Here is a 55,576-nt window from a genome sequence, read left to right as displayed (position 1 = left end):
TCTAAGCAAGAGATAGAAAGATCCAAGAAAAATGAGTTAGAGCGAGACAAGAAACAAGCTGCAGATGAAAAGCAAGAACAAACTCATAAATATTTTGACTCTATAAGAATACATCGCAATGATTCATTTCAAATAGTAAGTTTCGCTCAACAGGCTCTTATTAATAAACAACAACTAAAGGCGATATCAAAGCAAGCGGAAACAGCTGAAGCTCAATTTAATTTACAAGAACGACAATCCGCCGATATTTATGAGAGAAATAAAGCTATTTTCACGATTGATTCTGTAATTATAAATCGAAGCAGAGCCACCACTCCCTTAGTTTCATTTCGAATACGAAACACCGGTAACCTTTGGGCACATGCAGACAGTATTCGAATAAGTGTTTTTAATCCGTCTTTTCTTTACTTCAACACTCAACTTAATAATACAAACGCAGATCTTAGCCCGAATATGTTGGAAATAAAAACAGGAGGGTTACCTGTTTATAAAGATTACATTGACCTGAACGATACATTTTATTGCATAATAATCTACCATTATGACACTGCAAATAAAATTGAAAAAGGAATTCCGGCATTCTTTAGATATTCCTTTGACTCCAAAAACCGCTTTACTCTTCTACCAGCACCTGCCGAAATGATAAATAGCTTCAGTATCGAAATGAACAAAAGAGGTATAAAAAGATAGCATACCGGAGAATTAATTGATTTTCTAATTCCCAACCGTTTGAAGTCTCCGACTTCAAACTAACTATGCCCGGAGTTTGCAACTCCGGTGAGGGGCAAAAAAAATCCCGGCCACTTCCTGTTAGCCGGGATCAACTTAACAATCAAACCTCCCTCCGCCCCTTACAGCGTAGGAAGCACTGATCAAATTATATTTTAGTGTGCAGCTACCGCTTCAACATTTAAATCATATACATAACCTAAATTATCGGGGCTGCTGCTGGTTACTTTCAAATCTTTCACCAAACCGCTGGCCAGGTCAATTACCCAACCATGCACTTCCAGGTCGTGGCGCTCTTTCCACGCGTTTTGGATAATGGTGGTTTTGCACAGGTTGTAAACCTGCTCGGTAACGTTCAGCTCAACCAGGCGGTTAACGCGGGTTGTTTCGTCGGTAATGCGGTCAAGCTCGTTGGCGTGTAAACGGTATACGTCTTTAATATGGCGCAGCCAGTTATCAATCAGGCCAAATTGTTTGTGGCTCATGGCGGCGGCTACGCCACCGCAACCGTAATGGCCTGCAACAATTACGTGTTTTACTTTAAGCACGTTTACGGCATAGTCAAGCACGCTCAGCATGTTCATGTCTGAGTGTACGCATACGTTGGCAATGTTGCGGTGTACAAACACTTCGCCGGGTTTGGTGCCGGTTACCTCGTTTGCAGGTACGCGGCTGTCTGAGCAGCCTATCCACAGCACTTCCGGGCTTTGGCCTTTGGCCAGGTTTTTGAAAAATTCGCCGTCTTCGGCCAGTTTACGCTCAACCCAGGCAGCATTGTTTGCTATTAATTTATTGTAGCTGTTTGATTGCGCTAACCTGATTTCGCTGATATTTATCGCGGCTTTGCCGTTTTTGTTTTCTTGTGTCGACATTGTTTTTTGTTTTTTAGTTGGGGTTATAAACCAGTTCTTTTAAAGGAGGTACATCGTACTTTTCCTTTACATCCTGTAATTGCACTATAATGCCTTTGGTGTAGGCATTGTGCTTGTAATTATGAATGATCTCCAGCACATCCGGATCGATATATCTCGAGTTGGATCCGTCAATCAGCACTTCGCTGCCCTGCGGTAGGCTGGTAAGCGTTACCTGTATGGCAGCCTTGTTCAGGAAGGATACTTCCTCGGCCAGCTTCAGTTTGATCACTTCTTTGCTGCCGTTCTTTTCAATCCGGTAGAAGTACGGGTTACGCAGGTTTGTACGCAGAATATAAAAGATCCCTACCAGCATACCTATACCTACACCGATGAGCAAATCGGTCATTACTACGGCTACAATGGTTACCACGAAAGGGATAAACTGGCTCAAGCCCTGGTGCCACATGTGCTTGAACAGGCTTATACGAGCCAGTTTATACCCAGTCATCAGCAGGATCGCTGCCAGGCACGACAGCGGGATATGGTTAATCAAGGCCGGAATTGCCAGTAATGCAACCAATAACAGTATACCATGTATAATAGCGCTCATTTTTGTACGCGCGCCGGAGTTTACGTTAGCCGATGAACGTACGATAACCGCCGTCATGGGCAGGCCGCCAAGCATACCGCTTACTATATTGCCCACGCCCTGGGCAAGCAACTCGCGGTTGGTTGGCGAAATACGTTTAATAGGGTCAATCTTATCTACCGCTTCCAAACTCAGCAGGGTTTCTAAACTGGCCACAATGGCAATAGTAGCGGCCGTTATCCAAACCTGTTTATTGCCTATCTGGCTAAAATCCGGCGATTTGAACAGCGCGAAAAACTCGGCGCTGCTGTTTACCAGCGGAATACGTACAAACTGTTTATCAAGCAAGGCAAGCCCCGTTCCCGAAAACGCAAGGCTTAAACCAATACCGGCCACTACCACCAGCAAAGGGGCAGGTACTATAGCCAGCTTTTTAAATTTAGGCCAGTAGATCATGAATGCCAATGATACGAGGGCAATGATCACCGCGCCGTAATTTATTCGGGCGAAGGCCCGCGTTATACCCGAAAAAGTATTATGCTCGTCGGCCTGGCTAAAGCCTTCATCGCCTTCAAAATCCGCATCATAACCAACAGCGTGAGGGAACTGTTTCATGATGAGGATAATACCTATCGCCGCCAGCATCCCCTCAATAACCGATGAAGGGAAATAATTGGCGATGGTACCGGCCTTGATCAACCCAAGGATGATCTGGATGACACCTGCTATAACAATAGCTAATAAAAAGGTATCGTAAGCACCAAGCGAGTGGATCCCGTTTAATACGATGACCGTTAAACCCGCCGCCGGACCGGCAACACTTAATTGTGAACCGCTAAGCGTACCCACAACAATGCCACCGATAATACCGGTTAAAATACCGGAAAAAAGCGGCGCGCCCGAGGCCAGCGCTATACCTAAACATAGCGGCAACGCCACCAGGAATACTACGATACTTGACGGAATGTCCCTTTTTAAATTTTTGGACAAAAAATATTTTTTCAGGTTGAGATTGCCCATAGCAGACTCACCTTGCTTGATTTGCATAAGAATGAAATTGTAAGATTGTTAAAATGATTAAAAAGCGTTGCAATCCGGATAGGGAAGTATCCGGTTAAATCATTTTATACGTTTGGAGGGGGCGTGGGTACTACAGGGTGATAAACCTGTTTATATAGTGCGTTTTCCTGGTTATGGAGAACCTTGGATTCGGTAATGTAAGTGATGAAATTGATGGTGTGAAAGTCGTACTCATCGAAGGTTTTTTTCTCCTTCATCAGGTCTTTCTCTGGGCTGTCTTTTTCAGTTTTGCTTTCCTGCTCCAACTGAAGGATTACCGCGCTCACCGTTTTATTATCCAGGAATAAAAATACCGGTGCAAGCGAAATGCCCATCTTCACAACGAAGACAGCCATAAAAAGAGCCACCACCCATATTTTGTTATTCCTGATTTTCATCCAACACAAATATATAAAAAAATGCTTTGTAATAGTTGTAACGTAGCGTTAAAAGCTAATGTTACAATTTAATTACTATTTTTAGCTAATTACCAATAACCCGAATTGTGGACAAAAAGCTTGAACTATTACGCGCCAAACGTGAAGAAGCCATGCAGGGCGGCGGCGCACACCGCATTGAAAGTCAGCATAAAAAAGGAAAATTAACCGCCCGCGAGCGGTTGCACTTTTTACTGGATGAAGGCTCGTTCCAGGAGATTGGCATGCTGGTGACCCACCGCTCTGTCGACTTCGGGATGGAGAAAGAAAAATATCCGGGCGATGGTGTTGTTACCGGCTATGGCACCGTAAACGGCCGTTTGGTGTATGTTTTCTCGCAGGATTTTACCGTATTCGGCGGCTCGCTGTCCGAAACCCATGCCGAAAAAATCTGCAAAGTGATGGATCTGGCGCTTAAAAACGGCGCACCATTCGTTGGGCTCAATGATTCGGGCGGGGCACGGATACAGGAGGGTGTGGTATCATTAGGTGGCTATGCCGATATTTTTTACCGAAATACCATGGCCTCGGGCGTTATCCCGCAAATATCGGCCATTATGGGCCCATGCGCGGGAGGCGCGGTTTACTCACCTGCCATTACCGATTTTATTTTGATGGTTGAGCATACCTCGTACATGTTTGTAACCGGGCCTAATGTGGTTAAAACAGTAACACATGAAGAAGTAACTTCTGAAGAACTGGGCGGCGCGCATACCCATGCTACCAAATCGGGGGTTACGCATTTTGCCTGCGCTAACGAGATTGCCGCGATTCAGCACATTAAACAGTTGCTGAGTTATATGCCGCAAAATTGCGAAGACAAAGCGCCATCCCTTCATTACGAAACCGGTAATGAAACCAGGCCCGAATTAAATTCGCTGTTGCCTCCGGCCCCATCTACCCCTTACGACATCCGCGAGGTTATTGATCATGTGATAGATAAAGACTCATTTTTAGAAGTACATAAAGATTTTGCCGAAAACCTGGTGGTTGGCTTCGCACGGCTGGCAGGCAGAAGCATTGGCATTGTTGCTAATCAGCCTGCATTTTTAGCAGGTGTACTGGACATTCATTCCTCAACCAAAGGTGCCCGCTTTGTCCGTTTTTGCGATTGCTTCAATATCCCGCTGCTGGTGTTTGAAGATGTACCTGGCTTTTTACCCGGCACAGATCAGGAATGGAATGCCATCATCACCAACGGAGCTAAGTTGTTATACGCCTTTTGCGAGGCTACCGTTCCTCGTGTTACCGTAATCACACGCAAGGCCTATGGTGGCGCTTATGATGTAATGAATTCCAAACACATCGGTGCCGATATGAACTTTGCCTGGCCATCGGCCGAGATTGCCGTAATGGGTGCCAAAGGTGCTGCCGAGATTATTTTTAAACGGGAGATAGGCAAAGCAGACAACCACGAGGCCAAATGGTTGGAAATGGAACAGCTATACTCCGATACCTTTGCCAACCCCTACCGCGCTGCCGAACGTGGCTTTATTGATGAGGTAATTGAACCCGCCGAAACGAGGGTTAAACTGATCCAGGCATTTAAAATGCTGGAAAATAAAGTGGTGAATAACCCGAGGAAGAAGCATGGGAATATTCCTTTGTAGGAGGAGGTGAAAGGCGAAAGGTTAAAGGCACCTGTACCAAGAAACGTCATTGCGAGGCACGAAGCAATCCCCGATTAGCAGGTCCGCCCTGTATAGTTCGCGATTGCTTCGTGCCTCGCAATGACGTTTTTTTTTTGATATTCAATCTTTATAGGTATATCCCACTGCTAAAAATTTAGCACTTTCAAAAAAAACCTTTTACCTTTCGCCTTTATCCTTTTACCTCAAAAATGATTACCATCGAACAAATCCGTCCCGAACTTACCTGGCGCTTACGGCAGCGGGTATTATATCCCGAAAGGAAATTGTATGAAATGGAGATGGACGAGGATAATTATGGCTACCACTTCGCCGCCTTTAAGGATAATGACATTATAGCCGTGGTATCCTTATTTAAAAAAGAGGATGACTGGCAGTTTCGCAAGTTTGCAGTTGATTCGGGTTTGCAAAACATGGGGATAGGTAAGGCAATGCTTCAACATATTACCGATTTCGCCATTACAGGCGGCGGAACCCGGCTCTGGTGCAATGCCCGTGATACCGCCATCGGCTTTTATTTAAAATACGGTTTTACCCACACGGGGCAGCTCTTTTCAAAAAACGGGTTTAATTACGAGATCCTCGAAAAGCGGCTTATTCCTTCATCAAATCAACAATAATAGCCTTAGCATAATTATTAGGTTGCTTTTGCTGGGAGATCTTGGCTACCTCAAGCGCAGCCTCAATATCTCCCTGTGCTTCGTAAACCACAGCCAGGTTATAGGCTGCCCTGCTGGCCAGTTTGGTATCGGCACCGTCAATTAGCGGGTTCAGAATCTGGAAAGCTTTATCAAACTTTCCGGCTTTAATCAAATCTACCGAGGTTTGAAGCTGATCGCCATTGGTGTACAACGGCCTGTCGTGATAATCGGTATAGGGGAGATAATCTTTAAGGGCATCCAAAGCCGAGTTTTTAATAGCATCAAACAGCGGGCCGCCATGCGCCAGCAAGCTCGAAGCACTGCCGTAAGCGCTATCATCCTCAACCGGGGCTTTACCCTGCAGCTTTTTAAAATAAATGCCATTTGCTTCGGTTAACAAAAATGTGGTATTGATAACCGTGGTACGGTAAACCATAGGCTGCCCGTTATAATATTCTCTTTCCCAAACAGTTTCGCCCTTAAAATCCTCAAACGAAAGCACATAGCGCGCTTTATATTTTTTGGCAATTGCTTTAACCGAATCGGTATTGGCCGCAAAATTTACCGAATCGACCAATTGTACAACCTTTACCCCCGGCAAAGCATGCAATTGCAGCGCAACATTGCTTATTGCGGTGTAAGCACCGGCTTTAAAAGTAGCCAGCACCTTTTTATTGCGGGTTCGGGTTGAGTCGGGCAGGTAATGGTTGATGAGCACAATGGTAGTGCGGCCGGTATGGAACTGCATTTTAGGAGCATAATCAACCGGAACGTTTACATATTGGGGCACGCTGCACGAGGCTAAAAAACCGGCAGCAAACAGTACCATGATAAACTTAAACAATTTCACTTTAGTAGTTTTAATAGTTGCGAAAGGTAAAACATAAGCATGAATGCATCATGAAAAGCAAGTCATTTTTTTAGATCCTAACATGCAAATGCAATTATTGTGACTGAATATTTTTAAAAACGTTTAATGATGATTTAATAAAATATTGCCTACACGACACAAGTCACGCAACGCGCTGACCCATCACACAAGACTTGCGCCAAAAATGTGGTAAGGTTTTCTTTTCTCTCCCGGTGGTCGTGTCCTCACGACCGTTTGCCTGTGATTCAGACAAATAATATTTAAGGGTTGCCGCCTATCCTTTATCACTTTTATATCCCCTGTAATTTTACCTCAATATCATCAGCTTTATTATATTTGCTGTATAACATAACAGGTTAAATATTAACATGGCTAAAAAGAAAACTGACGCCCCACAGCATAATCCCGTTGTAAACGAAACTTCACTCGCCTTTTTCGAAAAATATATCAATAACCCCTCGCCCACTGGTTTTGAATGGAAGGGGCAGGAGCTTTGGCTGGAATATTTAAAGCCATACATCGATACACATTACGTTGATAACTACGGTACCGCGGTTGGTATAATAAACCCCAAGGCCGATTACAAGGTAGTTATTGAAGCGCATGCCGACGAAATTTCCTGGTTTGTAAACTATATCACCAATGATGGTTTGATCTACGTGATCCGCAACGGCGGTTCAGACCACCAGATAGCGCCCTCAAAACGGGTAAATATCCATACCGATAACGGTGTGGTAAAAGCAGTTTTTGGCTGGCCTGCCATTCACACACGCCTCGCCGGCGATAAGGAAGAGGCCCCTACCCTTAAAAATATCTTTTTAGATTGCGGCTGCACCTCTAAGGAAGAAGTTGAAAAATTGGGCATCCACGTAGGCTGCGTAATCACTTACGAGGATGAATTCATGATCCTGAACGACAGGTATTATGTTGGCCGTGCTTTGGATAACCGTGCCGGCGGCTTCATGATTGCCGAGGTTGCCCGTTTGCTGAAGGAAAACAACGTAACGCTTCCGTTTGGTTTATATATTGTTAATGCCGTACAGGAAGAGATTGGTTTACGCGGCGCCGAAATGATAGCCCACAAAATAAAACCAAACGTAGCCATTGTTACCGATGTTACGCATGATACCCAAACGCCGATGATCAATAAAATTACCCAGGGCGATTTGGCCTGCGGTAAAGGCCCGGTAGTGTCGTATGCTCCGGCGGTGCAAAACAACCTGAATAAGCTGCTTATCGAAAGCGCTCAAAAGGCGGGGATTCCTTTCCAGCGCCAGGCCTCATCGCGCTCTACAGGTACCGATACCGATGCCTTTGCCTATTCGAATGATGGCGTACCTTCGGCCCTCATCTCGCTTCCGCTGCGTTATATGCACACAACGGTTGAGATGATCCATAAAGAGGATGTTGATAACGTGATCAGGATGATTTATGAGGCACTGCTTAATATTAAAGCGGGCCAGGATTTCAGGTATATCAAATAATAAAATACGTAAATTGTAAAACAATTAAGGCAAAATTTTATTCCCCCTTATAAACAAACAGTAAGCAGTAAATCACATTAAGCAATATCCCAGATCTATCTTATGAAACCCACCTTATTAATATTGGCAGCCGGAATGGCCAGCCGCTATGGCAGCATGAAGCAGGTTGACGGCTTTGGCCCCAACGGCGAAACCATTATTGATTATTCGATATATGATGCTATAAAAGCCGGCTTTGGCAAAGTGAGCTTCATTATCCGCGAGGAGTTTGCCGAAAATTTTAAAGCTATCTTCGAACCTAAGCTGGCCGGCCGTATCGAAACAGATTACGTATTTCAGAGCTTCGACCTTAAGCCATTTGGTATCGATAAAGAAATTGAACGCGCCAAACCATGGGGTACAGCCCATGCTGTTTTAGCAGCCCGCAACCAGGTTAACGAACCGTTCTGCGTAATTAATGCCGACGATTATTATGGTTATGATTCGTTCGAGAAAATGGCCAAATTTTTAACCACCGAGGTTAAAGATGATCTGTACTCGCTGGTAGGTTATCAAATTGACCGTACTTTATCTGATTACGGCTCAGTATCGCGCGGTGTGTGCGAGGTTAATGCCGAGGGCAACATGGTTGAAATTAACGAGCGTACCGAGGTTTACTTTAAAGAAGACGGCAGCGTAGCTTACAAAGACGCCACTGGCGAGCATCCGCTTCCTAATGATACCCGCGTATCCATGAATTTCTGGGGCTTTACTCCGGCCATATTTAAACAAAGTGAGCAAATGTTTGTGGATTTTGTGGCTGCTAACGAAAACAATCCAAAAGCAGAGTTCTTTATCCCGCTTGCTGCCGATAAATTAATTAAAGATGGTACAGCCGCATTTAAGGTGATCCCGACCGGCTCAAAATGGTTTGGCGTTACTTATAAAGAAGATAAGCCGATTGTTCAGAAAAGCATTTCTGATTTGGTAGCCAACGGCGTATATCCCGAAAAACTTTGGGACTAAATATTTAGCTTTTCCCCTTAAAACAAAAACTCCCGCCGGCTAACCGGACGGGAGTTTTTATTTATATGCTTATCTCAGTTTATTCCTGTACAATAAAAAATGATTGCTGGTCGCCATCGTGGTAAATGTGCAGGGTTTTGGTAACCACCTGGTTGTTTGATTTAATCTCAATTTTATAATCACCGTCGGCAAGTTCGCTCAACACATAGCCTTTAGCGGCATCGGTTTTGGTTGATACGTAGTCCTTTAATAAAAGCTCGTTTTCTTTATTATAAACGCGCACAAATGATTTGCCGGTAGCTGATTTGGCAAAATCCATTTTAATGCCGCGGTCGTTACCCAACACGCTGAAGCTTACAACTTCTTTGGCTTTTGGTGTAACATCGGCAGCTTTGGCGGCTGTAGCAGCAAAAACACCTGCGCTTAATAACAAAAATAATGCTGATAATTTTATTGAGGTTTTCATGATTTTGAATATTTAAAATGTTGTTGATATTGTGTGTTTGTTATTTCAATGATCAAATGAACAACATTATTTTCACCTGCTAAAAAGCGTTATACCAGCGCCTTAAACTTATAGACCAATAGCTCAAAGCATTCGGCAAACGCCAAAAAAGCATTAATTATCAATATTTTACGGGTTTATCGAAAGATTATAGGAGTTTATCGGGTGGATTGGGCGGTTGGTCGGGAATGGGGCAGAAACCATCTGAGAAGTGTCATTAATCCGATAGTTAACTAAGTTAAAAATACCCCGGAGGGGTAACGTGTTTATAGAACAACAAATGAACGAATTTTAGGGCTCCATAGGAGCCACGTACCGTCGGTTTGCTAAAGCGATTTTCCCGTAGAAATTACCATAATGATAATAATCCTTATTATATTGGCTTGAACATTCTAACCATGGCCAATACCTTTTCACAGATTTATCTTCAATTTGTTTTTGCCGTTAAAGGCAGGGAGAGCCTCATCTCAAAAAATAACAAGTAGGAATTACATAAATATATTACGTCGCTGGTCCAAGCCCGCGGTGTAAAATTAATTGCGATAAATTGCATGCCCGATCATATACACCTTTTTGTAGGCTTTAAACCAACCATATTAATTTCCGATTTTGTTAAGGAGATCAAGGTGCAAAGCAATGAATTTATTAATAGTAAACAGTGGATGCGAAGACGATTTAAATGGCAGGAAGGATATGGTGTTTTCTCCTACTCACACTCGCATATCAATTTGGTTGTTAATTATGTTCAAAACCAGGAAATCCATCATCAGAAAAAAACATTCAAACAGGAATATATGGGATTGTTAAAGAAATTCGAAATTCCGTTTGAAGATGAATATTTGTTTGATTTTATTGAGCAATAATTTGTTGTTGATAAACCGGCATGGCGTAGAACGAGGCACCTACGGAGCCGAGAAACCTCTCTCATATTTGCTATAAACACGGTACCCCCATGGGGTTAAAGCCCAAACCAGCAATGCTTTTATTTCAATTTGCTTAACGACTCCGTTAGGAGTCAAGTGTTTATAGATCCGTTGCGAAAACTATTTTCGGCTCCGAAATTCCATTTGAAGAGAATTATTTGTTTGATTTTATTGAACAATAATGTATTATTTATAAGCCAGCATGGCGTAGAACGCAGCACCTACGGAGCCGAGAAACATCCCTCACGTTTGCTATAAACACGGTACCTCTACGGGGGTTGAAGCAGCAATCAGTCACAACAATGCATCAAGATATATTTCAATCCGCTTAGCGACTCCATGGGAGTCATGTGTTTATAGCATATTCACCACAACATTTTTCGGCTCCGTAGGTGCCGCGTTCTACGCCATGCTACCCTCATATTCCCTCAACACAAAAAAGCCCGGTCTGGAACTAACCAAACCGGGCTTTTATATTATCGAAATAAAATTATTTCACTTCTTCAAAATCAACATCGGTAACTGTATCCGAATTATCCTGCGGACCTGCACCTGGCTGGCCATCAGCTGGCGCGCCTTGTGCACCGCCCTCAGCAGCTTTGTACATATCTTCAGATGCAGCAGTCCACGCTGTGTTGAGCTCTGTTTGTGCAGCTTCAATAGCGTCAAAGTTTTTAGCTGAGTAAGCTTCTTTCAATTTAGCTAAACCAGCTTCAATAGGCGCTTTTTTATCAGCAGGGATCTTATCGCCATACTCTTTCAGTTGTTTTTCTGTCGAGAAGATCAGGGCATCGGCACCGTTCAGTTTTTCAACTTCTTCTTTTGCCTTTTTGTCAGCATCAGCATTAGCTTCAGCTTCATCTTTCATCTTTTTGATCTCGGCATCAGTTAAGCCCGAAGAAGCTTCGATACGGATTTTTTGCTCTTTACCTGTAGCTTTATCTTTTGCAGACACATGTAGGATACCGTTAGCATCAATATCGAAAGTTACTTCAATTTGAGGCACACCGCGAGGTGCTGGTGGAATACCATCCAGGTGGAAACGGCCGATAGTACGGTTACCCGCAGCCATTGGGCGCTCACCTTGTAATATGTGGATCTCAACAGATGGCTGGCTGTCGCTGGCAGTTGAGAAAGTTTCAGATTTTTTAGTAGGGATGGTAGTGTTTGATTCGATCAATTTAGTCATTACACCACCCATAGTTTCAATACCTAATGAAAGCGGGGTAACGTCTAACAACAATACATCCTTAACCTCACCGGTTAATACACCACCCTGAATAGCAGCACCGATAGCTACAACCTCATCAGGGTTAACACCTTTTGAAGGAGCTTTACCGAAGAATTTTTCAACAGCTTCCTGGATAGCAGGGATCCGGGTTGAACCACCTACCAAAATTACTTCGTCGATATCAGAAGTGTTTAAACCAGCATTTTTCAAAGCCGATTTACAGGGATCGATAGTACGTTTAATCAGGCTATCAGCCAGTTGCTCAAATTTAGCACGGCTTAAAGTTTTAACCAGGTGCTTAGGCATACCATCAACAGCAGTGATGTATGGCAGGTTAATTTCAGTTTGTGCTGAGCTTGATAACTCAATTTTAGCTTTCTCGGCCGATTCTTTTAAGCGTTGTAAAGCCATTGGGTCTTTACGCAGGTCTAAACCTTCGTCGCTTTTAAATTCTTCAGCCAACCAGTCGATGATTACCTGGTCAAAGTCGTCGCCACCTAAGTGCGTATCACCGTCGGTTGCTTTTACTTCAAAAACGCCATCGCCCAACTCCAGGATAGATACGTCATGCGTACCACCACCGCAGTCAAACACAGCAATTTTCATATCCTTGTGCGCTTTATCAAAACCGTAAGCCAAAGCAGCAGCAGTAGGCTCGTTAATGATACGACGAACTTTTAAGCCAGCAATTTCACCGGCTTCTTTAGTAGCCTGGCGCTGAGCATCGTTAAAGTAAGCAGGAACTGTAATAACCGCTTCAGTTACTTCAGTACCCAAAAAGTCTTCGGCAGTTTTCTTCATTTTTTGAAGGATCATGGCCGAGATCTCCTGAGGCGTATATTTACGGTCCCCAATTTCAACACGTGGAGTGTTGTTGTCACCTTTAACTACATTGTAAGGTACGCGGGCCGCTTCGCTTGTAACTTCACTAAACTGGTTACCCATAAAGCGTTTTATCGACGAAATGGTTTTTGTAGGGTTAGTGATAGCCTGGCGTTTTGCAGGATCACCAACTTTACGTTCGCCATTATCAATAAAAGCCACTACAGACGGCGTAGTACGTTTACCCTCGCTGTTAGCTATAACTACAGGCTCGTTGCCTTCCATTACAGCAACGCAGGAGTTGGTTGTTCCTAAGTCGATTCCAATTATTTTAGACATATATGATTGTTTTTTCTTTTTTGATTTATTGTTTAATTACCATTGCTGTTTATCAATGCCTGTGCCAATGTGCCAATGGCAGTAAAAATTGACTTTTATTGTCAGTTCACGAACAAGGCGGCAGATTGGCTTACATTGCAATGACAGGTTGGCAGAACCATTATAGGGTGAAAGGCGAAAGGTTAAGGGTGAAAGGATTCTTTTAGGCTTGTTAGTTGTCAGGATATCGCTTAACTTGACATCCAACTATAAACATTATCATGAAATACATCAGGGAAGGAAATGATCGTTTCGGCAAGGTGCTTTATACCATCGACGGTAATTATGTACGTAAAGGTCAGGGACATTTCGGCGATATTTTATATGCAATAGATGGCAAAATAGTAAAGCAAGGCCAGGGCATGTTTGGCGACGTGGTTTGCAATATTGATGATAACCTGATCAGGAAAGGGCGCAGCTTGTTTGGCGAGGTACTGTATAATATTGACAGAAACTTTGTGCGCGAAGGCCGGAGCAGGTTTGGGGATATTAAGTTTTATATTGATGAATAAGAAAATTGTCTGAACCGTAATTTATAGAATGAAGGAATTAACAGAATACAAAGCAAGTTCGAAAAATTCTTTAATTCGTTTAATTCGAGTTCAGACAAAAAGCGAATCCAACTGCAAACTGCCCACTCAAAACTGCCAACTGAACATGGGCGTTGCCTGCGGCCGGGCTATACGCTCATACCGCACAGGCCTTAGTCACAAGGCCGGTATCCGCTCCTATCTAATGCACTTTTCGTTTCCATAACGGGCTATGGGTTTTACCAAAAATCTATATTTTTATATCAACAAAAAAACCGCCTCTGTTACTCAACAAACCAAACAGGCATATCCCATTGCCTGGAATTGCATAACAAACAGCCTTAACTTATGGCTGTACATTCACTTTCAAAAAAAGCGAACTGAATTTTTATTGTTATTTAATTCCAAACACTACAATGTTTTTTATCCAATCGGAACGGCTTAAAATGCTGCCGTTAACTCATCAACAGCTATTACTGCTTAAACAAAACAGGCAAACTTTCGAACTATCCATAGGCTTAACGCCATCGGCCATGAACATCGATCCTTTTTATATCAAAGAGATCGATGACGCCTTTGATAATTTCTGGCTGCCCAACACCCTCGCCTATCCCGACAAATATCTTTGGTACACGGACTGGGAGATCATCCTCAAAAGCACCAATACTGTGGTTGGCGGAATGGGCTTTGCAGGGTATCCAAATGACCAGGGCGAGGCTGAAATTGGCTATATGATAGATGCCAATCAGCAAAACAAAGGTTTTGCTACAGAGGCTTTGCAACTGCTCTCTAACTGGGCGTTTACACACAATTTTGTAAAGACTATTATTGTGCGTACTTATGCTGATAACCTGTCATCGCGAAGGATTTTGGATAAGTGCGGGTTTGCGGTGAAAGAGGATGTGGATGGGTTGCTTACGTATCAATTGTCCAAATAGCCTTAGGGATCCTCCTCAACGCGTCATTGCAATGACGTGCTGGAGAGAATTGTTGCGGTTGTTAATAACCTTCGCGGCAAAGCACTATATATAAACAAAAGCGGCCCGCTCAAATGAGCGGGCCGCTTTTCAGTATCTGTTAAGCTGAATAATTAATTATTCGCCTTTTTCAGCGTTTTCTTCGTTTTCAGAAGTTGCAGGTGCTTCAGCAGCTGGTTCTTCTTTAACGTCTTCAACTACTACAGCTTCTTCTGCAACCGGAGCAGCAGTTTTAGCTTTTGCACCAGAACCACCACGACGACGGGTTGATTTCTTAGCAGGAGCAGCAGCATCGGCACCGTAAACAGTGTTGTAGTCAACAAGCTCGATGATTGCCATTTCAGCGTTATCGCCTAAACGGTTTTCTAACTTGATGATACGGGTGTAACCACCTGGGCGGTTAGCAATTTTTTCAGCAACCTCGCGGAACAAGATCGAAGTAGCATCTTTATCCTGCAGGTAGCTAAATACTGTACGACGTGAGTGCGTAGTATCGTTTTTTGATTTTGTTAAAAGTGGCTCAACATAACCGCGTAAAACTTTTGCTTTTGCTAATGTTGTAGTGATACGCTTGTGTAAAATAAGCGAAGTTGCCATATTAGCCAGCATCGCTTTGCGGTGGGCTGTAGTACGGCCTAAGTGATTGTTTTTGTTTCCGTGTCTCATTGTTTTATATATTTCACGTGCATACCGTTGGGCGAGAGGCTCAAGCCCTCGGAATTATGCTTTCGCTTAATTAATATTCGCACAAAAAATTAGAGGTTTGAGCTAAGAACTAATCTCTTATCTCAAACCTCTTATCTCTTATTATTCCTCGTCTAACTTAAATTTAGACAGATTCATACCAAAAGATAAACCTTTTGATTTAACCAGGTCCTGGATCTCTGTTAACGATTTTTTACCGAAGTTCCTGAATTTCAACATATCAGCAACGTCATACGATACTAAATCTGCCAGACTGCGGATATCAGCAGCTTTTAAGCAGTTAAGGGCACGTACCGACAGGTCAAGATCAACCAATTCGGTTTTAAGGATCTTGCGCATGTGCAGGATCTCTTCATCAACCTCTTTGGTTTCTTCCTTAGCCTGTGCTTCAAGCATCATGTTTTCATCGCTGAACAGCATGAAGTGTTGGATCAGGATTTTAGCTGCTTCTTTCAGAGCATCTTCCGGGTGGATCGAACCATCGGTAGCAATATCCAATACTAATTTTTCATAGTCGGTTTTTTGCTCAACACGATAGTTTTCGATAGTATATTTTACGTTTTTGATCGGTGTATAGATCGAATCGATAGCGATAACACCAACGTTAGCGTCAGGATTTTTATTCTCCTCGCTTGGTACGTAACCACGGCCCTTACCTACAGTAAGCTCAACTTCAAGCGTTACTGATGGGTCCATGTTGCAGAGTACCAGATCAGGATTTAATACAGTAAAGTTGTTTGAGAATTTGGTGATATCTCCAGCTCTAAATGCATCCTGGCCATTTACAATAACAAATATTTTCTCGCTGTCGCCAGATTCGCCTGTTTTCTTAAAACGAACTTGTTTAAGATTAAGGATGATCTCGGTTACGTCTTCAACAACACCCTTGATGGTTGAAAATTCGTGCGTAACTCCTGAAAAACGAACAGAAGTGATAGCAAAACCTTCAAGAGATGAAAGTAAGATACGACGCAGAGCATTACCAATGGTTACACCGAAACCTGGTTCTAACGGACGAAATTCAAACGTACCATCAAAATCATTTGCTTTCTGCATGATAACCTTGTCTGGTTTTTGAAATGCTAAAATTGCCATTTATATCCTTTATTTATTGTTTACTTGATAATTGATTTGAGATGTGGAATTTGAGATGTGAGACTTAGCTCATTTTCATCAAACCAATATCCAAACCTTTTTGTTTTTTCCATATATAAGAAAACCAGAAATGAGATTTGAAAAAACTTCCAAATCTCACATCTGATATCCTCATATCTTATTTAGAGTACAACTCGACGATCAGGTTTTCCTTAATGTTTTCAGGAATTTCGTCGCGGTTAGGGTAGTTAAGGAACTTACCGGTTAAGGCATTTGCGTCCCACTCCAACCAGCTGTATTTGTTGATTCTTCTGCCGGCTACCGATGTAGTGATAGCTTCTAATGATTTAGATTTTTCACGTACAGCAACCACATCACCAGCTTTCAATGCATATGAAGCGATGTTTACAACACTACCGTTAACGGTGATGTGTTTGTGGTTAACTAACTGACGAGCTGCAGAACGTGTAGGAGCAATACCTAAACGGAAAACAGCATTATCTAAACGAGCTTCCAAAAATTTCAAAAGGTTTTCACCTGTGATACCTTCTTTAGCTGATGCACGGTGAAACAGGTTTTCGAACTGACGCTCCAATACACCGTAAGTGTATTTAACTTTTTGTTTCTCTTGCAACTGAGTTGAATACTCAGATTGTTTACCACGACGTTTTGAAGCGCCGTGTTGGCCCGGTGGGTAGTTTTTACGATCTAACGCTTTATCCGGACCGAAGATCGGCTCACGGAAACGACGGGCAATTTTGGATTTTGGTCCTGTATATCTGGCCATTTTGTGTTGTTCTTAAAGTATCATGCAGCCTGTAGCCACAGAATCTTAGCTTTAAAAAATCTGTTAATTAAACTCTTCTTCTTTTTGAAGGACGGCAACCGTTGTGCGGAAGCGGTGTAATATCTTTAATCGTAGTTACTTCGATACCTGCAGTTTGCAAAGTACGGATAGCTGACTCACGACCGGCACCAGGGCCTTTTACAAACACTTCAACTTTACGTAAACCTAAGTCATAAGCAACTTTACCGCAATCGGCAGCAGCTTGTGAGGCAGCATATGGAGTGTTCTTTTTTGAACCTTTGAAGCCCATTTTACCAGCAGACGACCATGAAATAGCCTGGCCTGTTTTGTTGGTAAGGGTGATGATGATGTTGTTAAAAGTAGCATTGATGTGTGCTTCGCCAACCGGCTCAATTACAACAATGCGTTTTTTGGTAACTTTTTTAGCTTTAGCCATTTTTTTAATTGTTACTTACGAATTACTGGATTACTACTATAACCCGGACCCGTAAAAATTACTTAATGAGGTAATCCTGATGCTTTAAAGGTTATCAAGCAGCATTAGCCCAATCTCTAACCTCTAACCACCAATCACTATTTAGTAGCTTTTTTCTTGTTAGCAACTGTTTTACGTTTACCTTTACGGGTACGTGAGTTGTTTTTAGTACGCTGACCACGTAATGGTAAACCTTTACGGTGACGTGTACCCCGGTAGCAACCAATATCCATCAAACGTTTAATGTTAAGCTGTACTTCTGAACGTAAAGCACCTTCAACTTTAATTTGCTCGTTGATGATACCACGTATAGCAGCTAACTGATCATCGGTCCAGTCTTGTACTTTGATATTTACGTCGATACCTGCTTCAGCCAAAATACGTTGAGCTGTTGAGCGGCCGATGCCGTAAATATAAGTAAGTCCGATCTCTCCTCTTTTATTCTTTGGTAAATCAATACCTGAAATCCTTGCCATATTCTTTATTTAGTGATTTAGTGACTTAGTGATTGTGTGAGCTTTGTTATTGATAAAATCAACAACTCACTAATTCACTAATTCAAAATTAATTTTTCTTAGCCCTGGCGTTGTTTAAACTTCGGGTTCTTTTTGTTAATAACGTAAAGTTTCCCGTTGCGGCGGATGATTTTGCAATCAGCGCTGCGTTTTTTGATGGATGCTCTAACTTTCATCTTTTTATTTATATCTATAGGTTATTCTACCCTTTGTTAAATCGTATGGGCTCATCTCCAGTTTCACCCTGTCGCCAGGAAGAATTTTGATGTAGTGCATACGCATTTTACCGGATATGTGCGCTATAATCTCATGACCATTTTCAAGTTCAACACGAAACATTGCGTTTGACAATGCCTCCCTAATTGTACCGTCCTGCTCAATCGAAGATTGTTTAGCCATATTTTGTTGATTATTACTTAATTATCCGCCCTAAAACCGGGATGCAAAATTAATAAAAAATTATTTAATTATTATTTTTTTCTTTTAAAACATTTTCTACGTATTCAAACGTCGATAAAATGTCGGGTTTGCCTTTACCTACCGCAACGGTATGCTCATAATGGGCACTGGCCTTCTTATCAACAGTTGATACTGTCCAGCCATCATCCCAAAACTTAACACCTGCACGGCCTGCGTTAATCATCGGTTCAATTGCTATTACCATACCTTCTTCAAGTTTGGTGCCCGAGCCGCGTTTACCGTAGTTAGGTACTTCAGGCTTTTCGTGTAGCTGCCTGCCCACGCCATGTCCTACCAGTTCTTTTACCACGCCGAAACCATTTTTCTCAGCATGCTCTTGTACAGCGTAACCGATATCACCAATGCGCATACCCACTACAGCCTTTTCAACGCCCAGTTGCAAACACTCCTGCGTAACACGCATTAGTTTCTTAACTTCAGCACTTACTTCGCCTATAGCAAAGGTATAGGCCGAATCGCCTACGTATTTGTTCAGTACAACACCACAATCAACCGATACAAGATCTCCCTCCTTCAAAATATATTTGCCGGGGAAACCGTGCACTACCTGATCATTAAGTGAGATACAGAGAGAATATGGAAATCCGTGATAATTTAAAAAGGCAGGAATGCCTCCATTATCACGGATAAAAGTTTCAGCAAGTCTGTCGAGTTCGATTGTTGCTACTCCCGGGCCAATAACCTTCGCTATTTCAGCGTGTGTTTTTGATACCAGTAGGGCACTTGCCCTGATGAGCTCAATCTCCTCGGCAGACTTATAAATAATTTTCGACATGTTTTAGATCGCTGTCGGGGTTGTTCCGGCAGCTGCAGGCATAGCTGTACGTCCTTTAATACGTCCGGTTTTCATCAAACCATCGTAGTGGCGCATCAACAGGTGGCTTTCAATTTGCTGTAAGGTATCCAACACTACACCTACAAGGATGATAAGCGATGTACCGCCAAAAAACCTTGCAAATATCGGAGAGATACCAACTAAACTGGCAAGCGCCGGTATAATGGCGATAATTGCCAAAAATACCGAACCTGGTAAAGTGATCCTTGAGATAACGGCGTCAATAAAATCGGCTGTGCTTTTGCCTGGTTTAATGCCCGGTATAAAACCACCGTTCTTTTTCATATCATCAGCCATCTGGTTAGGGTTAACCGTAATAGCTGTATAGAAGTAAGTGAACAGGATGATCAGGATACCGAACAACAGGTTATGCTGCCATGAGTTATAGTTAGCCAAAGCAATAAGGATCCCGTTTGATGATACGTTAGGGAAAAACTGCGATACCGTTTGTGGTATAAACATCAATGCCTGGGCAAAAATGATAGGCATTACACCGGCAGCATTTACCTTTAAAGGTATATACTGGCGCACGCCGCCATACTGTTTATTACCTACAATACGTTTTGCGTACTGTACCGATATTTTACGTGTTCCCTGCACTATCAGGATGGTAAACATTACCACACCAATAAGGGCTACAATCTCAACAATAAAGCCAATCAAACCACCGGCGCCGCTGTTACGTGCAACAAACTCGGTACCAAATGCACCAGGTAACTGGGCAATAATACCCACCATGATGATGAGCGAAATACCGTTACCGATACCTTTATCAGTGATCTTCTCGCCCAGCCACATTACAAATAATGTACCTGCGGTTAACACGAAAGTGTTAAGGAAGATAAACATGAACGGATCAGTAATGGTTCTGGCATCAACAGGAACCTGCGATTTAATGTAACCGATAGCCTGTAAAAACGTGATACCGATTGTAAGATAGCGGGTCCATTGGTTAAGCTTGTTGCGGCCGCTTTCACCTTCTTTTTGCAATTTGGTAAAATACGGAACGGCAATGCCCAGCAGTTGCACCACAATTGAAGCCGAAATGTAAGGCATTACACCTAACGCGAAAATAGAGGAACGTGAAAACGAACCTCCCGCAAACATATTCAGCAATCCTATTAATCCTTCTGCTTTTTGATTTGATACCGATGAGTATGCAACTCCAGGTAAAATCACGAATGAGCCTACACGATATATTAGAAGAAATAGGAGCGTATTAATAATACGCACCTTTAAATCTTCGATTTTCCAGATATTGGATAATGTGGTGAAAAATTTCTTCATCGAAATTATAACTTAACTATGGTACCACCTGCTGCTTCAATAGCTTTTTGAGCTGTAGCAGTAAATGCATGTGCTTTAACCTCAACTTTGGCAGTCAATTCGCCACGGCCCAGAATTTTAACCTGGTCGTTACGTGAAGCCAAACCGTGCTCTTTCAAAGTTTCCAGATCCACTACAGTAAGTGAATATTTGGTAACCAGGTCCTGAAGTACGTCAAGGTTTACACCTGTGTACTCAACACGGTTAGGGTTTTTAAAGCCAACTTTAGGCACACGGCGTTGCAAAGGCATCTGACCGCCTTCAAAGCCTACTTTAGTGCTGGTGCCCGAACGAGAACCGGCGCCTTTATGGCCACGGGTTGACGTACCGCCACGGCCCGAACCGGTACCACGGCCAATACGTTTTCTATTTTTGGTTGAACCTTCTGCAGGTTTTAAATTACTTAAATTCATGATATTAAATATTTTCAACCGCTACCAGGTGGTTCACTTTCCTAACCATCCCAACTATAGCAGGTGTAGCCTCAACTTCCACACTGTGGTTAATTTTACGCAAGCCTAAAGCTTCGATTGTTTTTTTCTGGCGTTCCGTTCTGTCGATCACGCTCTTAATCTGTGTTATTTTGATCTTAGCCATGACTGATTATCCGTTAAAAACTTTACCTAAACTAATACCGCGCTGTTGTGCTACTGTATTGGCATCACGTAACTGGGCTAATGCCGATACGGTTGCTTTTACCACGTTGTGCGGATTTGATGAACCTTTTGATTTTGCCAATACGTTGTGGATACCGGCCGACTCTAATACGGCACGCATCGCACCACCTGCAATTACACCGGTACCGTTAGCTGCTGGTTTAATGAAAACAAAACCACCGCTAAATTTACCAATTTGCTCGTGAGGCACAGTTCCGTTAATTACCGGAACTTTTACCAGGTTCTTTTTAGCATCATCAATGCCTTTTGCAATAGCTTCAGTTACCTCTTTAGCTTTACCTAAGCCATAACCTACAACACCGTTTTCATCACCTACTACCACAATGGCAGAGAAGCTGAAAGTACGGCCGCCTTTGGTTACTTTGGCAACACGCTGTATGCTTACCAAGCGGTCTTTCAATTCGATCTCGCTTGTTTTTACTCTTTTTATGTTGATTGTTGACATTTCTCTGTTCGATTAAAAGTTTAAACCACCTTCACGTGCACCTTCTGCCAATGATTTAACACGGCCGTGGTACAAGTAACCGTTCCTGTCAAAAACCACATCTTTAATACCTGCAGCAATAGCTTTTTGAGCTACCAGTTTACCTACAGCTACTGATTGATCTGATTTTGAACCATCAGCTGCAAAATCTTTTGATAAAGATGATGCTGAAACTAATGTTTTACCGGCAACATCGTCAATGATCTGCGCATAAATTCCTTTATTGCTCCTAAATACTGACAGGCGAGGACGCTCTGCTGAACCCGAAAGGCGTTTTCTGATGCCTTTTTTAATCCTGTCTCTTCTTGATAATTTAGCTCCCATGACGATTATTTTTTAGATGCTGATTTACCTGCTTTTCTTCTCAATATCTCGCCCTGGAACTTGATACCTTTACCTTTGTAAGGCTCTGGAGCGCGTAATGAACGGATTTTGGCTGCAACCTGGCCAATCAATTGTTTGTCGATAGACTCCAAAATGATGGTTGGGTTTTTACCTTTATCAGCAGTGGTTGTAACTTTAATTTCCTGCGGTAATTCAAATACGTAGTGGTGAGAGAAACCCAACACTAAATCTAATGTATTACCTGTATTGGTAGCGCGGTAACCTACACCCACTAATTCCTGGGTTACTTTATAACCTTCGGTTACGCCAACTACCATGTTGTTTAAAAGCGCGCGGTATAAACCGTGTAACGCTTTATGACGTTTTTGATCAGACGGGCGCTGAACCAGCAGCTGGCCATCTTCCTGTGCAATAGTGATATCGCTATCAACCGCTTGCTCTAACTGTCCTTTAGGGCCTTTTACAGTAACAACATTATCTGCTGATACCGTTACGGTTACTCCCTGTGGCAGTGCTATCGGTGCTTTTCCTACTCTTGACATTGCTTTAAATTTCTCCTATTAATAAACGTAGCATAAAACCTCACCGCCTACATTTTGCTGACGGGCTTCTTTATCAGACATAACGCCTTTAGAAGTTGAAAGGATGGCGATTCCTAAACCATTTAATACACGTGGCATGTTTTCCATACCTGCGTATTTCCTCAAACCTGGTTTACTTACGCGTGAGATGCTGCGGATAGCAGAAACTTTAGTTATCGGGTGGTATTTCAAAGCAACTTTGATGCTGCCTTGAGGACCGTTAGCCTCAAACTTGTAATTAGCGATGTAACCTTTGTCGAAAAGCACCTTAGTGATTTCCTTTTTCAGATTTGATGCAGGAATTTCAACAACCCTATGGTTGGCTTTAATAGCATTCCTTACTCTTGTAAGATAATCTGCGATTGGATCTGTATTCATTTTATTGTGTTATGATGGTGGTTTCCTCCCGGTAACATCCCGGCCGACCTTCCATCGGTTAAATTGATTTTTGAGCTCAATGCTAAAAGCACAAAGCATAAAGCTTTATTTGCCTTACGCTTTATGCTTTAAGCTTTCAGCTTAATATTACCAGCTTGCTTTTTTTACTCCCGGGATCTTGCCTTCAAGAGCCATTTCACGGAATGTAACACGTGAGATGCCGAACTGACGCATATAACCACGAGGGCGGCCGGTTAATTTGCAACGGTTGTGCAGTTTTACCGGTGATGATGCTTTTGGTAATTTATCTAAAGCAGCGTAATCGCCTGCTTCTTTTAAAGCAGCTCTTTTCTCAGCGTATTTAGCTACTAATTTTGCGCGCTTTACTTCACGTGCTTTTACACCTTCTTTAGCCATTGCTATTTTGATTTTTAAATGGTAAACCAAATTGTTTCAACAACTCCAATGCTTCAACATCGTTTGTTGCGGAGGTTACAAAGGTAATATCCATACCTTGAATTTTATTGATTTTATCAATATTTATCTCAGGGAAGATAATTTGCTCTGTAATACCTAATGTATAGTTGCCGCGGCCGTCAAAACCTTTGTCGTTGATGCCTTTAAAGTCACGGATACGTGGCAGGGCAACAGCGATTAAACGATCCAAAAACTCGTACATTGTGTTGTCACGTAAAGTAACACGTACGCCTACCGGCATATTTTTACGCAATTTGAAGTTTGAGATATCTTTTTTTGATTTTGAAGATACTGCCTGCTGACCGGTGATGGTGGTTAACTCGGTGATGGTGTTCTCGATCAATTTCTTGTCGGTAGTAGCACCGCCTACACCCTGGTTGATAGCAATTTTCTGCAACTTAGGAACCTGCATTACGCTTTTGTACTGAAATTTATCTTTCAGTGCAGTGCGGATTTCCTCTTTGTATTTCGATTTTAATCTTGGTACGTAAGTCATTACTTAATTTCCTCCCCTGATTTTTTTGCTACCCTTACTAATTTGCCGGCATCGTTTAATTTACGGCCAACACGGGTTGTTTCACCAGTTTTAGGATCAACCAACGCCAGGTTCGAAATATGTATAGCAGCTTCTTGTTTAACAATTCCGCCGTTAGGATTGGCTGCATTTGGCTTAGTGTGTTTTGATACCATGTTGGCACCTTCAACAATAGCCCTGTTTTTGTCAACCAAAACCTCAACTACTTTACCTTGTGATCCTTTTGAATCGCCGGCAATAACTTTAACCAGGTCGCCTTTACGGATCTTTAATTTTACTTTCTTTTCCATGTTACAATACCTCCGGTGCTAATGATACAATTTTCATAAATTGTTTCTCGCGCAGTTCCCTTGCAACAGGGCCAAAGATACGTGTACCTCTTGGCTCGTCCTGGTTGTTTAACAACACAGCTGCGTTATCGTCGAAACGGATATATGAACCGTCTTTTCTGCGGATCTCTTTTTTAGTACGCACAACTACGGCTTTTGATACGCTACCTTTTTTCACGTTACCTGATGGCAAAGCGCTTTTTACAGTAACTACAATTTTATCGCCGATTGATGCATACCTTTTGCCGGTACCACCTAATACACGGATCACTAAAACCTCTTTAGCGCCGCTATTGTCGGCTACTGTTAATCTTGATTCCTGTTGTACCATCTTATTTCGCCCTTTCTAAAATTTCAACTAATCGCCAGTTTTTAGTTTTGCTTAACGGGCGGGTTTCCATAATCAATACGGTATCGCCAACACCACAGGTGTTAGCTTCGTCATGAGCTTTAAATTTGGTAGTTTTCTTTACGAATTTACCATAGATCGGGTGCTTAACCTTACGCTCAACGGCTACCACGATAGATTTTTGCATTTTATTGCTTACTACCAGGCCGATACGTGTTTTTCTTAAATTTCTTTCCATTTTTACTAATGTTTAAAAAATTAATTCTTATCAGAAGCGGCCGCCGCTTTACGTTTTGTTAATTCAGTATTTAACTGAGCAATTCCTTTGCGTACTTTGGTTATACGTGACGGGTTCTCAATAGCTGAAACTGCATGTGCGAATTTCAATTTGGTTAGGGTAGCCCTTTCCTCGCTGATCTTTGCAACAATCTCTTCAGTTGATAGGCCCAAAATTTCTGAGTTTTTCATTTTTCTTTGTTATTTGTTGTCTGCTGGCAAGTTTAAACGTTGTATCGTTTTTTTAATGATGGGTGAAATTCGGCATCAACTTCACAACATTAAAACTTTACAACTTTTCAACTAACTCCTCAATTTATGCTTCTACGTAATCCCTACGTACAATAAATTTAGTTTGCACTGGTAATTTCTGTGCTGCAAGGCGTAAAGCCTCTTTAGCAACTTCCAAAGGCACACCTTCGGCTTCGAAAATGATCCTTCCGGGGCGTACTACCGCAACCCAGTATTCAGGAGCACCTTTACCTTTACCCATACGTACCTCTGCAGGTTTTTTAGTTACAGGTTTGTCAGGGAATATCCTGATCCAAACCTGTCCTTCACGTTTCATAAAACGTGTTACAGCGATACGTGCAGCCTCGATCTGACGGCTGGTGATCCATGCCGCTTCGAGTGATTTAACACCAAAAGATCCGAATGAAAGTTCAGCACCACGAGTGGCTAAACCTTTCATCCTGCCTTTTTGCATCTTTCTGAACTTCGTTCTTTTTGGCTGTAGCATTTTTTTAAGCTTTTATATCGTATTCGATATTGTCTTCTACTTTAATTATTATCTCTTACCTGGGCCACCTGGGCGGTTTCCACCTTGTCCACCCGGACGGTTTCCACCTGGACGGTTGTTACCACCACCACGGCGGTCGCCACCTGGTTTCCTGTCGCCACGACGCTCACCGCCGCGCTCGCCGCCTCTTTCGTTACGGCCACCAAAGCCTGGTGCGCCACCTTCTGGCCTGCCGCCTTTGCCGCTTGCGCTGCTGGTGCTGCCAATGTTAGGTGAAAGATCGCGTTTGCCATAAACCTCGCCTTTGCAGATCCATACTTTAACACCTATTTTACCATAGGTAGTTAATGCTTCTGCTAAAGCGTAGTCGATGTCGGCACGGAAAGTGTGCAGAGGAATCCTGCCTTCTTTATATTGCTCGCTACGTGCCATCTCAGCGCCACCTAAGCGGCCTGATGTCATTACCTTGATACCTTCGGCACCCATACGCATGGTTGCAGCGATTGTGGTTTTCATGGCACGACGGAAAGAGATACGTGCTTCTAATTGTTTAGCAATGCCTTCAGCTACTAATTGCGCGTCAAGCTCAGGGCGTTTGATCTCGAAAATGTTGATCTGAACTTCTTTTTTAGTAAGTTTTTTCAACTCTTCTTTGATCTTATCAACTTCCTGACCGCCTTTACCGATCACAATACCCGGACGGGCAGTGTGGATAGTTACAGTGATACGTTTTAAAGTACGCTCGATAACTACTTTTGATACACCACCTTTAGCGATACGAGCTGAAAGGTATTTGCGGATTTTTTCGTCTTCAACTAATTTATCGGAGTAGTTGTTGCCACCGAACCAGTTAGAATCCCAGCCTCTGATGATGCCTAACCTGTTACCTATTGGATGTGCTTTCTGTCCCATGTTAAATTAATTGATTTCGTTTTTAGTATCCACAATAAGTGTTACGTGGTTTGAGCGTTTGCGGATACGGTATCCCCTGCCTTGTGGTGCCGGGCGTAACCTTTTTAGCTGACGGCCACCGCCTACAGATACTTCTTTTACAAAAAGATCATCAGCGTTTTTACCTTCGTTTTTAGCTTGCCAGTTGTTAATTGCTGATAAAAGCAATTTTTCAACGCGGATAGCTGCTTCTTTATTAGTGAATTTTAAGATGCTTAAAGCCTTAAATACGTTTTCACCGCGGATTAGATCAACCACCAAACGCATTTTGCGTGGTGAAGTTGGACAGTCCTGTAACTTAGCAACAGAAGCGCCACCTACTACAGCTTTTGCAGCTTCTTTTTGTTGCCTGATTTGTACAGACCTTTTAATTTTTGTTGTTGCTTCCATTACCTGTTATTTTTTCTTTTCTGCGTGACCGCGGAATGTACGGGTTGGGGCAAACTCTCCCAGCTTGTGTCCAACCATATTTTCTGTTACATACACAGGGATAAACTTGTTACCGTTGTGTACAGCGAATGTATGACCAACGAAATCAGGAGAGATCATGGAACGACGTGACCATGTTTTTACAACTGATTTTTTATTTGCGTCATTCAGTACCATAACTTTCTTATCTAAGTTATGATCAATGTAAGGTCCTTTTTTAATTGAACGAGCCATTATTTCTTCCTTCTTTCAATGATGTAACGATCCGATGATTTCTTCTTGTCACGGGTTTTGTAGCCTTTAGCTAACAAACCTTTACGTGAACGTGGGTGACCACCCGAAGCACGGCCTTCACCACCACCCATAGGGTGATCTACCGGGTTCATGGCTACACCACGTACCCTTGGCCTGCGGCCCAACCAACGGTTACGGCCTGCTTTACCTAACACAGAGTTGGCCCTTTCGCCATTTGAAACTGTACCGATAGTTGCCAAGCAAGTTGACAAGATCATACGTGTTTCGCCTGAAGGCAACTTGATGATAGCGTATTTGCCATCACGTGCTGATAATTGAGCATAAGTACCGGCACTACGGGCAATTACACCACCCTGGCCTGGGTTTAACTCAATGTTGTGGATGATCGAACCAAGAGGAATGTTCTTTAATGGTAAAGTGTTACCAACCTCTGGAGCGGCTGTTTCGCCAGCTGTTACAATTGTACCAACTGTTAAGCCTTCCGGAGCGATCATGTATCGTTTTTCACCATCTGCGAAGTGTAACAGGGCTATACGTGCCGAACGGTTAGGATCGTACTCGATAGTTGCAACTTTTGCAGGGATGTCAAATTTGTTACGTTTAAAATCAATTAACCTGTATGCTTGTTTATGACCACCACCTAAGTAGCGCATAGTCATTTTACCGTCGTTGTTACGACCGCCCGATTTTTTGTTGGCTGCTACAACTAATGATTTTTCAGGAACATTAGTAGTAATATCCGAGTTAGATACGTCAACTCTGAAGCGGGTACCCGGGGTAACCGGTTTAAATCTCTTTACTGCCATGTCTATAATTATATATTGCTGTAAAAATCAATTACTTCTCCGTCCTTCAACGTAACGATCGCTTTTTTGTAAGTAGCTGAGCGGCCTTGTACGGCACCAGCCTTAGTATTGCGGGTTTTTAGTTTACCGACGTATTTCATGGTGTTCACCGCAGTGATATTTACACCATACATTGCCTCAATGGCAGTTTTGATCTGAATTTTGTTAGCCCTGTGATCAACTTTGAAAGCATAACGGTTAAGCTTTTCAGTTAACTGAGTAACTTTTTCAGTAAGTAGGGGTTGTTTTAAAATTTCCATAATTACTTAGCTAATGCTTCCTCCAAAGTTTTAACAGCACCTGTAGTAAGCAATAATTTGCCGGCGTTCAACACATCATAAGTGTTTAACTGCTCAACAGAAATTACTTTGCTCCTTTTCAGGTTTCTGCTTGATAAATAAACATTGTTATTTTCAGCGCTTGCTACTACCAATAATGTTTTATCGTTAGTAACATTCAAATCGGCCTCCAACTTAATGTAGTTTTTAGTTTTGATGCTATCAAAATTAAAGTCCTCCAACACTAAAATGTTGTTATCCTTTGCTTTGTATGATAAAGCAGAGTTACGGGCCAATGATTTAAGCTTTTTGTTTAATTTGAAGCTGTAATCACGTGGTTGCGGACCGAATACACGGCCACCACCGTTAAATAATGGTGATTTGATACCACCGGCACGGGCACCGCCTGTACCTTTTTGCTTATATAGCTTGCGGGTTGAACCTGCAATCTCATTACGCTGTTTTGATTTGTGTGTACCCTGACGCTGGTTAGCAAGATATTGCTTAACGTCAAGATAGATAGCGTGATCATTTGGCTCAATACCGAAGATCGACTCAGGAAGTTGCACCTTGGCACCTGTTTCTTTACCTGATACGTTTAATACGTTAACTTCCATCTTATTTATCCACTATTACAAATGAACCCTTAGCTCCGGGGATGGAACCTTTAACTACTAACAGATTCTGCTCGGCGAAAACCTTAACTACTTCAAGGTTTTGTACTTTAACGCGAACATTTCCGGTTTGACCAGCCATACGCATACCTTTAAATACACGTGAAGGCCATGACGACGCACCCAATGAACCAGGAGCACGTAAACGGTTGTGCTGACCGTGAGTTTGCATACCCACACCGCCAAAACCGTGACGTTTTACAACACCCTGAAAACCTTTACCTTTTGAGGTACCTACCACATCAACAAAATCGCCGGCAGCAAAGATATCGACAGTAACGGTGTCGCCCAATGCTTTTTGATCCTCGAAAGTTTTGAATTCAACCAGTTTACGCTTTGGAGCTGTACCGGCTTTTTGGAAGTGTCCTTTTAAAGGGGCAGAAGTGTTTTTTTCCTTTTTGTCGCCATACGCTAACTGAACAGCAGCGTATCCGTCTGTTTCCACAGACCTAACTTGTGTTACCACGCAAGGGCCAGCTTCGATCACTGTACAAGGAATGTTTTTCCCTGTCTCGTCGAAAATGCTGGTCATTCCTACTTTTTTACCAATAATTCCTGACATTTTTTTAATTGTTTTATTGCCCATCGAAGCAGTAGGGCTTCGTTCAAGGCATATTTCTCCCCCGAAAGGGACGGCAAAGATAGAAACTTTGTATTAATTATCAAATAGTTAGTAAGTTATTTTTTCATAATTTTTGCAGCTGAGTTTTCACATCTGTTTGCAAGGTATTTCATTAAGCTTTAGTTGGTTTGATTTGGGAGGGTTTGAAGGCTATTTTGAAAGCAATCCGCAGCCCAAGCTTAACCGACGGCGTAAAATTGCAGGTCGGTCATAATTTTTTTGCGGAAGTACAGCCATATTTCAAAAGAAAAAGCCCCCGATAACGGGGGCCCTGATTTCAAGTAAGCTTTACTTACAGACGGCTAATCCTGTTTCCCGTCATCCCCTAATATATTTCCCAGCATTTCTGCCGTCTCCGTTTCGGCCTCGCGCTTATCAACTTCCTTTTTTAAAGAAGGATACAAAGCATATCCACACAACAAGCCACTAACAAGGCCCCCAATATGGGCAGCATTATCAATCCCGCCGGCCAGGCCCATCAAAAGATTATATCCCACAAAAATAGCTGTATTGATCAGGAAAGGCTTCTTAAAATCTGGCGGGAATAAATTAGTAGTAAGCAACGCTAAAAATACACCATACATACCAAATATAGCACCCGAAGCACCCACACTTACTGTTGCCGGGTGCCAGGCAATACTGGCTATGCTTGCTAAAATACCTGTTAGCAAATAAATTATAGTGTACCGGCGGGTGCCGAGCAAAGGTTCCAGGAAAATGCCTACAAACAACAATCCATACATATTAAACAAAATATGCATTAAGCCGCCATGCAAAAATATATTGGTTAAAAACCTCCAGTATTGCCCGTTTAAGGTGGCGGGCCTTAAATTACCTCCCCATTTTAGCAAATCGTCGGCCCCGAAGCTTATAAAACCCAATCCGCTAAAAACCATAATAATAAACACCAGCAGGTTCAGATCAATAATAATTGCTGTAGCAAAAAAGCCTTTGTGCGGTACTAAAACCTGTTTTAACCATTTCAGGCCCTCATTATCCTTAGCTTTGGTTTTAGCCTTTACACCCGATGTTTCCTTTAACGGCCAGTAAGCAACAATTATTAAAAGGATGCAGCAGCCTATCCCGAATGAACCAAATATCCAGGGGAATTCATGACCTGTACGGGTTTTAAAAGGCTCGTTTACCGGTGATAGAATTACCGGTTCGGTTTTACTTAAACTGTCTTTTGTTTGTACGGCAGCTACGTAACCGCTTTTTAAATCGCTTGCTCCTAAACGTTCCAGGTAAACAAATGCGCCCAAATCTTCAGTATCAAAATCGCGCTGGCTTTCACTTGCAAAAGCTTTGTAGCGTGCTTCCTTCTCGGCCGGCGATAAGTTGTTACTGATGGTTTCGCTATATCTTGTACCTATCCAGGCAACCGGATGCATAACAGCATCAGAGGCTAAAGGAGGCGGCCCGGCAACGGATCCGGAGTCACTATCAGCAGTATATTGTTTTTTCTGATTAATCAGTATCACCCCGTTCCTGGCGCCATCGCCATAAAGTGCTGCGGCTGCGTCGCCTTTCAAAACGCTTACAGTTGCAATTGAGGCAGGATTGATCCGGCTCACCTCTTCCGCCGCAATCCACTTCCCGTTTAAGATGATAAGCGGTTTCTTGCCGTCAATTTTATAATCCGACAATGACGAATCAAACCCGGGTGCGGTCTCAACGGTATCGAGCACCGGGCTCACCGCGTAAATGTTCATATTAAATTTGTCGTTATATTTTCCGCTAACATCAAACGCAGTTTTAAAACGCACAAAACGCTTATCGGCATGAAAGTGCTTTATTTCGTAAAACTTAGTGAGGGGCAGCTTGTTTAAATCGCTTACATGCCTAAGCACGGTTAGTTTGCCCGTGGCCTTTTCCATATAAATCTGAGCTATTACACATGGGGCCAGCAGGGTTAAAACAGCCATAGCAAAAGTAAAGGATGCCGGGTCCCGACGGCCGGTGCTTTGTATGTTAAGCAATTTAAATTTCGGATTAATCCAAAGCCAAACAACTATGAATGCCAATATTCCCGGGCCAACAAATTGTATGTAAAGATCTTTAATGGCGAAAAGTTCCAGCTTTACAAATATCAGCCAGTTAAAAAAAGTGTATATACAGATAGCCAGAACGGCTATAACTACTGAGGGAATAAATACTAATTTGAGCTTAGTAAAAAATGTATTCATGACAAGGCTTTTTATAAATAACCAGGGCTAAGATATTAATTTAAACCAATCCTGGTGATTCGTTATCTACAGGAATATCAACTTAACGGGCCGCTGCTTTGCAACAACTCCATCCCTTAAATCTACCATCCCACCTATTTATATTTTCTCTCATTTTTAGTATATTAAGCCATCCTTTTAATCAGCAGGATCCGCAACATGAACGTTTTTACCAAAACCACCTTATTGTTATTGATAACAGCCCTGATATTTGGCTGCAAACAGGCCGATAAACCGCACAACCGCCTGGGCAATGCCTCGCGCGATGATAAAAACGGATGGATCTATGTACACCTCGCGGGTTCGCCGGCCGATATCGGCTACCAGAACGGCTACCTGCTGAGCAAGGAGATTGATACCCTGCTAAAGGTAATGGCTTACTACCTGCCCTACAGCAGCAAAAAAGACTGGGCCTTTTACCGCGCCGCGGCAGGTAAATTTATGTGGAAGAAGATAGATAAGGAATACCAGGACGAGATTCGCGGCATTGCCGATGGGCTGCACGCGCAGGGCCTTAAATATGATACCCTTGATATCGTTGCCCTGAACGCCAACATCGAACTGGCCCAGTACTATGTACCCCAACTGATGAACAAAATTAAGCCCGGCAGCGGCGATAACAAAGCCCCGGGCAACTGCAGCGCCTTTATAGCCACCGGCAAATACACCAAAGACGGCAAAATAGTAATAGGCCACAACAACTGGACCGACTATATCATCGGCGAGCGCTGGAATGTGATAGCCGATATCGTACCCGAAAAAGGCAACCATATTTTAATGGACATGGCGCCCGGCTACATCCACAGCGGCGATGATTTTGTGGTTACCGGCAACGGCATCCTCATTACCGAAACCACCATTACCGGCTTTAAAGGTTTTGATACCACCCGCACGCCCGAGTTTGTACGCGCCCGCCGCGCCGCCCAGTATGCCAACAGTATTGACGACGTGATAAAACTGATGAGCAACGATAACAACGGCGGCTATGCCAACGACTGGCTGATAGGCGATACCAAAACCAACGAGGTGGCCAAACTTGAGCTTGGCCTTAAAACGGTTAAGGTATGGCGATCAAAAGATACAGCCATGATCGGCTCTAATTTCCCGAGCGATCCTGAACTGATTAAAAAGGAAACAACCTTTGATGTAAATGATAAAACCACATCGCCCAATGCCCGTAAGCTACGCATGGAAAAACTGGTTTGCGTAAACTACCAGGGCAAGCTTGATGCCGAAACCGGCAAAACCATCGAAGGCGATACCTTTGATGCGCTCAATAACAAAAACGCGCTTAACCGCTGCGTTATTGACGGCCATATTGACGAAGACCCAAAAGGCTGCCCCGAGTGGAGCGAAGGTCCTTACTTCCCGATGGGCGCGGTACAAGGCAAGGTAACAACAGCCGCCCTGGCCGGCAAAATGCAGCTATGGGCACACATGGGCCACCCCGGCGGCACCGACTTTTTAGCGGCACCATTCTTTAAAAAACATCCCGAATATAATTACCAGGCCAAATACCTGCGCGATATGAAAGCGTATCCCTGGACTTTGTTTAGTGCGAAGTAACGGGCTTTATTTATTAAACATAATGATAGCGGCATTGCAAAACATGCAATCTGCTATCTTTTATTTTGTATATCAGCCGGTGTTCGTCTGTTATCCTGCGGCTCCAGCATCCTGCAAAATTTCCTTTAAGTGGCTCCGGCTTTCCGATGCCTTTAAAAGGCGAACGCATGGCATCTTTAATCAATATATTTATCCGTTCCAAAACTTTTCTGTCGGTTTGCTGCCAGTACAGGTAATCGTCCCATCCCTCGGTTTGCCAAACCAACTCCATTAATCTTCAATTAACTTATGCTGATGGAAAACTCCGCTATCCATTTCATCAATTGCTGCCTGCAGGCGTTTACGGTTGCCCTCGCTTTTAACAATATGCAGGGTCTCAACAATAGCATTATACTCATCCAAATCCATCACCACCACATTTTTTCCCTTACTCCTCGAAACAATCATGATCTCAGCATTATCATTTACCTTATCCAGGCTCTTAGCCAGGTTTTTTCGAAAATCGGTATAATTCAACACATCCATAAAATAAGTACTTATTCAGGTACAAAAATACGTATTTTTATTCTACAAATTACCTCTTAATTCATAAACACCGAACTCACCGGCGCCACATCCGCATGCGAAAACGAACGCAGGAAACCTGCCTTATAATAAGCCAGCTTTTCCTTACGGTTTTGGGCCTTCAGGCTTTGGTACATACCCAGCATCGACCATCCGTTGCCCGGGTTACGTTCCAAATCTTCGCGGTAAACCTGTTCGGCCTGGGGGTTGTAGTCGCTTTTTAGCAAGTAGGCGCCTAAAAACTGGCGCACGGGGATGGGCCAGTCGGCAGGCTCGGTATAAATCATGGCATCTTCAATGGCCATGGCCTTTTTAAGGCAGGCCATTCCATCATCGTATTTGTTACGGCCCAGTAAAATGGCCCCATCCAGCATATTTTCGGCAATTGAAGCGCCTTCAAACGCCGTGTTAAAGGGGATGCGCCTCGCTTTTAAAGCCGGCCCGCCAAGTTTATCGCGCAGCAACTGCAATTGTACTGCAGCCGAATCTGGCTCCCCGGTGTACAAAAAAGCCAGTCCGCGGGCAAAGTTATTCAGGATGCAGGCGTATCTCCAGCCGGGGTTAATAGCGGTACTGTCTTTCAGCAACTCATGCCATTTGCCAAGGCGTACCATGGTAAACACCGGCATCATATACAGGTATTGCGAATAATTATCAACAGCCGATGGGGTAACGCTTTTGCGGCAGCGCAAGGCCGCATCCATTGCCTTTTGATACATGGCGCCGCTAAAAGCGCAATAAGTTTCAACCGCAAGCACATGCGGGTTGCTTTTTGCCGATGCTATGTTTTTTGCCAGCCCGGCATACAGCGCAGCGCTTTTTTCGGCTTTTACGTTGGCATCAACACCCTGAAAGTACAGCCCCGTACGTTGGTACACGTGACTGGCCATGTGTACCATGTGCGCCACACCCGGAAAAAGTGTTTTTAAGGCCTGCGCATTGTCCGCAGCCACTTCGGGGTTGCGCGAAGCCTCGGTAAGGTGGATATAATAATGCAAGGCGGCAGGATGGTTAGGGTTAGTAATAAGCACAGCTTTACAAAGTTCAACCAATTCGGGCGTCCAGGCTTTGGCCCTGCCGTCGCTCTCCCAAAAATCCCAGGGGTGGATCAGCATTACAGCGTCGATATACAGCATCCTGATATCAACATCGGAGGGATAAGCATCAATCAGTTTCCGCATACCCTGTGCATAAGCTCCATTATCGGCCAGTGCAATACCGCCCTGCGGGTACCTGAGGCTCATTACACGCAGCAATTCTTTTTCCTTTCCGGTTGCGCCGGCTGCGGCAACATTCATCTGTTTTAAAACCGCAGGCAAAGCTGCCGGTGCAATGTATGCTCCACCGGCGTTATAGTACGGACCAAGACTTAATGCCTGCCCCCAGTAAACCATCGGCGCAGCAGGGTCAAAACGGGCAGCTTCCTTGAACGAGGCAAAAGCCTCTTTCATGTGGTAGCTGTAATATAAGGTTAGTCCCTGGTTAAAATACAAACGGGTGCTGTCGCTGGCAGTTGCAATTGGATAGTTGTAATTACCCCAGCCTGGCAGCAAGGCTATAAACTTGCCCCTTGCCGTGGTATCGGCATCAGTAACATCTGCCTGCCAGCTACAGGTAACAGCGGCTGATGCCCCACGGACCGTACCCGGTTTTGGCTTTTTAACTTCAAACGCAAACAGGTACGTTGCAAAAAGTACAACAGCACATCCAAATAACAGCGCTACCTTTTTCATTTTAGGGCTTATTAGCAGGCGTTAACAGTAAACAGAAGGTGTATAATTGAGTGTAAATGAAAATACAAACTAATATACAAAATAAACAGGAAGTATTTGGGCGTTCCTGTTAGCCAACGGGCGGGCTTTACGCTGCAAATCCTCGCCCGGGCCATTACGCGCTTAGGCCTGCGCGGGCTGTGGGTTTTCCGCTGCAATCCCTAACGTGAGGTTGTCTGAATCAGAATTTACAGAATTTTAGAATTTGCAGAATTACTGCTTTTCTAACTACTGCTATTACTGCCGGTTAAGCGATAGCGTAACCAGTGGCAGGGAGTTTTTTACAAATCCTTTATCCTGCTTAACAGTTCACTGTCGCTGATATTATCCAGATCGGATTTATCATAAGCAGACAATAAATAAACCACTTCGTTGATAACCTGAACATGGGTAATAATCCTTGCACCGCCCGATTTCCCTTTATTTTTCGATGTAATTGCAAGGCGAATTTTATAGCAATTGTTACCCAGGGCTATGCCGGCTTTCGGGTCTTGGGCCAAATCGGTTATTAAACCTTTGAGGTCGATCTTTAAAGACTGAGATTTTTTGCGAGCTTCTTTAATTCGCGGGCGAAAGCCGGGGTGGGTACAACCTTAAAGCTCATCGAGTAATTCCTGCATTGATTGTGCCTCAACCTTACCTTGCTGATGCAGCTTTACAAACGCTACCGATTCTTCCAGATCATCCAGCACCTGTTTTTTTCTGGCTGCACGCCCTGCTGTTTTATCCCCCTTTACAGAAATAATCTTTCCACCTAACTGTTCAACCAGTTCGGCCAGTGTTTTTTCCGACTTTTCGGGTATTTCGATGGTGAGCGTTGTCATATACTCAAATTTACATTTATTACAACATTGCTCAACTATTTAATCGCTCTACCGGATTAGGTTATACTTAATCCACGACAGATGATAACAGGCCCGACAAAATAAAACTCATTTTTTGCCAACCCGGTACACCTTGTAATTATACAGGCATCTTTCAAAATGGTAACCTTTTTCCACAAGCTGTTGTACAAATAAGCGTAAATCGGCATCCACCAAATTATCATACTCTGCAAACATCGGTACCAGGATCATGGCAGGTTTGTTTTGTTCCAGATCGTGCTTAAAGCGGGCTTTGGCAAATGGTGTTTGGGTGATATTGAAGTAAGTGCTGGGCGAAACACGTTCGGAATATGCCTGCACCTGCGTACCGAAACTGTGCACCAAAACCAGATCGGTGGGCCGGGTGTTGTCCCGCACCCAACGGCCCAATAACTTTCGGTCGCCCTCGGGTGGGTTAATGTATGGTACTGTGCCGTACGAAAACTTAAAAGGAGCCTCGCCCAACACAATTTTAGCGTTACGCACGGCTTCTTCCATCCGCGGAAAAAGCAAAGCCCCGATAAGTAATAACGCATACCGAAGCCTGAACCTGTACTTTTTGCTGAGGTAAGCTATAGCGCAGCCGTTTAATATGGCCAGCGGCGGCAGCATTTCCTTTAAATGCACCACATCATAGATACCTATAAAATTGATAGCCGTAAATGTTAATACAAGCCATAAAATAATAAGCCCCGGTTGCTGCTTTTTTACAAAAAGCCCCGCAATGGCCAGGGGATATAACATGGCCATAGGCGAGTAAATAAATTTGCTGAGGAAGCTTTGCCATTTATAAGCCATGGTATGATCAATAGCGCTGCCCCGGCTAAAATTATCAGTAAACATGTTTAAGCTAAGGTTTTGAATGCTGATGCCGGATGCCACACAAAGCAGCAACAAAACCATAACACCCATAATTACCCCGGCTGTAAACCAGGCCAAATCCAAAAAACGTTTCCGGCTAAGCATGTATATCACCAAGGCCAAAATCACAAAAACAGCCGACAGCCGGAAGTCTGCAGCCAGGCCGGCCAGGATGCCGCTCCATATCAAATCGGTATTCTTGCCGGCTTGCAGGTAGCGGTTAATGGCTGCCAATAGCAACATCACCTCATAAGTTTCGGTAAAGGCCACAAATCTGCTGCCGGTGGCGTGCCATAACAAGGTCATGCCATAAATAAAGGCGGCAGTGAGCGCGGCCCTATCCCCTGCTATTTTTTGTACGATGCTATACAGAAAGTAAATTCCCAGCGTTTGGCACAGCGTTGCCAGCACCCTTGGAAACCAGTAATTAACCCCAAACAACCAATCCGAAAACCCGAAAACAGCAAATATAAAAGGCGATTTATTATCAGCCCCGCCAGTATAGGGTACCAACCCGTTCCTGAACCAGTTGCGGCCGATGTAATGCCAGATGGATTCATCGAATGATAATACAAAGCCATCGCTAAGCAGGGTGATGGTGAGCTGCCATGCGGTGAATAAAATGAGGATGCACCAAAGCTTTTGGGTTTGCTTGGGTGTTGATGAGTTGTTGGGTGGCACCGGGGTTAGGGTTTACCTGTAGTACGGTGGGTTGTGGGTGGGGGTTGCTTTTGCTCACCGTATCTTCAATTAACAGCAAGAGGCATTACTACGGGTGCAAGCAGAATACAATTAATAAAATCCAGTCGGCCTCCATCGCTAAAATTGGTAAGGTTTTCAATAGAGTTACTTAACTGGTCGTAACTCTCCTGCCTTCTCTCATACAACAGTTTAGTTTTTTCATCCAGTTTATTTTGGTAATCTTTTTCTCCCCATCCGGTCATAAACCCGCAGCCTGCGTTATTGGCAACCATAAAAGGCAAAATATACACCCCACCGGTTGCCTTATTCACCTGCTCAATATTCAGCCCCCGTTTATTTATGAATGCGACAACCTTCGCAATCCCTTCTTTTATAAATACTGGAGTAGCTGCCGTGTAGGCAACGTTAGTAAGCTTGTGTTGATCAATATTAAAACGTATAAAAACGCATCCTTTCCAACAATTTTGCCGTGCCGAATCCGCATCGACTTTGTAATTATTTATGAAGGTGTACCTAATATCGTTAAAATTCCTTATTGAACTATCATTGGGGTTGGTTTGTGCATTTGAAGATAACGAGATCAGTAAAAATAGAATTGAGATTATTATTTTCATAAATGCTGTTATTAGTTGCATTTTTTTCCACTTAACCCGGCTCTTTGCCATTCGGTGTAGCTATTTCTTTGTTGTTCTGTAAGACCTTTGTCCTGAAGTAATTTATTATAATCTGTAGGATATTTCACTGCGAAATCTTTCAGTCCTCCAAAAGCCAAAGCGTTGGCGTTTGCACTATCCGTGCCAAATGCCTGAGTTAACATAGACGCGATATCCGCGATATAATTATGTGCAATATCTGTATGTTGCTTTAATTGATCATTCAAATTAAAACCTTTATAAAGGTAATAGGAATGAATAATTTCATGAATAAATATTGACGCTTTATAATCCTGTGAAGCGTCGCCTGGTAAGACACTGGTGTTAACTCTAACCTCAATATTCATTCGGTCTGAGCCAACCGAAGTTATAGTTGATAATGCCGGACCTCCATTAGTCTTTGAACTTTCAACGAAATGTAGATTTATCTTATCTGAACTTTTAAACACCTTCTGAATGATATCGCTTATATCACCGGTCAGATCCTTGCTTATAAGTTTACTTACCACATCTCCGTTACAGCCTTTCAAATCGTTAGTTATAGTTGTAGTAATTGGTACCGATGCATCCGTCACGGTCGTACATGGCACTTTGCCGGTAGGCGGAGGAAATCCAGTCTCTGGATCTCCCGGAAGTGGCTGCAATTTATTTACCGTCAAGCTATTAACCTTAATTTTATCAACATTATCAAGCGCATTTGTTGGCACACAAGGTGCTGGCGGTGGCGGGGTAGTTGTTGATCCGCCACCACCACCACCGCCTGTACCGGCAACGGGAATTGACCCTCCTCCACCGCCGCCGCTTCCCGAATCCAAACTTCCGGAATAGGTTGTTACACAATAATGCTCAAGAACTACCGTGCCGGTGGTTTGCCCGTTGTACGAGCTTGTCTGTGTCCAGGTGTAGCATGTTGTTGTTTCAGTTAAATTGGTTTTTATAGCGTTTGTGTGTTCTTTGCCGGTAGTTACAGCACCCGCTGAAGCGCTATCGGGCGAGATCTGGCCGCTGATCTTTCCGCTGTTATATGTCCACGCGCTTACAAATTTACCTTTAGGGGTTGAGTAAAGTACTACCCCGGTAAAATCGCTGTCACGTTTATTGTATTTATTGTTATCCAGTTTAGTTAAATCACCTTTAAGATACAACGGATCACCAATAATGGTCATGATATAGGCATGGTAAGTACCAAGCGTTTTTATCAGCAGGAATGAGCTTTTACTGTTAGCTGCTTTAAATTCCGTTCCGGAGGTTTGCTCCTTCAGACCGATGTTCAGCTTTCCGGAAATTGTCGCATCAACGGGCATCTCCACAACGTCATCATCAAAGCGAGTGTACACTGCGCCATTGCTCCAGTCTGGCTTTACCCCTTGGCTCCAATCCTGATCTTCTGATGCATCCTGTGTGGCGAGTTTGGTATTTGCAGGATAGGCATTTTCATACCAGCTTTTTGCTTCCGTAACAGCAGCTAAGGCAGCAGCAGGTGTACCGGGTGAGTGATTATCTTTTTTGCAACTGCCTACAATCATAGCAGCAAGAGCAACAGGCGCGCATAATAAAATTAGGTTTTTAAAAGCGGGTTTAGGTTTTTTCATTAAATAAGCAGATTATCTTTACACAAGATAATAATAAAAAATAAACAAAAAATATTTTCTTTTAAAAACTAATAAGGAAGGTTTGAGCATTTCAGCCGCCTGGCCGAACTTTAGCGACAGCGTAACTTCAACCTAAAATGTTTTAAGTTTTCGGCTTAACTGATTATTCCTGCTGTCCGCCTTCATCGCTGTTTGCGAACATCGCATCAATTTGAAAAAAACCAAAAGTAGCCTGATACGTGAACCAGTATATGGGCCCGAAGTGAGGATACTTGCGGTAACAAGAGTATAAACTAAAAAGGCCGGATCAATCTCCGGCCTTTACATGATAAATAATGTATCTATTTTTTCTTATTGCCCGGCAAACCTACCTTTTGAATAGTCTTTGCCGCTTCCTCTACTTTTTTAACTACTAAAGGATCATTTTTCATGACTTTTAATCTGATCGTTAACCATACCGGCACCCAATCCTTTTTCAATATTCAAACTGCTTGATATAGTTGCCATTGTATCCTCTCCTTTCTTTAGTTATTCACCCTGGCTACCGCAAACGTCCTCGCTTGTGGTCGTCGAGCTATCTTATACGAGGGTATCGCCGCCTTTAAACCTAAACGAGGGCCAAAAGCGAGGACGCTTGCGGCAGCGAGGTAAGATTGATTCATGTTAGGTAAACAAGCGTGTAAAATAACTATAGCACACACATCGGTTCCTTTCAAAATATGATGAGCGTGGTTACCAGATTGCAGGCAATCGATTTGAAAATTTGCTGCTAACAGTCTCAACTGATACTCTTTAACAACAAGCATTTAGTTATGCCTGTTAGCAGCAAAGCCTTATGGCTTATTAAATACCGCGTTATAAGTTAAGCTTTTAGCCCCCTTAAAATCAACGCGCCGGTTTGGCATGCCATCCAATTCCATAGTTCCGTTTACGGTAAACTTAATCTCGGCAAAGTTGTAACCGGTTATGGCATGTATAGTGACGGTGTATAACGAATCTTTAATAACGGGGCTCATCACCAGGTCCTTTTGCCAGCTCAGCGGCTTTCCGTTGCCCCTCACCCCTACCTGTGTTATATTTTTCATCCCCGCCAGGCGCAGGTTCAATTGTATGGTAACATTCCTGGTTTTTTGAACGCAGCCAAATTGCATCCAGATCAAAAAAATGGCTGAAATAGTTAATAGTTTTTTCATGATCATTTTTGCTTAGTCAATAAATAATCCAACCCAAAGCGGCCACTGCCGGTAATGCTGTAAAACAAGCCGATCCACACAAAACCCATGGCCGGTAACATGTTCCACAACCCGTTTTGCCATTGCTGCATAAAAACAGCCACCAGCATAGTGCAGCAAATTAAAATACTGAATAACCGGGTTTGCAGCCCGAGCATTAAAAAAATGCCGCCTACCGCCTCGCTAAAGGCACCCGACCAGGCAAAAAATACCGGGAACAATTTGAAGATGCCTCCGTATTCGGCCACATCGTTCGGGAACCAGAACGCTACCTCAAAAAAATGCAGATTGGCATCTGCCGGGCTCCAGGGCAAACCAAACTTGGCCGAGCCAAAATTGGAGGTAAGTAAATAACCACAAACAACACGCGGTATTAGCAGCAATAAATCCTGGTACCAGTACGGCATGCATACGGGCAATGTGAAACGCTTTAGGTAATTGATAATCATATCTGTCTTTTTTTTGACCAAAAATCAGGATATGTACAACGCCCGTCGCTGCAAATCATAATATGATACCTATTTGCGCGCCCGGCAATCAGGTTAGTTGCATTTGGAATTGTTTAGGCGTAAGGCCGGTGTGCTTTTTAAAGGCCCTGTTAAATGTAGCTTTAGAATTGAAGCCGGCATCGAATGCAACAGCCAACATGGTTTGATCGTTCAAACGTCCGCCGGTGATGAGCGCCTTGGCCTCATCAACCCGGTAATTATTGATCAGATCATTAAAGGGCATGCCGAACCGCGTATTTACTACCTTACTGAGTACCGAATGGTTGGTTTTCATAAGCTTAGCCAGCGCGGTTAACGTTAATTCGGGGTCGAGGTAAATCTTATCAACTTCAAGCAATTGCAAAAGCGCATGTTTTAAAGGGGCTATCAATTTTTCGTCGGCTTCAATGCTATCTTCAGTCAACCCGGTGCCTTTCGGCGTACTGCCCCCGGCATCGTCGTACCCTGCCACTTCTGCCGGGTTAAAATGAAGTTTAGCAAGCGGACTATAATCCTGTCCGTAAGCACTGATGGCAATATAATAGGATACGCCCGCGAAACCCATAAAATAATACCAGGATAAAACATAAGTAGCGTGTGTAAACAAGGATGAAAACTGATCGGCAATTAAAACGATAACCAGCAGCAAATCGGCCACCAGGAAGCGCTGCATCCATCGCAGGCCCGCGCTATCGGCAAATGAAAGTTCCTGGTAGGTGAACAGGCGGTACCTTCGGTAATGTTTCAGCGTTAAAAACAGGTAGGTTAGCATACTTACCGACCATAACCAGGAGTACCAGCGGTCGAAATCCGGGTCGCTGATGCCGTTCATGAGGGAGTATCTTTTTAAAAACAGCTTATCGACCAATACCACCACAATGGCCCATAACAGGTAAAGCGCGCCCGGCAAAAAGTGAAGATAGTTATACCCGCTAATGCGGAAATTATCGTTCACCAGGCTTTTAAAATAAAAAAACAGCAGCGGCCCCAAAAATAGTCCCTGTACAAAGGGGGTATAAAAAAGCACGTCGCGGTAGGGCTGCCCGTCATACCATCCGGCAAAACCCGCCATCCAAGGAAAAATGAACAGGCCAGACAAAGCGAGGAAAACCGCCAGCAATTTTGAAGATAAGCGCTGTTCGCGGATGCCTTTCAAATAAATTAAAACAGCGAAAACCAGTAACTGGGTAAAGAAAATGAGTAGAAGCGCGCTGTAAAAATTAAAGTAAAATAGCATAGAGGTTAATTACTCAAATGTAATTATTTATCGGTAGGTTAGGGGGTTGGGTTATTGAGTTATATTATCTCACTATCGCAGAAGCATTTGATGCTGCCGCAAGCGTCCTCGCCATAGCCGTTAACTTAAGGAAATTTTGAGAAGTTTTTTTAAGATGTTGTATAGGCGGGGCTTCGCCGATGGGCAAAACCACTTAGATTTTCCCATATTTGTATAGTTTTATTTTTAATAAAAAAGGCGGTTGTTTTCCAGACGTATACCGCCTTTTTCTATTTAAATATAGGCAACCCGTTGGCGGTATTAAATAAAATAAAAAAATCAGGCGGCTTTTAGTCGCCTTTTTTGTTGATATAGCGCTGCGTTTGTATTTTGATGTTTGCAACTATAAAATTGATTTACAGTAATTTATGATTTTATTTTTCATAAAAAAGAGATAAATTAGCCTCCTGAAATTTATCGATTCTTATTATGGTATACGGATAGCTTTTATATAGGCCCTGTAAAAACAAAAAGCCACTGGTGGAACAGTAGCTTTTCAATTCTTTGCGGGGGTGAACGCTTTATTAATTAACGTGAGTTCGGTTTAAGCAGCTAATAAAAGCTGGTTGTCATTTTCTTGAAATATAATGTTAAGGGAAGGTTTCTTAGGGAAGAAATGGTAAGCGCAAAGCACGCCCATAGTGTTCATCAGAAAGTTATTCACGGATCTGTGCCTGGTGTGCTGAAGTTTGCAGATGTTCTTTAGCTCATCGTTTACGCATTCAATGATAGCCCTTTTTCTGAGCATTATTTTATCGGCCTGAGAGATGTTAAAGTCTTTCATGTTTTTACGGGGTTTGGTGATCATCTGTATACCATTTCCCCAAAGCAGGTCGGCCAAAGCTTTGGATGTATAGCCTTTATCACCGAACAATTTGCCGAAGATCTCTTGCGTCATGGATGTCATCAGTTTGATATTCCGGTCATCAACATTGCCCTTTGTAAGGTAAAAAGACAGTATTTCACCTTTGTCGTTAATGATCAGGTGCAATTTGAAACCATAAAACCAACCGATAGAACACTGGCCTCTTTCCGCCACCGAAGCAAATACTTTATGGTTATGGATGCGTCGGTTATGACAGGCTTTGATATGCGTTGAATCAATAAAGTTAATACCCCGTGACTGCCCCAGGCAATGGGTTTTCAGGAAAAGCATCATGGGCACAGCCACTCTTTGCTGTAATTCGACAAAACGGTTATAAGATACCAATCCAGAAAAATCGTTTTTATAATGAGCACAAATAAAACAAAGATAGAAGTGCTTAAGGTTGGTAAAATGTCCACTATGAAAAGCGATCAGTATCGTGATCAATTCACTATCGGACAGTGAAGTTTTACGGTTTCTGATCTTGTAGTTACCCGCATCAAGTTGATGCCGGGCTATTTGAGACTCAGATTCTTTACAAAAGTCATCGACCATAACGAAAATTTCAATAATTTTATCAGGAGTAAGCATAGATTGATACCATTTAAATTCGACACTTAAAGATAACAAAATATGCTTACTTATTGATATTTAGATAGTTGAAACTAAATCTATTCGACGGTTATTTTCTTCTCTTATCCCGAACTCACGTAGTATTAGCTAAAAAAATAAAACGAATAAGGATTAGCAGATACGCTTAAGATTGCTCCGGAAACCGTATCAAGCCGGCGTGCCAATTCAACCCAACCATCCATTAACGTCTCTTTGAGATTGCTGATTATTTAGACGTTGATGATCTTCACCTTATTTCTTCTCTAAAGTGATTGGCTTCGGATGATCGTTTGGTAATTCGATATTTTACTATCCAACTCATCAATTATAACCCTTTAACTGTGCCTGGAAATCATAGTTGATATAATCCCATTCTTCCGGATTTTGTTCCTGACACCGGAAATTATCCAAATTGATAGGCTTTTTATCATAAAAATCAATCATTAATTTAAGAAGCGGTAAAAATTCAAATTGATAGCCAATATCGCCGAGATTTGCGTATTTTCTTTTAAGCATTGCACAAAAAAATCGAAGTGCTTCGGATGTGGTTTTTACTTCATTATCGTAGTTCTTCGGGTTGATAATTTCCTCGTCATCAGATATGATTTTTATCCTTTTAATAACGGGGTCATATTCGATATTAACAGCAACTGGTAGGCTTAAAAATTCAACATTGTGTATGATCCGCCAACCGTCAAATGCTTTCTCTTCTTCTGCTGCCTCTAATTTTAACCGCTCTTTTTGTGCTTGCCAATCCGGGGCAAATCTTGCATTAAGCAGCTTGGCCATGTAATCCCGGTGTTCTTTTTCACATTCATAAATAAAGCTGCGATGATGTCCTAATAAGGCGTATGATACAATTCCCCCGGGCTGTGCTTCATCATGCAATTTTACGTTAAGCATGATTGAAAATGCTTGATAGGAATCTTTGAAAACTTTGATAAGGCAATTTCTAAACAACCTAATCAATTCGTTTCGGTTAGCCGGCGTGTCGCTAAGCACAGGTAAAGTACACAACTCCAATTTAATCCAACGTAATGCATCAATTTGTCGCTGCGCATGCGCATGTTTTATCATAACGCTGGCTGGCGGCGTTCCTATCGGTGGAGCTATTTCGCGAGTATTAAAAAGTGTTCGCAATAAATTTTCATAATTAGCCTGATAATTACTTCCATCCACCAGATCGATGTAATATTTACCTAACAAAAAACTGGGCGAGGCGTCCAGCCATGCTCCGTCACGAAGAACCGGAATAAATTTATCAAGAGCTCTTTTTACGAAAATCTCTCCAGTAATAATATCCCCTTCATAGCCGACTCCACCTGTCCGCGTATCTGATTTCAATTTATATTTTGGTGTACAAATAATCAGCACAAAATCACTATCTCTAACGGCCTGTTCCATAAATTCAGGTAGTTGCGTACCCGGCACGGCATGCCATTGATCTAAAATGGTTTCAACGCCATCGTTCCGTAATTGGCTTGCAAATTGTTTTATCCAGCCCTGATGAGCGGGACGATCCCAAGCGTATGAGATAAAGCATTTTGGAGGATTATGCATTGGACAGGCAAGGTTTATGGTAATAATTTCAAGTATGTCTTCTTCGATAACAATGTTAAAAATAAGATATTATTCGCTACTGTCCGGAAAAAAAATAGGAATAGATAAAAATACGGGATTAGGTGTTATTTGAAGATTTTTTCTTTGACAGGAAAAGATAACCTTAGCTGGTCAAAGTTAGCAACAGCGTAACTTCGTCCTAAAATGGTTTAAGCTTTCAGCTTAACTGATTATTTCCTGCTGTCCGGCTTTATCGCTGTTTGCGAACATCGCATCAGTTTGAATAAACCCAAAAGTAGCCTTATACTTGAACCAGTATATGAGCCCGAAGTGAGGATACTTGCGGTAACAAGAGTATAAACTAAAAAAGCCGGATCAGATCTCCGGCTTTGCATTATTAATAAAATATCTATTTCTTCTTTTCGCTTGGCAAACCTACATTTTGAATAGTCTTTGCCGCTTCCTCTACTTTTTTAACTACTAAAGGATCATTTGCATGACTTTTTACCTGGTCGCTAACCATACCCGCACCAAATCCTTTTTCAATAGTCAAACTGTTTGATATAGTTGCCATTGTATCCTCCCTTTTCTTTAGTTATTCAAATTTAATTAATAACCTGATAATCAAAATTCAACTGTACCGGCATGCTGTCGCCGGTGTTCCACTTTTTAAAAAACCAGTGTTCCAATTTTAAAAACCGGTGTTCCAATTTTAAAAATCAAAAAGCACAACTACCTGATTACCAACATCAATGTGTTCCAATTTCATTTTTAACGCTTTTTGCAATTTTATAACATACTGATTATCAAAACAATAAAAAAAACAAAAATCACAAAGTGTTCCACCAAAAAACTGGAACACGACGTATGTCTGAATCAGAATTTACAGAATTTTAGAATTAGCAGAATCAAAGCCCTATCAAAACACCTTCCCCTCCCATAAATTCCCCCCAAAAACCTATTCATACAAATCAGCTAAATCAACGTAATCATCCTAATCCACGGTCAAAATCTGTGTAATCAAAAAACAATCGGTGTAATCAAAAAAAATAAATCCGAAATCGAAGATCCCAAATCCGAAATCCCCAAACTCACTCCATCATCAACCTTCTGATCAGCTCGGCACTCTGCGCCTTACCCTCGTCCAGCCTATGGCTAAAAAATGCCTGCGTATCATTAAAATGCTTCTTATACCCCTCCATATCCCCAAACCCAATAATAGCCGACCAATCCCTCACCGCCGAGTGAAACTCCAAATCATCTCCGCGGATGGTTTTATCATACAGGGCAGTCTCTAACGATTCTTCCAGCAATTCCTCGTTCTTAAACAAATATTCGGCAATTCCCAAACGCAGGCGGAATGGCGGGGTTTGGCAAATGAGGTTATCATACGGGTTAACACCGAGGTGGTACCAGGCATCAACCATACTCAAAATACTGAGGTGCGAGTTGGGTTTCTGGCTATCGGCATGTTGCGATAGTGAAAACTCTTTCATCACGCTATCATTAAGCATAATAGGCTTGCGGCTTTCATGAAAAACAAAATCGCGCGCACGGTATATACGCTCCTTAAAGGCCTGCGATTCTTCCTTGATCATTAGCTTAAACAATTCTGATTCTGATTCGGCATAGCGCTTTACCTGTTGCCGGGCATAAGGGTTAAGGATAGCCAGCCCGGCGTAAACGTGAGCCTTATAGCTAAATATGCGCAGCGTGGTAAGAATTTTCACATTATCAATACCACCTATATATGATGCATTTTCCCATGGGAAAAACCCTGCCGATTTCCAGGCGGTGCCCATACTCTCGAAACCTACGTGGGTTACGGCCTGGGTATCGGCCACAATGCGGTCGTGCTCATGGTAATCAGGAATTTCAACAATATTGCTGCCTATGGCCGTAAACACGTCGTACATGCGCTGGTAGGCTTCGGCACTTGTACGATGCGGTATAAGGATAAGAGTTTGCCCCTTAGGCTCAAAACCCGGCCCGTGCATACCATGAAAGGTAACTATCTGCGCATCGGCAGGCAGGTGTTTCTCAAACGTGGCAATCTCCGGCGATTTAACCGAGGTTTGCCCGGCCACTATGGCGCCGTATTTGGTTGCCGGGCCATACTCGGCCACAACCCGCTCAATGCTATCAGCCTCTACCGAATAAATGATCAGGTCGTTAATCCGGGCTACATCCTTGCCGCTGTCCATCACAGTAATACCAAAGGGAGTTAGCTCCTCCTCCAGTTTTTGGCGGTTGGCAGGCAAATCGCATCCGCTAACCGTATAACCTGCTTTGGCGAAGGCCTTTGCGTACAAACGGCCCATATCACCCAAACCAATAATACCTATATTCATGCCGCTAATATAACTATGAGTAGGTTAATTACGTACTAAAGCTTATTTTAGCCAAACAAACCAGCAGGTATTATAATAAAACCATAAGCAACTTGTTTTGTTAATACAACGCAACTAATTTTACTTTTGATGAAGAAGCATTTAATTTTTACGATAACGGTTTTAACAGCACTATTTTTAACGGGTATAACGGCAGGCTTCGCCCAGGATACCACCGCAAAAAAGAAACCCGCCGTAATGAAACCGAATGCTATCCCCCCAATTGTAAAATCGAGCCCGGCAAAAGCCCCTGTTGTTACCCCCGCGGCCACTCCTGTTAAGTATACCTACGCTCAACCCAAGCCAACCGCAGCCGATTCGGCCCTGCAAAAAGATAAAAGCCTTAACGGGCAGTACCAATACCTGCTTAGCAAGCTGTACCACTACCAGCAGCCCCTGGTAGCCGCCTTTTGGAAAAATGCAAAGGACACGCTTACCATTGAACGCCGCCAACTTTCCGAAGCCAAAGCCAAACTGGCCGAACAGGGCAAAAGTGTTGAAAGCCTGAAAACTGATGCCACCAGCAAAGAGCAGGCCCTAAACGAATCGAACGCCAAACGTGATGAGATAGGCCTTTTAGGCATTCCGTTTACCAAGGCCACTTATAATTTAGTAATGTGGGGATTGGTGATTGTATTTGGTGTAGTTGCCGTTATTGTAATAGCCCGCTCGGGCGCGCACAGCCGCGAAGCAAAATACCGCATCAAACTATACGAAGAACTGGACGAAGAATACAAAGCCTACAAAGCCAAAGCCAACGAAAAAGAGAAGAAACTTGCCCGCGAACTGCAAACCGAGCGCAACAAGCTTGATGAGTTGTTGGGCAGAGGGTAGGGTTTGTTGAATTCGGATGTTCGATTTCGGATTTTTTTATTGGCGTTACACCGGTTGATTTTTGATTACACCGATTTTTTACTGTCGATAATTTTTTATTCATTGTCAATCCTGAGGAACGAAGGATCTTCTTCGCCAGACATATCGGACTGGCCTATTGAATAAGATGCTTTGTTCCTTAGCATTGACAAAATATTATCCATTCCCCTACCATGTCAAACACCAGGCTACTTTCACAAATAACCCAACTCCGCGCCCTTGCCGATACCGGCCTGCTCTATGCAAAAAACGAATACGATATTGAACGCTATCACGAGCTTCAGCACCTCAGCACCCAGATGTTTGATGAGGTGAGCGGCTATGGCGAAGACACTATCAACCTGTTGTTTCCGCAAGCTGCCGATTACCCTACAGCCAAAGTTGATTTGAGAGGGATCCTCTTATCTCCGGATAACAAAATACTACTGGCACGCGAAAGCGGCGATGGCAAATGGTCGTTACCCGGAGGCTGGGGTGATATTGGTTATACCCCTAAAGAAACCATTATTAAGGAGTTTTGGGAGGAAACCGGCTTACAGGTAAGCGCCGAAAGATTATTGGCTGTGTTTGATAAAAAGATGCACCCGCATCCCCCGCAGCCATTTTATGTATACAAAATGGTTTTCTACTGCAAAGCCATTACAACCGAAATAAACAAGGGCTTTGATGTGCTGGATGTACAATATTTTGATATCGATAACCTGCCTCCATTATCGGAAGACAGGATCCTGAAAAGCCAGATTGAATTGGTGTATCAAAAAATCATCAGCAACGATGTAAGCGTTTGGGCCGACTAATAATTTACGTCATCAAAAACTGCTACTGCAACTGCCACAAAAAAACTACTCTTTCAAAGCAGGCAACGAACGCTTCTCGGCAGGCAGGGCCTGGTATTTTTTATACGAATCGTTAATATAAACCGCCAGCGATGCGCCGTTGTTATCTTTTATAAAGTCATAGCTTGGCCTGTAGATGGTCATGAAGTTTTCAAGTTCCTGGCCGCGCAGGGGGATGATGCTTTGTACATAATTCATGTTAAATACCTCGTCGATATGGCGCTCTTCTTCTTCGCGTTTAAAATATTTTTTGAGGCGACGGGCATCACGGGCTTCCTTGCTAAACCATGAAGTTGGCGACAGGGGGTAAACCTTGCTGCGGGTATAAACTTCGGGATATTCTTTATGCGCATCAAAACTCTCGCGTTTGGCACTGATGTTTACCTGTTTTAAGGCAATGGTTTGCGTAACAAGCTCAATTTTTTTGGGTGTAAAATCGGTAACATATAAGGTATCTGATACATAACCCGGCGAGCTGAAAATAAGGGTATGCCCGGTTTCGGTACGGATACTGAAAGCGCCCTTGTTATCGGTAATGGTCATTTGCCTGTTTTGGTTATCGCGCACAAAAACGTTAGACAGTTTGGTGCTTCGACCGGCCTCGTTAACCGAACCTTTAACAACGTTTTGAGCCCGGGCCGCGCAGGTAAAAAATAGTATTGCCGATAATATAAGGTAGCGGTATTTCATGGTAGTTAATTTGTGTTGTAAAATAAACTTATTTTCAATACCAACGGTTTTCAATTTAACAATTTTGAAATCTTCTATCAAACAAATGACAAAACCCTGAAGCAGCCTGCCGGTAGGGGCATAAAAAAGCCCCGTCAAATTTTGACGGGGCGGTTGGCAATGCATTATTCTGTATTATGTCCCGGTATCGTTTTACTCAGGATTTAGGTTATTTAGTATCGGTTTACTTTAAAATCGGAGATGCCGCCGCTCATATGGATGAGTATTTTGTTTTTGGCATTATCAAAACCTTCGGTTTCGTAGCTGTTATCACCTTTTTTATCAAAGCCGGCAAACGTATTGTCTGACAGGCCTGTATTAGCAGTAATACGGCACGCTGCACTCTTAGGCACGCTGATAATCACCTCTGAAGCCCCTGTTGAAACCTCCACATTGGTGGTTGAAACGGGGTTTCCAAGCCTCACGTCAAACGACGCTGCTCCGCCCTTTAAAGATAGGCTTTTTATTTTGAATTTTGAAAGATCAAAATTTAAATCTGTGGCGCCGGTTTCAACATCAATATCCCAGATAGGATTTGGGTTTAGTTTAATGTCGGCCTTGTTGTTTTTATTGTCGTCCGAATCAAAATGAAAACCCTTGTTATTTTTTAAACGCAGGTTAAGCACGGTTACCGAATCGTCCTTTTTTTGGTTTAGGGTATACTTACCATATAGCTCCTGTGTTACCGCGTTGAACAGATCGGCAGTGGTATCCTTTAAATTATAAACTGTACCGCCGCCGCTTAAATTAAGGCGGGCATATTTAATGCCGGTGTTATAATCCTGCTTAAAGGTATTTTCGCCGCCAACCTTCACCACACCCTGATCGGTGTTGGTGGTATCGCTATCGTCGTCATCATCATTATCACGGTCGTCGTTATAATGAAAAGTCCAGGCATTTGGCCAAAAATGGTAGCGCTTGCCAAAGTTGCCAAATACCAACAAGGCAAAACCGGCAACAACAACAGCCATTTTTAATATGGTAGCCAGCGGCGACCGATTGCCTGCAAACACCAGGCTTACACCACCCATCACCAAAAATATCGGCCACAGGTAAAAAATGTTCATCCAATCAAAATTTATTACGTGGAAGTTATCCAGCAGGAATACCACTCCCAACAAAACCAGGATAGTACCCGGAACAAGTTTATCGCTTCTCATGATATTTATATAGTTGGTGGAGTGTTATCAGATTGTGTTTCTTCTTTGGTTTCAGTGGCTGCAGGCTCAGCATCTGCAGCATCAGCATTTTGCCAGCTTTGTTTTTCCCAGGGCTGTTTTTTAAAGCCTGAGGCGATTAGGGCTATACCGCCTGCAACCAGTGCAATGGGCCAAAAGTTTTCAAAATCCCAATCGGGCATCAGGTCGAGCTCGTTAAGCAGGCAAATACCGCCTATCAGTATCAGTGCCACGCCAAACACCAGGCCAAAGGTTGACGCATGTTTTTTTGGCGGGGCTACAAATGGAGGCTGATTAAAGGGTTGGTTTTGGGGGGCGCCGGCAAATGGATTAAAGGGATCCTGCTGCGGAGGTACACGGTAATCTACGCCCGGGGTAAAATCCAGTCCTTTTTTAGGCAATGCCATCCAAAGTATAAAATAAATGAGTACGCCGCCACCTTTTAATAAAAGCGTTACTAAAAATATCGCTCTTATAATGGCCACATCCATGCCGAAGTACTCGGCAAGGCCCGCGCAAACACCACCTATTACCTTGTGGTGTTCATCGCGATGTAGTTTCTTTTCCATAGTTATGTTTTATGTTTAATGTTGATTGATCATAACTGGCCCGGTGCGGGTTTGATGATGATTTCGTCGACATTGGCACCGGTGCTCATTCTGTAAATATTGATCACTGCCGATGCGATGTCTTCGGGCAGCACCATGGTATTAGGGTCAACCACAGCATCTTTCCACGAATCCGTTAACGTTGATCCGGGTATTACGGCGGTAACTTTTACACCATGCTCCTGCATCTCGAGCCTCATTACCTTTGTTAGACCTAACAGCGCGTATTTTGTTACACTGTAACTTCCGGCCTGCACAACAGGGTTTAAAGCGGCCACCGAACAGATATTAAAGAAGTGCCCCTTTTTTGCTGATGCCATTTTTTTTCCGAAAAAACGGTACAGTTCATAAGCCGGCATCAGGTTGGTATTAAGCTGGGTTTGGAAAGTTTCGTCGGTATCGTTCAATATACTCGATGGGATAAATGTGCCCAGGTTATTAACCACTACGTCAATAAAGCCAAACTCAGCTTCGGCAGCGGCGGCAAAGTTCAGCAGCTCGGTTTTGTTGCTGCCATCGGCCTTCATGGCAAAAACTTTTACACCGGGATCAATCTGCTCCAGCTCATCCTTAAAAATTAATAATTCTTTCTCATTCCGAGAACAAATTGCCACGTTTAATCCTTCATTAGCAAAAGCAATTGCAATTGAGCGGCCCATGCCTTTGGTTGATCCGGTAATGAGTACGTTTTTCATATGTTTTTGTCGATTTTTATTTTTTACGATTGAAGCTTTGTGCCCGCAATTTACGTAAGCATTGTAATTACACTGCCTACAAAATTGAATTTAAATGACTTGTTTTAATTGCTGACCGTTTAGGCATAAAGGTAAAAAAGCGTATTTTTAACCGATTTTTATACAAATAGATGTTTCACAGCTTAGGAAGATATATACTACTACTACGTTTAAGTTTCAGGAAGCCCGAAAAATTCAGTGTGTATTGGAGCGAGATCATGCGCGAGATGGTTTCGGTGGGTATCGGCTCGTTAGGCATCGTTGCTATTATTTCGCTGTTTATCGGCGCGGTAGCTACCATCCAGACAGCTTTCCAGCTTATCAGCGATTTTATCCCCAAAACAGTAGTAGGCGGCATTACCCGCGATTCGACGATATTAGAGTTTAGCCCTACCATAACGGCGCTGGTATTAGCCGGACGCGTAGGCTCGGCCATGGCCTCGCAAATTGGTACCATGCGCGTCACCGAACAGATAGACGCTTTAGAAATTATGGGTGTAAACGCTCCCGGATACCTCATCTCACCTAAAATTATCGCGGGCGTTACCATGATCCCTTTATTGGTTATCATTTCTGTGTGCCTGGGTTTAACCGGCGGCTACATAGCCTGCGCGGCATCACAGGATGTATCAACAAATGATTATCTGCGCGGCCTTACCGACGGCTTTAACCCGGTTATCGCTACCGTATGTTGTGTTAAGGCTATATCCTTTGGCTTTGTAATAACATCCATTTGCTCATACCAGGGCTTTTACGTTAACGGCGGATCGCTTGAGGTTGGCCAATCGGCAACACGCGGGGTAGTGTGGAGCTGTATCATGATCCTTTTTTGCGACCTTATCATTTCACGCCTCCTACTATGATCGAGATTAAAGACGTATATAAAACCTTCGGCGAAAACGAAGTTTTGAAAGGAATTACCGCAAATTTTCGTCCTGGAAAAACCAACCTGATCATCGGCGGCTCGGGCTCGGGCAAAACAACTTTGCTCAAGTGCATTGTCGGTTTGCATGAGCCTACCAAAGGAGAGGTAGTTTTTGATGGCGAGAATTTCACACATATGAATTTTGAACAACGCGTACCAATCCGCACTCAAATAGGTATGCTTTTCCAGAATTCGGCACTGTTTGATTCGATGACTGTTGAGCAGAACATCATGTTCCCGCTTAACCTGTTTACCAATCAAACCAAAGCCGAGAAACTTGACCGTGCAAACTTTTGCCTGGAACGGGTTAATCTTACAGGCAAAA

General features: G+C 43.0%; 68 protein-coding genes (2 of these 68 only partly in view). 13 read left to right on the top strand and 55 right to left on the bottom strand.

Annotated elements, in window-relative coordinates; translation table 11 throughout:
- On the top strand, positions 1–690 hold the 3' portion of the coding sequence (locus tag HYN43_RS28320) for a hypothetical protein (RefSeq protein ID WP_119407190.1). 219 nt of this gene lie to the left of the window's left edge; 690 of the gene's 909 nt are visible here — the last part of the coding sequence; its start codon lies beyond the left edge, outside the window; it ends in the stop codon at positions 688–690.
- 194 nt (positions 691–884) lie between these two features.
- Here the strand turns inward: HYN43_RS28320 and can are convergent, their stop codons facing one another.
- From can to HYN43_RS28305, 3 genes are all read right to left on the bottom strand, one after another.
- Positions 885–1,601 carry a carbonate dehydratase gene (gene can / locus HYN43_RS28315; RefSeq protein WP_119407189.1) on the bottom strand — a complete coding sequence of 239 codons (717 nt, stop codon included), beginning with the start codon at positions 1,599–1,601 and terminating at the stop codon, positions 885–887.
- A 13-nt stretch (positions 1,602–1,614) separates the two neighbouring features.
- On the bottom strand, positions 1,615–3,219 hold the full coding sequence (locus tag HYN43_RS28310; RefSeq protein ID WP_425373710.1) for a SulP family inorganic anion transporter: 1,605 nt from the start codon (positions 3,217–3,219) through the stop codon (positions 1,615–1,617).
- Between the two features lie 77 nt (positions 3,220–3,296).
- Positions 3,297–3,629 carry a hypothetical protein gene (locus HYN43_RS28305; RefSeq protein WP_119407188.1) on the bottom strand — a complete coding sequence of 111 codons (333 nt, stop codon included), beginning with the start codon at positions 3,627–3,629 and terminating at the stop codon, positions 3,297–3,299.
- A 107-nt stretch (positions 3,630–3,736) separates the two neighbouring features.
- On the opposite strand from HYN43_RS28305, the gene HYN43_RS28300 reads away from it, so the two are divergent.
- Both HYN43_RS28300 and HYN43_RS28295 read left to right on the top strand, forming a co-directional pair.
- Complete coding sequence (locus HYN43_RS28300; protein ID WP_245447056.1) at positions 3,737–5,278, top strand: acyl-CoA carboxylase subunit beta; 1,542 nt, start codon at positions 3,737–3,739, stop codon at positions 5,276–5,278.
- A gap of 230 nt (positions 5,279–5,508) precedes the next feature.
- Positions 5,509–5,937, top strand: coding sequence for a GNAT family N-acetyltransferase (locus tag HYN43_RS28295; protein WP_119407187.1), 429 nt, complete (start codon positions 5,509–5,511; stop codon positions 5,935–5,937).
- Here HYN43_RS28295 and HYN43_RS28290 read toward each other — a convergent pair.
- Positions 5,912–6,808, bottom strand: coding sequence for a DUF6340 family protein (locus HYN43_RS28290; RefSeq protein WP_119407186.1), 897 nt, complete (start codon positions 6,806–6,808; stop codon positions 5,912–5,914). The two genes, HYN43_RS28295 and HYN43_RS28290, sit on opposite strands and share 26 nt — an antisense overlap.
- A 389-nt stretch (positions 6,809–7,197) precedes the next feature.
- On the opposite strand from HYN43_RS28290, the gene HYN43_RS28285 reads away from it, so the two are divergent.
- Positions 7,198–8,313, top strand: coding sequence for a M42 family metallopeptidase (locus tag HYN43_RS28285; protein ID WP_119407185.1), 1,116 nt, complete (start codon positions 7,198–7,200; stop codon positions 8,311–8,313).
- Between the two features lie 102 nt (positions 8,314–8,415).
- Positions 8,416–9,318, top strand: a complete 903-nt coding sequence (locus HYN43_RS28280) for a nucleotidyltransferase family protein (protein WP_119407184.1) — start codon at positions 8,416–8,418, stop codon at positions 9,316–9,318.
- A gap of 79 nt (positions 9,319–9,397) precedes the next feature.
- Here HYN43_RS28280 and HYN43_RS28275 read toward each other — a convergent pair whose 3' ends face one another.
- A complete protein-coding gene (locus HYN43_RS28275) occupies positions 9,398–9,784 on the bottom strand; it encodes a hypothetical protein (protein WP_119407183.1) in 387 nt (128 codons plus the stop codon).
- Between the two features lie 539 nt (positions 9,785–10,323).
- Here HYN43_RS28275 and HYN43_RS28270 point away from each other — a divergent pair.
- Positions 10,324–10,686 carry a transposase gene (locus tag HYN43_RS28270; protein ID WP_205589995.1) on the top strand — a complete coding sequence of 121 codons (363 nt, stop codon included), beginning with the start codon at positions 10,324–10,326 and terminating at the stop codon, positions 10,684–10,686.
- Between the two features lie 550 nt (positions 10,687–11,236).
- On the opposite strand, the gene dnaK is transcribed toward HYN43_RS28270, so the two are convergent.
- Positions 11,237–13,138, bottom strand: coding sequence for a molecular chaperone DnaK (dnaK, locus tag HYN43_RS28265; RefSeq protein ID WP_119407182.1), 1,902 nt, complete (start codon positions 13,136–13,138; stop codon positions 11,237–11,239).
- Between the two features lie 260 nt (positions 13,139–13,398).
- Here dnaK and HYN43_RS28260 point away from each other — a divergent pair, with 260 nt between their 5' ends.
- Entirely contained in the window at positions 13,399–13,689 is a 291-nt protein-coding gene (locus HYN43_RS28260) for a hypothetical protein (protein ID WP_119407181.1), read from the top strand.
- A gap of 434 nt (positions 13,690–14,123) precedes the next feature.
- A complete protein-coding gene (locus HYN43_RS28250) occupies positions 14,124–14,645 on the top strand; it encodes a GNAT family N-acetyltransferase (protein WP_119407179.1) in 522 nt (173 codons plus the stop codon).
- A gap of 156 nt (positions 14,646–14,801) precedes the next feature.
- Here HYN43_RS28250 and rplQ read toward each other — a convergent pair whose 3' ends face one another.
- The 30 genes from rplQ to HYN43_RS28100 all read right to left on the bottom strand — a co-directional run bounded on the left by rplQ (position 14,802) and on the right by HYN43_RS28100 (position 32,333).
- Positions 14,802–15,350, bottom strand: coding sequence for a 50S ribosomal protein L17 (gene rplQ, locus HYN43_RS28245; RefSeq protein ID WP_119407178.1), 549 nt, complete (start codon positions 15,348–15,350; stop codon positions 14,802–14,804).
- 141 nt (positions 15,351–15,491) lie between these two features.
- Entirely contained in the window at positions 15,492–16,484 is a 993-nt protein-coding gene (locus tag HYN43_RS28240; protein WP_119407177.1) for a DNA-directed RNA polymerase subunit alpha, read from the bottom strand.
- A 178-nt stretch (positions 16,485–16,662) separates the two neighbouring features.
- Complete coding sequence (rpsD, locus tag HYN43_RS28235; RefSeq protein WP_119407176.1) at positions 16,663–17,271, bottom strand: 30S ribosomal protein S4; 609 nt, start codon at positions 17,269–17,271, stop codon at positions 16,663–16,665.
- A 67-nt stretch (positions 17,272–17,338) separates the two neighbouring features.
- Positions 17,339–17,728: a 30S ribosomal protein S11 gene (gene rpsK, locus HYN43_RS28230; protein ID WP_022833267.1), complete on the bottom strand. Its 390-nt coding sequence runs from the start codon at positions 17,726–17,728 to the stop codon at positions 17,339–17,341.
- 137 nt (positions 17,729–17,865) lie between these two features.
- Complete coding sequence (gene rpsM / locus HYN43_RS28225) at positions 17,866–18,243, bottom strand: 30S ribosomal protein S13 (RefSeq protein ID WP_119407175.1); 378 nt, start codon at positions 18,241–18,243, stop codon at positions 17,866–17,868.
- A 98-nt stretch (positions 18,244–18,341) separates the two neighbouring features.
- The gene (gene ykgO, locus HYN43_RS28220) at positions 18,342–18,458 is read right to left on the bottom strand and encodes a type B 50S ribosomal protein L36 (RefSeq protein WP_022833269.1); all 117 of its coding nucleotides are present in this window, start codon (positions 18,456–18,458) and stop codon (positions 18,342–18,344) included.
- A gap of 4 nt (positions 18,459–18,462) precedes the next feature.
- Positions 18,463–18,681 (bottom strand): translation initiation factor IF-1, encoded by a 219-nt coding sequence (infA, locus tag HYN43_RS28215; protein WP_022833270.1) that lies wholly within the window; start codon positions 18,679–18,681, stop codon positions 18,463–18,465.
- A gap of 64 nt (positions 18,682–18,745) precedes the next feature.
- Positions 18,746–19,537, bottom strand: coding sequence for a type I methionyl aminopeptidase (map, locus tag HYN43_RS28210; protein WP_119407174.1), 792 nt, complete (start codon positions 19,535–19,537; stop codon positions 18,746–18,748).
- 3 nt (positions 19,538–19,540) lie between these two features.
- Entirely contained in the window at positions 19,541–20,884 is a 1,344-nt protein-coding gene (gene secY / locus HYN43_RS28205; protein WP_119407173.1) for a preprotein translocase subunit SecY, read from the bottom strand.
- 5 nt (positions 20,885–20,889) lie between these two features.
- The gene (gene rplO, locus HYN43_RS28200; protein WP_022833273.1) at positions 20,890–21,336 is read right to left on the bottom strand and encodes a 50S ribosomal protein L15; all 447 of its coding nucleotides are present in this window, start codon (positions 21,334–21,336) and stop codon (positions 20,890–20,892) included.
- Between the two features lie 4 nt (positions 21,337–21,340).
- On the bottom strand, positions 21,341–21,520 hold the full coding sequence (gene rpmD / locus HYN43_RS28195; RefSeq protein WP_022833274.1) for a 50S ribosomal protein L30: 180 nt from the start codon (positions 21,518–21,520) through the stop codon (positions 21,341–21,343).
- Positions 21,521–21,526: 6 nt separating this feature from the next.
- Complete coding sequence (gene rpsE / locus HYN43_RS28190; RefSeq protein WP_022833275.1) at positions 21,527–22,045, bottom strand: 30S ribosomal protein S5; 519 nt, start codon at positions 22,043–22,045, stop codon at positions 21,527–21,529.
- Between the two features lie 12 nt (positions 22,046–22,057).
- Positions 22,058–22,408: a 50S ribosomal protein L18 gene (rplR, locus tag HYN43_RS28185; protein WP_119407172.1), complete on the bottom strand. Its 351-nt coding sequence runs from the start codon at positions 22,406–22,408 to the stop codon at positions 22,058–22,060.
- 5 nt (positions 22,409–22,413) lie between these two features.
- Positions 22,414–22,971 carry a 50S ribosomal protein L6 gene (gene rplF / locus HYN43_RS28180; RefSeq protein ID WP_119407171.1) on the bottom strand — a complete coding sequence of 186 codons (558 nt, stop codon included), beginning with the start codon at positions 22,969–22,971 and terminating at the stop codon, positions 22,414–22,416.
- An 18-nt stretch (positions 22,972–22,989) separates the two neighbouring features.
- A complete protein-coding gene (gene rpsH, locus HYN43_RS28175) occupies positions 22,990–23,388 on the bottom strand; it encodes a 30S ribosomal protein S8 (RefSeq protein WP_119407170.1) in 399 nt (132 codons plus the stop codon).
- 147 nt (positions 23,389–23,535) lie between these two features.
- The gene (gene rpsN, locus HYN43_RS28170; RefSeq protein WP_090529250.1) at positions 23,536–23,805 is read right to left on the bottom strand and encodes a 30S ribosomal protein S14; all 270 of its coding nucleotides are present in this window, start codon (positions 23,803–23,805) and stop codon (positions 23,536–23,538) included.
- Entirely contained in the window at positions 23,798–24,361 is a 564-nt protein-coding gene (gene rplE, locus HYN43_RS28165; protein ID WP_112574510.1) for a 50S ribosomal protein L5, read from the bottom strand. The genes rpsN and rplE overlap by 8 nt, the downstream gene beginning before the upstream one ends.
- Positions 24,361–24,690, bottom strand: coding sequence for a 50S ribosomal protein L24 (gene rplX / locus HYN43_RS28160; protein WP_119407169.1), 330 nt, complete (start codon positions 24,688–24,690; stop codon positions 24,361–24,363). Before rplX ends, rplE begins: the two co-directional genes overlap by 1 nt.
- 1 nt (position 24,691) lies before the next feature.
- Complete coding sequence (gene rplN, locus HYN43_RS28155) at positions 24,692–25,060, bottom strand: 50S ribosomal protein L14 (RefSeq protein WP_109609385.1); 369 nt, start codon at positions 25,058–25,060, stop codon at positions 24,692–24,694.
- Position 25,061: 1 nt separating this feature from the next.
- Positions 25,062–25,316 carry a 30S ribosomal protein S17 gene (gene rpsQ / locus HYN43_RS28150; protein WP_022830222.1) on the bottom strand — a complete coding sequence of 85 codons (255 nt, stop codon included), beginning with the start codon at positions 25,314–25,316 and terminating at the stop codon, positions 25,062–25,064.
- Positions 25,317–25,336: 20 nt separating this feature from the next.
- Positions 25,337–25,546, bottom strand: a complete 210-nt coding sequence (gene rpmC, locus HYN43_RS28145) for a 50S ribosomal protein L29 (RefSeq protein WP_022830221.1) — start codon at positions 25,544–25,546, stop codon at positions 25,337–25,339.
- A 124-nt stretch (positions 25,547–25,670) separates the two neighbouring features.
- Positions 25,671–26,093: a 50S ribosomal protein L16 gene (rplP, locus tag HYN43_RS28140; protein ID WP_090529269.1), complete on the bottom strand. Its 423-nt coding sequence runs from the start codon at positions 26,091–26,093 to the stop codon at positions 25,671–25,673.
- Positions 26,094–26,141: 48 nt separating this feature from the next.
- On the bottom strand, positions 26,142–27,005 hold the full coding sequence (rpsC, locus tag HYN43_RS28135; RefSeq protein WP_109609386.1) for a 30S ribosomal protein S3: 864 nt from the start codon (positions 27,003–27,005) through the stop codon (positions 26,142–26,144).
- A 6-nt stretch (positions 27,006–27,011) separates the two neighbouring features.
- Complete coding sequence (rplV, locus tag HYN43_RS28130; protein WP_119407168.1) at positions 27,012–27,434, bottom strand: 50S ribosomal protein L22; 423 nt, start codon at positions 27,432–27,434, stop codon at positions 27,012–27,014.
- A gap of 6 nt (positions 27,435–27,440) precedes the next feature.
- Positions 27,441–27,707, bottom strand: a complete 267-nt coding sequence (gene rpsS, locus HYN43_RS28125; protein ID WP_022832979.1) for a 30S ribosomal protein S19 — start codon at positions 27,705–27,707, stop codon at positions 27,441–27,443.
- Positions 27,707–28,534 (bottom strand): 50S ribosomal protein L2, encoded by an 828-nt coding sequence (rplB, locus tag HYN43_RS28120; protein ID WP_022832978.1) that lies wholly within the window; start codon positions 28,532–28,534, stop codon positions 27,707–27,709. The genes rpsS and rplB overlap by 1 nt, the downstream gene beginning before the upstream one ends.
- Positions 28,535–28,542: 8 nt before the next feature.
- Positions 28,543–28,833, bottom strand: coding sequence for a 50S ribosomal protein L23 (rplW, locus tag HYN43_RS28115; RefSeq protein ID WP_119407167.1), 291 nt, complete (start codon positions 28,831–28,833; stop codon positions 28,543–28,545).
- Between the two features lie 2 nt (positions 28,834–28,835).
- The gene (gene rplD, locus HYN43_RS28110; RefSeq protein ID WP_119407166.1) at positions 28,836–29,468 is read right to left on the bottom strand and encodes a 50S ribosomal protein L4; all 633 of its coding nucleotides are present in this window, start codon (positions 29,466–29,468) and stop codon (positions 28,836–28,838) included.
- A 1-nt stretch (position 29,469) separates the two neighbouring features.
- Positions 29,470–30,087, bottom strand: coding sequence for a 50S ribosomal protein L3 (gene rplC / locus HYN43_RS28105; protein WP_031267186.1), 618 nt, complete (start codon positions 30,085–30,087; stop codon positions 29,470–29,472).
- A gap of 362 nt (positions 30,088–30,449) precedes the next feature.
- Positions 30,450–32,333, bottom strand: coding sequence for a rhomboid family intramembrane serine protease (locus tag HYN43_RS28100; RefSeq protein ID WP_119407165.1), 1,884 nt, complete (start codon positions 32,331–32,333; stop codon positions 30,450–30,452).
- 198 nt (positions 32,334–32,531) lie between these two features.
- Here HYN43_RS28100 and HYN43_RS28095 point away from each other — a divergent pair, with 198 nt between their 5' ends.
- The gene (locus HYN43_RS28095) at positions 32,532–33,938 is read left to right on the top strand and encodes a C45 family autoproteolytic acyltransferase/hydrolase (protein WP_119407164.1); all 1,407 of its coding nucleotides are present in this window, start codon (positions 32,532–32,534) and stop codon (positions 33,936–33,938) included.
- Between the two features lie 13 nt (positions 33,939–33,951).
- Here HYN43_RS28095 and HYN43_RS28090 read toward each other — a convergent pair whose 3' ends face one another.
- From HYN43_RS28090 to HYN43_RS28020, 15 genes are all read right to left on the bottom strand, one after another.
- Positions 33,952–34,209: a Txe/YoeB family addiction module toxin gene (locus tag HYN43_RS28090; protein WP_119407163.1), complete on the bottom strand. Its 258-nt coding sequence runs from the start codon at positions 34,207–34,209 to the stop codon at positions 33,952–33,954.
- Positions 34,209–34,463: a type II toxin-antitoxin system Phd/YefM family antitoxin gene (locus HYN43_RS28085; RefSeq protein WP_119407162.1), complete on the bottom strand. Its 255-nt coding sequence runs from the start codon at positions 34,461–34,463 to the stop codon at positions 34,209–34,211. Before HYN43_RS28085 ends, HYN43_RS28090 begins: the two co-directional genes overlap by 1 nt.
- Positions 34,464–34,519: 56 nt before the next feature.
- A complete protein-coding gene (locus HYN43_RS28080) occupies positions 34,520–36,235 on the bottom strand; it encodes a hypothetical protein (RefSeq protein ID WP_119407161.1) in 1,716 nt (571 codons plus the stop codon).
- A gap of 320 nt (positions 36,236–36,555) precedes the next feature.
- Entirely contained in the window at positions 36,556–36,774 is a 219-nt protein-coding gene (locus HYN43_RS28075; protein ID WP_245447052.1) for a type II toxin-antitoxin system RelE/ParE family toxin, read from the bottom strand.
- A 93-nt stretch (positions 36,775–36,867) separates the two neighbouring features.
- Entirely contained in the window at positions 36,868–37,098 is a 231-nt protein-coding gene (locus HYN43_RS28070) for a hypothetical protein (RefSeq protein ID WP_119407160.1), read from the bottom strand.
- 108 nt (positions 37,099–37,206) lie between these two features.
- Positions 37,207–38,679, bottom strand: coding sequence for an ArnT family glycosyltransferase (locus tag HYN43_RS28065; protein WP_119407159.1), 1,473 nt, complete (start codon positions 38,677–38,679; stop codon positions 37,207–37,209).
- A 65-nt stretch (positions 38,680–38,744) separates the two neighbouring features.
- Positions 38,745–39,314 carry a hypothetical protein gene (locus tag HYN43_RS28060; RefSeq protein WP_162996665.1) on the bottom strand — a complete coding sequence of 190 codons (570 nt, stop codon included), beginning with the start codon at positions 39,312–39,314 and terminating at the stop codon, positions 38,745–38,747.
- A gap of 11 nt (positions 39,315–39,325) precedes the next feature.
- Positions 39,326–40,945, bottom strand: coding sequence for a hypothetical protein (locus HYN43_RS28055; protein WP_119407157.1), 1,620 nt, complete (start codon positions 40,943–40,945; stop codon positions 39,326–39,328).
- An 833-nt stretch (positions 40,946–41,778) separates the two neighbouring features.
- Positions 41,779–42,138, bottom strand: a complete 360-nt coding sequence (locus HYN43_RS28045) for a hypothetical protein (RefSeq protein ID WP_162996664.1) — start codon at positions 42,136–42,138, stop codon at positions 41,779–41,781.
- A gap of 2 nt (positions 42,139–42,140) precedes the next feature.
- The gene (locus HYN43_RS28040; RefSeq protein ID WP_119407154.1) at positions 42,141–42,626 is read right to left on the bottom strand and encodes a DoxX family protein; all 486 of its coding nucleotides are present in this window, start codon (positions 42,624–42,626) and stop codon (positions 42,141–42,143) included.
- Positions 42,627–42,714: 88 nt separating this feature from the next.
- Positions 42,715–43,902: a helix-turn-helix domain-containing protein gene (locus HYN43_RS28035; protein ID WP_119407153.1), complete on the bottom strand. Its 1,188-nt coding sequence runs from the start codon at positions 43,900–43,902 to the stop codon at positions 42,715–42,717.
- A 583-nt stretch (positions 43,903–44,485) separates the two neighbouring features.
- The gene (locus tag HYN43_RS28030; RefSeq protein ID WP_119407152.1) at positions 44,486–45,397 is read right to left on the bottom strand and encodes an IS982 family transposase; all 912 of its coding nucleotides are present in this window, start codon (positions 45,395–45,397) and stop codon (positions 44,486–44,488) included.
- 342 nt (positions 45,398–45,739) lie between these two features.
- A complete protein-coding gene (locus HYN43_RS28025) occupies positions 45,740–46,978 on the bottom strand; it encodes a toll/interleukin-1 receptor domain-containing protein (protein WP_119407151.1) in 1,239 nt (412 codons plus the stop codon).
- A 409-nt stretch (positions 46,979–47,387) separates the two neighbouring features.
- Positions 47,388–47,552 carry a hypothetical protein gene (locus tag HYN43_RS30550; RefSeq protein WP_162996663.1) on the bottom strand — a complete coding sequence of 55 codons (165 nt, stop codon included), beginning with the start codon at positions 47,550–47,552 and terminating at the stop codon, positions 47,388–47,390.
- Between the two features lie 517 nt (positions 47,553–48,069).
- A complete protein-coding gene (locus tag HYN43_RS28020; RefSeq protein ID WP_119407150.1) occupies positions 48,070–49,329 on the bottom strand; it encodes a prephenate dehydrogenase in 1,260 nt (419 codons plus the stop codon).
- A 129-nt stretch (positions 49,330–49,458) separates the two neighbouring features.
- Here HYN43_RS28020 and HYN43_RS28015 point away from each other — a divergent pair, with 129 nt between their 5' ends.
- Together HYN43_RS28015 and HYN43_RS28010 are read left to right on the top strand one after the other, a co-directional pair.
- Entirely contained in the window at positions 49,459–50,202 is a 744-nt protein-coding gene (locus tag HYN43_RS28015; protein WP_119407149.1) for a hypothetical protein, read from the top strand.
- Between the two features lie 212 nt (positions 50,203–50,414).
- Positions 50,415–51,038, top strand: a complete 624-nt coding sequence (locus HYN43_RS28010) for an NUDIX hydrolase (RefSeq protein ID WP_119407148.1) — start codon at positions 50,415–50,417, stop codon at positions 51,036–51,038.
- A gap of 45 nt (positions 51,039–51,083) precedes the next feature.
- Here HYN43_RS28010 and HYN43_RS28005 read toward each other — a convergent pair whose 3' ends face one another.
- The 4 genes from HYN43_RS28005 to HYN43_RS27990 form a co-directional block, all read right to left on the bottom strand.
- Positions 51,084–51,767, bottom strand: a complete 684-nt coding sequence (locus HYN43_RS28005; protein ID WP_162996662.1) for a carboxypeptidase-like regulatory domain-containing protein — start codon at positions 51,765–51,767, stop codon at positions 51,084–51,086.
- 212 nt (positions 51,768–51,979) lie between these two features.
- Positions 51,980–52,966: a LiaI-LiaF-like domain-containing protein gene (locus HYN43_RS28000; protein ID WP_119407146.1), complete on the bottom strand. Its 987-nt coding sequence runs from the start codon at positions 52,964–52,966 to the stop codon at positions 51,980–51,982.
- Between the two features lie 5 nt (positions 52,967–52,971).
- Positions 52,972–53,553: a PspC domain-containing protein gene (locus HYN43_RS27995; protein WP_119407145.1), complete on the bottom strand. Its 582-nt coding sequence runs from the start codon at positions 53,551–53,553 to the stop codon at positions 52,972–52,974.
- 29 nt (positions 53,554–53,582) lie between these two features.
- Positions 53,583–54,287, bottom strand: a complete 705-nt coding sequence (locus HYN43_RS27990; protein WP_119407144.1) for an SDR family oxidoreductase — start codon at positions 54,285–54,287, stop codon at positions 53,583–53,585.
- A 170-nt stretch (positions 54,288–54,457) separates the two neighbouring features.
- Here HYN43_RS27990 and HYN43_RS27985 point away from each other — a divergent pair, with 170 nt between their 5' ends.
- A complete protein-coding gene (locus HYN43_RS27985) occupies positions 54,458–55,189 on the top strand; it encodes an MlaE family ABC transporter permease (protein ID WP_119407143.1) in 732 nt (243 codons plus the stop codon).
- Positions 55,186–55,576, top strand: the 5' portion of a protein-coding gene (locus HYN43_RS27980) for an ABC transporter ATP-binding protein (protein ID WP_119407142.1). It continues 362 nt past the right edge of the window; the window shows 391 of its 753 coding nt (coding positions 1–391); its start codon is at positions 55,186–55,188; the stop codon falls past the right edge of the window. Before HYN43_RS27985 ends, HYN43_RS27980 begins: the two co-directional genes overlap by 4 nt.

This window comes from Mucilaginibacter celer, from assembly GCF_003576455.2.
Lineage (GTDB): Bacteria > Bacteroidota > Bacteroidia > Sphingobacteriales > Sphingobacteriaceae > Mucilaginibacter > Mucilaginibacter celer.
This window is presented reverse-complemented; position numbering and strand designations above follow the sequence as displayed.

Coding starts and splice junctions, on each gene's coding strand:
- rplF (WP_119407171.1), bottom strand. CDS start 22,971: ATGTCAAGAGTAGGAAAAGCACCGATAGCACTGCCACAGGGAGTAACC.
- rpsM (WP_119407175.1), bottom strand. CDS start 18,243: ATGGCAAGGATTTCAGGTATTGATTTACCAAAGAATAAAAGAGGAGAG.
- rpsD (WP_119407176.1), bottom strand. CDS start 17,271: ATGGCCAGATATACAGGACCAAAATCCAAAATTGCCCGTCGTTTCCGT.
- rpsN (WP_090529250.1), bottom strand. CDS start 23,805: ATGGCTAAAGAAGGTGTAAAAGCACGTGAAGTAAAGCGCGCAAAATTA.
- rpsH (WP_119407170.1), bottom strand. CDS start 23,388: ATGAATACAGATCCAATCGCAGATTATCTTACAAGAGTAAGGAATGCT.
- rplB (WP_022832978.1), bottom strand. CDS start 28,534: ATGGCAGTAAAGAGATTTAAACCGGTTACCCCGGGTACCCGCTTCAGA.
- rpmC (WP_022830221.1), bottom strand. CDS start 25,546: ATGAAAAACTCAGAAATTTTGGGCCTATCAACTGAAGAGATTGTTGCA.
- rplV (WP_119407168.1), bottom strand. CDS start 27,434: ATGGAAGCAACAACAAAAATTAAAAGGTCTGTACAAATCAGGCAACAA.
- HYN43_RS28015 (WP_119407149.1), top strand. CDS start 49,459: ATGAAGAAGCATTTAATTTTTACGATAACGGTTTTAACAGCACTATTT.
- map (WP_119407174.1), bottom strand. CDS start 19,537: ATGTCGAAAATTATTTATAAGTCTGCCGAGGAGATTGAGCTCATCAGG.
- HYN43_RS28035 (WP_119407153.1), bottom strand. CDS start 43,902: ATGCTATTTTACTTTAATTTTTACAGCGCGCTTCTACTCATTTTCTTT.
- rpsK (WP_022833267.1), bottom strand. CDS start 17,728: ATGGCTAAAGCTAAAAAAGTTACCAAAAAACGCATTGTTGTAATTGAG.
- rplX (WP_119407169.1), bottom strand. CDS start 24,690: ATGGAAAAGAAAGTAAAATTAAAGATCCGTAAAGGCGACCTGGTTAAA.
- rplR (WP_119407172.1), bottom strand. CDS start 22,408: ATGGGAGCTAAATTATCAAGAAGAGACAGGATTAAAAAAGGCATCAGA.
- HYN43_RS28030 (WP_119407152.1), bottom strand. CDS start 45,397: ATGCTTACTCCTGATAAAATTATTGAAATTTTCGTTATGGTCGATGAC.
- HYN43_RS28095 (WP_119407164.1), top strand. CDS start 32,532: ATGAACGTTTTTACCAAAACCACCTTATTGTTATTGATAACAGCCCTG.
- HYN43_RS27985 (WP_119407143.1), top strand. CDS start 54,458: ATGTTTCACAGCTTAGGAAGATATATACTACTACTACGTTTAAGTTTC.
- rplC (WP_031267186.1), bottom strand. CDS start 30,087: ATGTCAGGAATTATTGGTAAAAAAGTAGGAATGACCAGCATTTTCGAC.
- HYN43_RS28085 (WP_119407162.1), bottom strand. CDS start 34,463: ATGGATGTGTTGAATTATACCGATTTTCGAAAAAACCTGGCTAAGAGC.
- HYN43_RS28260 (WP_119407181.1), top strand. CDS start 13,399: ATGAAATACATCAGGGAAGGAAATGATCGTTTCGGCAAGGTGCTTTAT.
- HYN43_RS28000 (WP_119407146.1), bottom strand. CDS start 52,966: ATGAGAAGCGATAAACTTGTTCCGGGTACTATCCTGGTTTTGTTGGGA.
- HYN43_RS28070 (WP_119407160.1), bottom strand. CDS start 37,098: ATGACAACGCTCACCATCGAAATACCCGAAAAGTCGGAAAAAACACTG.
- HYN43_RS28005 (WP_162996662.1), bottom strand. CDS start 51,767: ATGAAATACCGCTACCTTATATTATCGGCAATACTATTTTTTACCTGC.
- HYN43_RS28090 (WP_119407163.1), bottom strand. CDS start 34,209: ATGGAGTTGGTTTGGCAAACCGAGGGATGGGACGATTACCTGTACTGG.
- rplQ (WP_119407178.1), bottom strand. CDS start 15,350: ATGAGACACGGAAACAAAAACAATCACTTAGGCCGTACTACAGCCCAC.
- HYN43_RS28055 (WP_119407157.1), bottom strand. CDS start 40,945: ATGAAAAAACCTAAACCCGCTTTTAAAAACCTAATTTTATTATGCGCG.
- HYN43_RS28295 (WP_119407187.1), top strand. CDS start 5,509: ATGATTACCATCGAACAAATCCGTCCCGAACTTACCTGGCGCTTACGG.
- rplD (WP_119407166.1), bottom strand. CDS start 29,468: ATGGAAGTTAACGTATTAAACGTATCAGGTAAAGAAACAGGTGCCAAG.
- can (WP_119407189.1), bottom strand. CDS start 1,601: ATGTCGACACAAGAAAACAAAAACGGCAAAGCCGCGATAAATATCAGC.
- rplE (WP_112574510.1), bottom strand. CDS start 24,361: ATGACTTACGTACCAAGATTAAAATCGAAATACAAAGAGGAAATCCGC.
- rpsC (WP_109609386.1), bottom strand. CDS start 27,005: ATGGGACAGAAAGCACATCCAATAGGTAACAGGTTAGGCATCATCAGA.
- ykgO (WP_022833269.1), bottom strand. CDS start 18,458: ATGAAAGTTAGAGCATCCATCAAAAAACGCAGCGCTGATTGCAAAATC.
- HYN43_RS28010 (WP_119407148.1), top strand. CDS start 50,415: ATGTCAAACACCAGGCTACTTTCACAAATAACCCAACTCCGCGCCCTT.
- rpmD (WP_022833274.1), bottom strand. CDS start 21,520: ATGGCTAAGATCAAAATAACACAGATTAAGAGCGTGATCGACAGAACG.
- rpsQ (WP_022830222.1), bottom strand. CDS start 25,316: ATGGAAAGAAATTTAAGAAAAACACGTATCGGCCTGGTAGTAAGCAAT.
- rplO (WP_022833273.1), bottom strand. CDS start 21,336: ATGAATTTAAGTAATTTAAAACCTGCAGAAGGTTCAACCAAAAATAGA.
- rplN (WP_109609385.1), bottom strand. CDS start 25,060: ATGGTACAACAGGAATCAAGATTAACAGTAGCCGACAATAGCGGCGCT.
- HYN43_RS28040 (WP_119407154.1), bottom strand. CDS start 42,626: ATGATTATCAATTACCTAAAGCGTTTCACATTGCCCGTATGCATGCCG.
- HYN43_RS28240 (WP_119407177.1), bottom strand. CDS start 16,484: ATGGCAATTTTAGCATTTCAAAAACCAGACAAGGTTATCATGCAGAAA.
- rplW (WP_119407167.1), bottom strand. CDS start 28,833: ATGGAAATTTTAAAACAACCCCTACTTACTGAAAAAGTTACTCAGTTA.
- rpsS (WP_022832979.1), bottom strand. CDS start 27,707: ATGGCTCGTTCAATTAAAAAAGGACCTTACATTGATCATAACTTAGAT.
- HYN43_RS28305 (WP_119407188.1), bottom strand. CDS start 3,629: ATGAAAATCAGGAATAACAAAATATGGGTGGTGGCTCTTTTTATGGCT.
- HYN43_RS28250 (WP_119407179.1), top strand. CDS start 14,124: ATGTTTTTTATCCAATCGGAACGGCTTAAAATGCTGCCGTTAACTCAT.
- rpsE (WP_022833275.1), bottom strand. CDS start 22,045: ATGTCAACAATCAACATAAAAAGAGTAAAAACAAGCGAGATCGAATTG.
- HYN43_RS28275 (WP_119407183.1), bottom strand. CDS start 9,784: ATGAAAACCTCAATAAAATTATCAGCATTATTTTTGTTATTAAGCGCA.
- rplP (WP_090529269.1), bottom strand. CDS start 26,093: ATGCTACAGCCAAAAAGAACGAAGTTCAGAAAGATGCAAAAAGGCAGG.
- HYN43_RS27995 (WP_119407145.1), bottom strand. CDS start 53,553: ATGGAAAAGAAACTACATCGCGATGAACACCACAAGGTAATAGGTGGT.
- HYN43_RS28045 (WP_162996664.1), bottom strand. CDS start 42,138: ATGAAAAAACTATTAACTATTTCAGCCATTTTTTTGATCTGGATGCAA.
- secY (WP_119407173.1), bottom strand. CDS start 20,884: ATGAAGAAATTTTTCACCACATTATCCAATATCTGGAAAATCGAAGAT.
- HYN43_RS28280 (WP_119407184.1), top strand. CDS start 8,416: ATGAAACCCACCTTATTAATATTGGCAGCCGGAATGGCCAGCCGCTAT.
- HYN43_RS27990 (WP_119407144.1), bottom strand. CDS start 54,287: ATGAAAAACGTACTCATTACCGGATCAACCAAAGGCATGGGCCGCTCA.
- HYN43_RS28060 (WP_162996665.1), bottom strand. CDS start 39,314: ATGAAAATAATAATCTCAATTCTATTTTTACTGATCTCGTTATCTTCA.
- HYN43_RS28020 (WP_119407150.1), bottom strand. CDS start 49,329: ATGAATATAGGTATTATTGGTTTGGGTGATATGGGCCGTTTGTACGCA.
- infA (WP_022833270.1), bottom strand. CDS start 18,681: ATGGCTAAACAATCTTCGATTGAGCAGGACGGTACAATTAGGGAGGCA.
- HYN43_RS28100 (WP_119407165.1), bottom strand. CDS start 32,333: ATGAATACATTTTTTACTAAGCTCAAATTAGTATTTATTCCCTCAGTA.
- HYN43_RS30550 (WP_162996663.1), bottom strand. CDS start 47,552: ATGGCAACTATATCAAACAGTTTGACTATTGAAAAAGGATTTGGTGCG.
- HYN43_RS28080 (WP_119407161.1), bottom strand. CDS start 36,235: ATGAAAAAGGTAGCGCTGTTATTTGGATGTGCTGTTGTACTTTTTGCA.
- HYN43_RS28310 (WP_425373710.1), bottom strand. CDS start 3,219: ATGCAAATCAAGCAAGGTGAGTCTGCTATGGGCAATCTCAACCTGAAA.
- HYN43_RS28285 (WP_119407185.1), top strand. CDS start 7,198: ATGGCTAAAAAGAAAACTGACGCCCCACAGCATAATCCCGTTGTAAAC.
- dnaK (WP_119407182.1), bottom strand. CDS start 13,138: ATGTCTAAAATAATTGGAATCGACTTAGGAACAACCAACTCCTGCGTT.
- HYN43_RS28025 (WP_119407151.1), bottom strand. CDS start 46,978: ATGCATAATCCTCCAAAATGCTTTATCTCATACGCTTGGGATCGTCCC.